At 64.3% G+C, this 56,360-nt stretch carries 53 protein-coding genes and 2 pseudogenes (2 of these 55 running past the window's edge); 13 read left to right on the top strand and 42 right to left on the bottom strand.

Features of this window, described 5'->3' with window-relative positions:
* The 5 genes from L8G49_RS18415 to L8G49_RS18395 all read right to left on the bottom strand — a co-directional run.
* A protein-coding gene (locus L8G49_RS18415) for a hypothetical protein (RefSeq protein ID WP_242187219.1) crosses the window boundary here: on the bottom strand, positions 1–973 show its 5' portion. 629 nt of this gene lie to the left of the window's left edge; 973 of the gene's 1,602 nt are visible here — the first part of the coding sequence; its start codon is at positions 971–973; its stop codon lies beyond the left edge, outside the window.
* Between the two features lie 174 nt (positions 974–1,147).
* Positions 1,148–1,378 (bottom strand): hypothetical protein, encoded by a 231-nt coding sequence (locus L8G49_RS18410; protein WP_242187218.1) that lies wholly within the window; start codon positions 1,376–1,378, stop codon positions 1,148–1,150.
* A gap of 75 nt (positions 1,379–1,453) precedes the next feature.
* Complete coding sequence (locus L8G49_RS18405; RefSeq protein WP_242187217.1) at positions 1,454–2,644, bottom strand: septum formation inhibitor-activating ATPase; 1,191 nt, start codon at positions 2,642–2,644, stop codon at positions 1,454–1,456.
* On the bottom strand, positions 2,644–4,989 hold the full coding sequence (locus tag L8G49_RS18400) for a hypothetical protein (RefSeq protein WP_242187216.1): 2,346 nt from the start codon (positions 4,987–4,989) through the stop codon (positions 2,644–2,646). Before L8G49_RS18400 ends, L8G49_RS18405 begins: the two co-directional genes overlap by 1 nt.
* A 223-nt stretch (positions 4,990–5,212) precedes the next feature.
* Entirely contained in the window at positions 5,213–6,190 is a 978-nt protein-coding gene (locus L8G49_RS18395; RefSeq protein ID WP_242187215.1) for a hypothetical protein, read from the bottom strand.
* A 387-nt stretch (positions 6,191–6,577) separates the two neighbouring features.
* Between L8G49_RS18395 and L8G49_RS18390 the strand changes: the two genes are divergently transcribed.
* Complete coding sequence (locus L8G49_RS18390; protein ID WP_242187214.1) at positions 6,578–8,854, top strand: AAA family ATPase; 2,277 nt, start codon at positions 6,578–6,580, stop codon at positions 8,852–8,854.
* On the opposite strand, the gene L8G49_RS18385 is transcribed toward L8G49_RS18390, so the two are convergent.
* The 4 genes from L8G49_RS18385 to L8G49_RS18370 all read right to left on the bottom strand — a co-directional run bounded on the left by L8G49_RS18385 (position 8,838) and on the right by L8G49_RS18370 (position 14,675).
* On the bottom strand, positions 8,838–11,468 hold the full coding sequence (locus tag L8G49_RS18385; protein WP_242187213.1) for a hypothetical protein: 2,631 nt from the start codon (positions 11,466–11,468) through the stop codon (positions 8,838–8,840). The two genes, L8G49_RS18390 and L8G49_RS18385, sit on opposite strands and share 17 nt — an antisense overlap.
* Entirely contained in the window at positions 11,465–12,574 is a 1,110-nt protein-coding gene (locus tag L8G49_RS18380; protein WP_242187212.1) for a DNA repair exonuclease, read from the bottom strand. The genes L8G49_RS18385 and L8G49_RS18380 overlap by 4 nt, the downstream gene beginning before the upstream one ends.
* Before the next feature lie 804 nt (positions 12,575–13,378).
* The gene (locus tag L8G49_RS18375) at positions 13,379–13,960 is read right to left on the bottom strand and encodes an RES family NAD+ phosphorylase (protein WP_242187211.1); all 582 of its coding nucleotides are present in this window, start codon (positions 13,958–13,960) and stop codon (positions 13,379–13,381) included.
* 4 nt (positions 13,961–13,964) lie between these two features.
* A complete protein-coding gene (locus L8G49_RS18370; protein WP_242187210.1) occupies positions 13,965–14,675 on the bottom strand; it encodes an antitoxin Xre/MbcA/ParS toxin-binding domain-containing protein in 711 nt (236 codons plus the stop codon).
* A gap of 560 nt (positions 14,676–15,235) precedes the next feature.
* On the opposite strand from L8G49_RS18370, the gene L8G49_RS18365 reads away from it, so the two are divergent.
* From L8G49_RS18365 to L8G49_RS18355, 3 genes are all read left to right on the top strand, one after another.
* Entirely contained in the window at positions 15,236–15,478 is a 243-nt protein-coding gene (locus L8G49_RS18365) for a DUF6582 domain-containing protein (RefSeq protein ID WP_242187209.1), read from the top strand.
* 39 nt (positions 15,479–15,517) lie between these two features.
* On the top strand, positions 15,518–16,138 hold the full coding sequence (locus tag L8G49_RS18360; RefSeq protein WP_242187208.1) for an alpha-ketoglutarate-dependent dioxygenase AlkB: 621 nt from the start codon (positions 15,518–15,520) through the stop codon (positions 16,136–16,138).
* A gap of 475 nt (positions 16,139–16,613) precedes the next feature.
* The gene (locus L8G49_RS18355; protein ID WP_347272082.1) at positions 16,614–16,991 is read left to right on the top strand and encodes a WGR domain-containing protein; all 378 of its coding nucleotides are present in this window, start codon (positions 16,614–16,616) and stop codon (positions 16,989–16,991) included.
* 22 nt (positions 16,992–17,013) lie between these two features.
* Here the strand turns inward: L8G49_RS18355 and L8G49_RS18350 are convergent, their stop codons facing one another.
* The 7 genes from L8G49_RS18350 to L8G49_RS18320 form a co-directional block, all read right to left on the bottom strand.
* Positions 17,014–18,027, bottom strand: coding sequence for a relaxase/mobilization nuclease domain-containing protein (locus L8G49_RS18350; RefSeq protein ID WP_242187207.1), 1,014 nt, complete (start codon positions 18,025–18,027; stop codon positions 17,014–17,016).
* A complete protein-coding gene (gene mobC / locus L8G49_RS18345; protein WP_242187206.1) occupies positions 18,027–18,785 on the bottom strand; it encodes a plasmid mobilization relaxosome protein MobC in 759 nt (252 codons plus the stop codon). The genes L8G49_RS18350 and mobC overlap by 1 nt, the downstream gene beginning before the upstream one ends.
* Before the next feature lie 263 nt (positions 18,786–19,048).
* The gene (locus tag L8G49_RS18340; protein ID WP_242187204.1) at positions 19,049–20,062 is read right to left on the bottom strand and encodes a ParB/RepB/Spo0J family partition protein; all 1,014 of its coding nucleotides are present in this window, start codon (positions 20,060–20,062) and stop codon (positions 19,049–19,051) included.
* The gene (locus L8G49_RS18335) at positions 20,031–20,831 is read right to left on the bottom strand and encodes a ParA family protein (protein WP_242187202.1); all 801 of its coding nucleotides are present in this window, start codon (positions 20,829–20,831) and stop codon (positions 20,031–20,033) included. Before L8G49_RS18335 ends, L8G49_RS18340 begins: the two co-directional genes overlap by 32 nt.
* A gap of 34 nt (positions 20,832–20,865) precedes the next feature.
* The gene (locus L8G49_RS18330; protein ID WP_242187200.1) at positions 20,866–21,222 is read right to left on the bottom strand and encodes a hypothetical protein; all 357 of its coding nucleotides are present in this window, start codon (positions 21,220–21,222) and stop codon (positions 20,866–20,868) included.
* The gene (locus L8G49_RS18325; RefSeq protein WP_242187197.1) at positions 21,219–21,911 is read right to left on the bottom strand and encodes a ParA family protein; all 693 of its coding nucleotides are present in this window, start codon (positions 21,909–21,911) and stop codon (positions 21,219–21,221) included. The genes L8G49_RS18330 and L8G49_RS18325 overlap by 4 nt, the downstream gene beginning before the upstream one ends.
* Before the next feature lie 191 nt (positions 21,912–22,102).
* Positions 22,103–22,288 carry a hypothetical protein gene (locus L8G49_RS18320; protein ID WP_242187195.1) on the bottom strand — a complete coding sequence of 62 codons (186 nt, stop codon included), beginning with the start codon at positions 22,286–22,288 and terminating at the stop codon, positions 22,103–22,105.
* A gap of 625 nt (positions 22,289–22,913) precedes the next feature.
* Between L8G49_RS18320 and L8G49_RS18315 the strand changes: the two genes are divergently transcribed.
* Positions 22,914–23,429, top strand: a complete 516-nt coding sequence (locus tag L8G49_RS18315; protein WP_242187193.1) for a hypothetical protein — start codon at positions 22,914–22,916, stop codon at positions 23,427–23,429.
* 74 nt (positions 23,430–23,503) lie between these two features.
* Positions 23,504–24,241: a hypothetical protein gene (locus L8G49_RS18310; RefSeq protein ID WP_242187191.1), complete on the top strand. Its 738-nt coding sequence runs from the start codon at positions 23,504–23,506 to the stop codon at positions 24,239–24,241.
* Positions 24,242–24,253: 12 nt separating this feature from the next.
* Here the strand turns inward: L8G49_RS18310 and L8G49_RS18305 are convergent, their stop codons facing one another.
* The 4 genes from L8G49_RS18305 to L8G49_RS18290 all read right to left on the bottom strand — a co-directional run bounded on the left by L8G49_RS18305 (position 24,254) and on the right by L8G49_RS18290 (position 26,256).
* Positions 24,254–25,093, bottom strand: coding sequence for a Fic family protein (locus L8G49_RS18305; protein ID WP_242187189.1), 840 nt, complete (start codon positions 25,091–25,093; stop codon positions 24,254–24,256).
* The gene (locus L8G49_RS18300) at positions 25,090–25,302 is read right to left on the bottom strand and encodes a hypothetical protein (RefSeq protein ID WP_242187187.1); all 213 of its coding nucleotides are present in this window, start codon (positions 25,300–25,302) and stop codon (positions 25,090–25,092) included. The genes L8G49_RS18305 and L8G49_RS18300 overlap by 4 nt, the downstream gene beginning before the upstream one ends.
* A gap of 110 nt (positions 25,303–25,412) precedes the next feature.
* Positions 25,413–25,553 (bottom strand): hypothetical protein, encoded by a 141-nt coding sequence (locus L8G49_RS18295; protein ID WP_242187186.1) that lies wholly within the window; start codon positions 25,551–25,553, stop codon positions 25,413–25,415.
* A gap of 310 nt (positions 25,554–25,863) precedes the next feature.
* Positions 25,864–26,256 carry a DUF3768 domain-containing protein gene (locus tag L8G49_RS18290; RefSeq protein WP_242187184.1) on the bottom strand — a complete coding sequence of 131 codons (393 nt, stop codon included), beginning with the start codon at positions 26,254–26,256 and terminating at the stop codon, positions 25,864–25,866.
* A 361-nt stretch (positions 26,257–26,617) separates the two neighbouring features.
* On the opposite strand from L8G49_RS18290, the gene L8G49_RS18285 reads away from it, so the two are divergent.
* Both L8G49_RS18285 and L8G49_RS18280 read left to right on the top strand, forming a co-directional pair.
* Positions 26,618–26,833 (top strand): hypothetical protein, encoded by a 216-nt coding sequence (locus L8G49_RS18285; RefSeq protein ID WP_242187183.1) that lies wholly within the window; start codon positions 26,618–26,620, stop codon positions 26,831–26,833.
* A gap of 713 nt (positions 26,834–27,546) precedes the next feature.
* Positions 27,547–28,071 (top strand): hypothetical protein, encoded by a 525-nt coding sequence (locus L8G49_RS18280; protein ID WP_242187182.1) that lies wholly within the window; start codon positions 27,547–27,549, stop codon positions 28,069–28,071.
* Between the two features lie 226 nt (positions 28,072–28,297).
* Here L8G49_RS18280 and L8G49_RS18275 read toward each other — a convergent pair whose 3' ends face one another.
* Complete coding sequence (locus L8G49_RS18275) at positions 28,298–28,708, bottom strand: single-stranded DNA-binding protein (protein ID WP_242187181.1); 411 nt, start codon at positions 28,706–28,708, stop codon at positions 28,298–28,300.
* 958 nt (positions 28,709–29,666) lie between these two features.
* Entirely contained in the window at positions 29,667–29,831 is a 165-nt protein-coding gene (locus L8G49_RS18270) for a hypothetical protein (RefSeq protein ID WP_242187180.1), read from the bottom strand.
* A gap of 590 nt (positions 29,832–30,421) precedes the next feature.
* Here L8G49_RS18270 and L8G49_RS18265 point away from each other — a divergent pair.
* On the top strand, positions 30,422–31,093 hold the full coding sequence (locus L8G49_RS18265) for a hypothetical protein (protein ID WP_242187179.1): 672 nt from the start codon (positions 30,422–30,424) through the stop codon (positions 31,091–31,093).
* A gap of 51 nt (positions 31,094–31,144) precedes the next feature.
* Here L8G49_RS18265 and L8G49_RS18260 read toward each other — a convergent pair.
* The 18 genes and pseudogenes from L8G49_RS18260 to L8G49_RS18175 all read right to left on the bottom strand — a co-directional run.
* A pseudogene (locus L8G49_RS18260) lies at positions 31,145–31,337 on the bottom strand (single-stranded DNA-binding protein); the annotation flags it as partial.
* Positions 31,338–31,400: 63 nt separating this feature from the next.
* Positions 31,401–32,048 (bottom strand): 2-dehydro-3-deoxy-6-phosphogalactonate aldolase, encoded by a 648-nt coding sequence (locus L8G49_RS18255; protein WP_242187178.1) that lies wholly within the window; start codon positions 32,046–32,048, stop codon positions 31,401–31,403.
* A 670-nt stretch (positions 32,049–32,718) separates the two neighbouring features.
* Positions 32,719–33,126, bottom strand: a complete 408-nt coding sequence (locus tag L8G49_RS18250) for a single-stranded DNA-binding protein (protein WP_242187177.1) — start codon at positions 33,124–33,126, stop codon at positions 32,719–32,721.
* Positions 33,127–33,894: 768 nt separating this feature from the next.
* Positions 33,895–34,410, bottom strand: a complete 516-nt coding sequence (locus L8G49_RS18245) for a hypothetical protein (RefSeq protein WP_242187176.1) — start codon at positions 34,408–34,410, stop codon at positions 33,895–33,897.
* A 135-nt stretch (positions 34,411–34,545) separates the two neighbouring features.
* Complete coding sequence (locus tag L8G49_RS18240) at positions 34,546–34,794, bottom strand: hypothetical protein (RefSeq protein ID WP_242187175.1); 249 nt, start codon at positions 34,792–34,794, stop codon at positions 34,546–34,548.
* Between the two features lie 37 nt (positions 34,795–34,831).
* The gene (locus L8G49_RS18235; protein WP_242187174.1) at positions 34,832–35,101 is read right to left on the bottom strand and encodes a hypothetical protein; all 270 of its coding nucleotides are present in this window, start codon (positions 35,099–35,101) and stop codon (positions 34,832–34,834) included.
* Between the two features lie 56 nt (positions 35,102–35,157).
* Entirely contained in the window at positions 35,158–36,117 is a 960-nt protein-coding gene (locus tag L8G49_RS18230; RefSeq protein WP_242187173.1) for a DUF2493 domain-containing protein, read from the bottom strand.
* A 218-nt stretch (positions 36,118–36,335) separates the two neighbouring features.
* Positions 36,336–36,833: a hypothetical protein gene (locus L8G49_RS18225; protein ID WP_242187172.1), complete on the bottom strand. Its 498-nt coding sequence runs from the start codon at positions 36,831–36,833 to the stop codon at positions 36,336–36,338.
* Positions 36,834–36,877: 44 nt separating this feature from the next.
* Positions 36,878–37,189: a hypothetical protein gene (locus L8G49_RS18220; protein ID WP_242187171.1), complete on the bottom strand. Its 312-nt coding sequence runs from the start codon at positions 37,187–37,189 to the stop codon at positions 36,878–36,880.
* A 379-nt stretch (positions 37,190–37,568) separates the two neighbouring features.
* Positions 37,569–37,763: pseudogene (locus tag L8G49_RS18215) on the bottom strand (hypothetical protein); the annotation flags it as partial.
* Between the two features lie 32 nt (positions 37,764–37,795).
* Positions 37,796–38,404 carry a hypothetical protein gene (locus L8G49_RS18210; RefSeq protein WP_242187170.1) on the bottom strand — a complete coding sequence of 203 codons (609 nt, stop codon included), beginning with the start codon at positions 38,402–38,404 and terminating at the stop codon, positions 37,796–37,798.
* A 33-nt stretch (positions 38,405–38,437) separates the two neighbouring features.
* Positions 38,438–39,073 carry a hypothetical protein gene (locus L8G49_RS18205; protein WP_242187169.1) on the bottom strand — a complete coding sequence of 212 codons (636 nt, stop codon included), beginning with the start codon at positions 39,071–39,073 and terminating at the stop codon, positions 38,438–38,440.
* 385 nt (positions 39,074–39,458) lie between these two features.
* On the bottom strand, positions 39,459–40,382 hold the full coding sequence (locus L8G49_RS18200) for a zincin-like metallopeptidase domain-containing protein (protein ID WP_242187168.1): 924 nt from the start codon (positions 40,380–40,382) through the stop codon (positions 39,459–39,461).
* A 134-nt stretch (positions 40,383–40,516) separates the two neighbouring features.
* Positions 40,517–42,601, bottom strand: coding sequence for a ParB/RepB/Spo0J family partition protein (locus L8G49_RS18195; RefSeq protein WP_242187167.1), 2,085 nt, complete (start codon positions 42,599–42,601; stop codon positions 40,517–40,519).
* Between the two features lie 126 nt (positions 42,602–42,727).
* Entirely contained in the window at positions 42,728–46,933 is a 4,206-nt protein-coding gene (locus L8G49_RS18190; RefSeq protein WP_242187166.1) for a strawberry notch-like NTP hydrolase domain-containing protein, read from the bottom strand.
* A 76-nt stretch (positions 46,934–47,009) separates the two neighbouring features.
* Positions 47,010–47,207 carry a hypothetical protein gene (locus L8G49_RS18185; RefSeq protein ID WP_242187165.1) on the bottom strand — a complete coding sequence of 66 codons (198 nt, stop codon included), beginning with the start codon at positions 47,205–47,207 and terminating at the stop codon, positions 47,010–47,012.
* A gap of 134 nt (positions 47,208–47,341) precedes the next feature.
* Positions 47,342–48,265, bottom strand: coding sequence for a toprim domain-containing protein (locus L8G49_RS18180; protein ID WP_242187164.1), 924 nt, complete (start codon positions 48,263–48,265; stop codon positions 47,342–47,344).
* Between the two features lie 265 nt (positions 48,266–48,530).
* Positions 48,531–49,142, bottom strand: a complete 612-nt coding sequence (locus tag L8G49_RS18175; protein ID WP_242187163.1) for a recombinase family protein — start codon at positions 49,140–49,142, stop codon at positions 48,531–48,533.
* A 936-nt stretch (positions 49,143–50,078) separates the two neighbouring features.
* On the opposite strand from L8G49_RS18175, the gene L8G49_RS18170 reads away from it, so the two are divergent.
* Together L8G49_RS18170 and L8G49_RS18165 are read left to right on the top strand one after the other, a co-directional pair.
* A complete protein-coding gene (locus L8G49_RS18170) occupies positions 50,079–50,975 on the top strand; it encodes a hypothetical protein (RefSeq protein ID WP_242187162.1) in 897 nt (298 codons plus the stop codon).
* A 165-nt stretch (positions 50,976–51,140) separates the two neighbouring features.
* The gene (locus L8G49_RS18165) at positions 51,141–52,280 is read left to right on the top strand and encodes a DUF2235 domain-containing protein (RefSeq protein ID WP_242187161.1); all 1,140 of its coding nucleotides are present in this window, start codon (positions 51,141–51,143) and stop codon (positions 52,278–52,280) included.
* A 45-nt stretch (positions 52,281–52,325) separates the two neighbouring features.
* On the opposite strand, the gene L8G49_RS18160 is transcribed toward L8G49_RS18165, so the two are convergent.
* On the bottom strand, positions 52,326–54,569 hold the full coding sequence (locus L8G49_RS18160) for a ThiF family adenylyltransferase (RefSeq protein WP_242187160.1): 2,244 nt from the start codon (positions 54,567–54,569) through the stop codon (positions 52,326–52,328).
* Positions 54,566–55,681, bottom strand: a complete 1,116-nt coding sequence (locus L8G49_RS18155; protein ID WP_242187159.1) for a hypothetical protein — start codon at positions 55,679–55,681, stop codon at positions 54,566–54,568. Before L8G49_RS18155 ends, L8G49_RS18160 begins: the two co-directional genes overlap by 4 nt.
* 70 nt (positions 55,682–55,751) lie before the next feature.
* Between L8G49_RS18155 and L8G49_RS18150 the strand changes: the two genes are divergently transcribed.
* Positions 55,752–56,180, top strand: a complete 429-nt coding sequence (locus tag L8G49_RS18150) for a helix-turn-helix transcriptional regulator (protein ID WP_242187158.1) — start codon at positions 55,752–55,754, stop codon at positions 56,178–56,180.
* On the top strand, positions 56,177–56,360 hold the 5' portion of the coding sequence (locus L8G49_RS18145) for an ImmA/IrrE family metallo-endopeptidase (protein WP_242187157.1). 698 nt of this gene lie beyond the right edge of the window; only the first 184 of its 882 coding nucleotides appear in the window; it begins with the start codon at positions 56,177–56,179; its stop codon lies beyond the right edge, outside the window. Before L8G49_RS18150 ends, L8G49_RS18145 begins: the two co-directional genes overlap by 4 nt.

The raw sequence follows: 56,360 nt of genomic DNA, 5'->3' as shown, positions 1-56,360 counted from the left end.
CGGAAAAGACACCGTCCGCCTCGATCGCCACACGGGTTTCGCGGAAGGTGAAGGTGATGTCCGGATGGCGAATGAGCATCCGCAGGCCGCCATCGAACGGCGGCGCGAAAAAGAGTTCGGCTGCGAAAGTTGCAGCGGGTGCCAGCGGCGGCCCGCTGATTGCGATGGTGCACGCGCCGGCCGTTGGCGGCGACAACATTATCTCCTGGACGGCCTCACACAGGTCGCTCGCGTAAGGGATGGGAATGCCGAAACGAACGTCAAACGCTTCGAGATGCGCCGGTCGCAAGGGCTCCACGCCGAGCAAGATCCGGGACAGATGATCGTCGCTTTCGACTTGGAACCAGGCATTGCCCACGATGTGACCGTGTTCGTAGCCGAGCTCTTCGAGCTGTCGGAGCTTATCCCGGACATAGGCCGCTGAATCGCCTCCGCACGCGTCCTCCAGCGTTTGTCGCAGTGCCTGCGGTGTCAAAGCGAACGATCGGCCCAGACGTCGATAGTCGAAGGTGATCTTGAGATTTTGCGTGTCGTTTCGCCCCCTCGCCTCGGCCTCCCGCAAGCGCCGAAGGACTTTTGCGAGCGGCTCGTTGAGGAGGTGGATGAGGTATCCTTTCAACGGCGTCCCATCCCGCCGTAACCGAAAGACCACCAGGAACGCCGGCTGGGGATCCTTGGCGAGGAGGTCGGCGGCCGACAGCTTGAGGGACACCACACTGCTGCCAACCGACGCCGTCGCCTTGAGCTGGACATTACAGCGGGTCTTCTGGCGCTGATCGAGCAGTACGCCCGTGCCCGCCGCTGGCAAAGGAAAGTCGATCACGAAATCCCATCCAGCGCGATCCCGGTCGCTCTTGTTGCAAACGAGCCGTGCGCGCGCGCAAAGATTGGCGAATAGATATTCCGCGGCAGCCCCTAGATCGTCAGCCGCTAGCAGGTCTTCTGGATCAACTGGGTTAGGATCATCGCTCATTGGCCTTCTTTGCCGAATTCTTCGCAGTTGTCCTACGGCGATCGAGATGACCGCGGCCGGCCAGGCTTACATCGTGATCGATCCGAGCAACATCATGGATACGTCAGAAGGCTTGATGTGGTAGAAGGTGCAAAGCGGACGATTTGTCTGAAAAAATCCGGAAATACCAAACACCTAAAGCTTTCGGCATTCCTCCAGCAGCGAAAAGGCGGTCTCGAGCCGATCAGGAGTTGCCTCGGGCGCGCTTCCCAAGGTCGTTCCCGGCGTCTGCGTCCAGCCGCCCTCGTCCATGACGATGCGGAGGCGTAGGATGGTTTTGCCGCGTCCCCGAGCGTCGTTCAGCCCACGGGTGACGCACCAATAGGTATGCTGCGCCATGATCCAGCTTTCGAGGACTCTGACCATGAAGTCGTGCGGGCTGAGTGCGCGCCACAGTGTCGCCTCAGCTCGCGCCCGTGCCAGCGGCAATCGATCGAACGTCTAGAAATCATGGGCTTCGGCGGGCGCCTCGGCGAGACTGTGCCGCAGGCCGCTGACGATCGCGCCCGCAAGACCATCCCATGATTTCAGCGCGGCTTTGAGGTCGTTCAGAACGTGCACGGGATTGGACGGCTTCGCCGCCTTTAGAAGCCACGCATCCGCTGTCGCAGCGCGCTTCCGTCGCCCGAGTTCGTTCAGAAATGCGTCTGCGACAGAGCCCGTGTGCATCGGGCCGTCGCCCAGCTCGTTGACGAACCAATGGAAGAGCGCCTCGAGCGTCAGGCGGAAGACCTGCCTGACTTGGACCGCGCTCCACTCGGATGCAGCGGCCGGACAAGACTCAGGATCCTGCCATTCGTCCGATCGATCCGCCATCCGCGCCCGAACGTCGTCGATGTCCCCCTCTTCGTCTTCCAGATCATTATAGCCGGCCTGCGTGAGCGTGATGCCCCTTTGCCTAGAGGCTGCCGCCATTCCACCCCCGAGGCGCTCGAAAAGCGCTTTGCGTTCGATCGCGAGCGGCTTCTTAATCGACCAGAGCTTCCCCCAGCGCTCGACATCCGCGCGTTTGACCGTCACCGATCCGAGTCGGCTAAAGGCGGGATGACCAAGCTCATCCGCCATGCGCGCTTCAAATGCGTCGAGGACAGGGTCAAGATCCGACGGTGTCGCGAAAACGCCTGCGCCTTCCTCGGCACGCTCCAGCCAGCCCATCGTCTGCAAACTCGGACCATAGTTCAGCGGTGAGATCAGTCCGGTTGAGTAGCGGCGTGTGTCGCGCCGCTTTTCCCATTCCTCACCACCGAACTTGTAGCGGTCGACTTCGAACAGTTTTCGCATCGCCACTGCGCCGGGAAGATCGGCGCGCGGATCGATGAGAAATTGCGACCAGGCATAAATCGTCTCGATCCGATCGACGAAATCTCGCATCTCGTGATCGAGCGCACCCATCTTTTTGCCGCGCTCAAGGATGCGACGAACCTGCCGCCACGCCCACGCCATCACGACATATGGGCGAACATGACGAGCGACATTGTTGAGATCGGGGAAGACACGATCCATCAACCCGAAATTGATTTGTCGCAGACCAAGCGGATCGACGCCACCCTGGCCGATGCCGATTTTGGCGACGATCTGCGGCCCTACAACGTCGCGGGCCCTTTCCATAAGCTCTTCAAGGGTTGCGGACATCAGAGCGCCCTGTTCAGCATGATGCGGCCGCAGCACGTGCTGATACCCATTCGGCGCAGATCTTCGGCGACAGCGCTCGGAAATTGCATGCTGCAGCGCGGACAGCTTTTCGGCGGCACCGCAAAGATGAAGAAGCTGTCCAAAATCCCTGGCTCGCCGATAGCCTTGGACAGGCGCGGCCAATGCAGCGATTTGGTCAGGGTCGGCAGTTCAACCGCCAAGCGCCCCGCCGACACGGCGGCGAGGTAAGCACGAACCTCTTCGCCGATCGTCTGCGCCGCGCGGATGTCCTTACGGAAGGTCGCGACGTCGAGCGTGCTACCAAGAACCTGACAGAAGGCCGGCACGGACTGGAGGGTGATTGCATCGAGGGAGCTGAGATCTGCTTCGCGGGCGAGCAGCGTCCTACGTGCGCGCGCGGCTCTATTTGGCAAGCTATCGGTCCCATAATATAGCAGGAGCGTCGCCAGAGCTTGCTCTGCCTCAAGGCCGGCGTAGGACGTAATCGCTGACAAAATTTGCGCGATCCAGACCCTGACTTTTGCCGCTGGCGGGCGAACGCGGTCGGTCACGAAATGCGTCATGGCAAGCGCGAGAAGCGGATCGCGCGCCGGGGACGCGGCGTCGAGCATTCGCGGTAGCAGCGCCTCGAAATGCTCGAGCGACTTCGCGTTATGTTGGTCCTGCTGGCGGGCACGCTTTTCGCGATCGCTCTGGTCCTCGTCGTCGTCATCGTCCGCTTCACCGCCCGCATTCCACGGTCCCCGGGCCACCGAGAAAGCGGACCGCAGGAGAGCCATCGCGTTACGCCAGGCCGCTGAGCCCCCCCCATCTACGGAGTCATATCCCTGACCTGTTCCGCCAGCGTGAAGCGAAATGGTGTGAACAAAGGTCGCGGGCTCCTCCGCCTGCTCCCCCGTTCCACCGCCCGACTGCTTCGCGGCCCGGGGCAATCGGTCGGGATCCTCACGGAACCACGCTAACATGGCAGCGACATCGGCGGGGGTGTCGCTACCGCCGAGGATCGCAAAGATCCGCGTAGCGATGGGCCCGACCCGCCTAATCAGTTCCGAGGCAGCTGCGATCGAGACGAAGCCCTCCGCAATCTTGGCGTCTTGCTCGAGGCGGACAACGAGCCGGCCACTCTCCCAGGCGTCTTGTTCGAGGGACGGGGCGTCGATGTTGAACCGTCCGTCTTGGTCGATTACGACCCACCCGAGTGCGCGGATTTTGCGTACACTGCGCACGAAGGCCTTCGCGCGACCCTTCATGCTCGGCGACAGCACGCGTCCCTCGATCTTACCAGCTTCGAGAGCCGCTCGAATAATTCCGATGGCGCCCTCGGAATCTGCATCCTCATCCTCGGCATCGCCTACCAATCTCTCGGGCGCATCAGCCGGTGACCAATCCCATCCGACCAGAACATCGCGCTGCACGCGGAGCACGGAGGCTTCGACATTAGGGCCGAACAGCCCCGCATGGGTGCCGTTGGCGCTCCCGGAAATGACGAGCCGACCGCGCCGGCACAGGATTTCGATGGATTTCGCGTGAAGCGGTCTCTTATCGGCTGCGAAAGGCATGGCGACGTTGACCGCCTGGCGTGCACGCCGCGCTTCGAAAGGCCAGTTGTTGGATCCGGTCCCGCGAACGGTGCCGTCTGGGTGCGCGTGGAGAAGGATGTCCTCGCAAGCAGTGGCCTTGGCGAGTGCATTCAAGCCGCGCCCGTCGATATCATGATAGGGTGACACGATCGTGATCCGCCGTGCCCCGCCGAGCTCGTCCGCGAAACGCGCGACGTCGCCCGCAATCGATTCGCCAACGCTATGGACGAGCCTTATATTCCCCGTCCGACTGGCCCCGCGCGTTGCCCGGCGTAGCGTATCGGCGAGCTTCAGGCACGCCGTTCCGGCTTCGGATCGAATGCGATCGGATAATGTCAGCAACTCGAAGAAGTCGGCGGCGTCATCAAAGGCGTCCGCCGCGAAACTCGGATGCAAATGTTCAGTCAGCTCGAGATTGCCACCCCATCCGCCGAAGGTCAGATTTCCTGAGCTGACCAGGAGATGCGCGTCATCAATGCCCGCGAACACGCTCAGCTTGGGATGAAACACACCACCCACACACGCGACCGGCTCGATCTCGTAATCACGCCCGGCCCGCCGGGCGCCCTGCTCACTCAAGCCCGCGCGAACCCCTTCCGGGTCCGCGAGGATCAGGGCAGACTGTCCGCCGCCGCGGATCAGACGGTCGAGCACGACCGCCTCGAAGAAAGACAGACTTAGAGCATAGGTCGTGAAGGCGGTGCTGCGCCAAGGCGCAGCAGAGACGAGATCGAGCGGATCCAAAGGTATTCCCCCTCGGACGAACCTAATCGATCGTCCGCTTGGCGGAAAGCAGATTGGCAAGCGACCTGTGGCCTGTTTGGACAACTCCTTCGGCATCATCAAAGGTCGCGCTTTCGGTCGCGCGGCGCCTCATCTGCACGGTGGCGGGAGGGGGTTGAGGCCGAAGCGACCCCTCGACGGCAAGTCCGGAAAGACGCCGCAAAGCTACCTTACAGGTCATTCATCAGGCGATCGTCGGTATCTTCTGCACCGGGAAAATGTGGGTAATCTCGCCCGTTGGCTCACATCGAGCGATGATGCCGACGTGTAAGGCGGGAAAGCGCTCTTCGGAAACATCGGGTGCATTGGCGGCAGCGGCTTCCACGATGCCCTTATAAACCGAAATGCGATTGAGGATTCCGTCCGGTGGATCGCATGTCAGTACAGTCACGTCCGCGCCGAACCAGCCGAAGCAAGCAAGGTGGTAGATGTCGCAGTCGAGGAAATCCCGGCGAGTCTTGAGCTGCATCGCCTTGTTCGCCGCCTGAATACCGGGAGCGGCGTCGGGTATCCAGTTGCGAGCCTTGGCATAAAAGCCGTCCCACATTCGCTTGGCGATACGGAAGCGGCTCAGGTGAGACTGCCCTGGCAAAAGCAGGAGGATGGCTAGAGCTCGCTCGACGTCCGCTGCGATCGCTTTGGGGAAAGCCCTCTTGACCCCATAATCCCAGGCCAGCGCTGAGGCGATCTGATCGGTGAGGTCAGGCTGAGCACAAGGCGTTGTGATGCACATGTCGAACAGATCATGCGCTTCTTCCGGCAAAAAAGAGCGTCGCTCGCGCGCGCGCGCGGCAAGGCTCGGTTGAGCAAGCTCGGCAAGCGTCGCAATTTTCACCCGAGCGGCTTCCACGACCTGATAGAACAGCTCAAGCGGGGGCTGGCCTTTGACAGGACGGATGTCGACGCCGATGTCGGGCAGCTTGGTGCCGAGAACCTCGAGAAGCTGGAACGGGGTCATGCAAAAGCCGAACTCGTCCGCCTCGGCAATGCGGGCTTTGTCGATCTCGGCGTTGAGGCGATGGATGACCGCGCCCCCCGGACTGGTGATGGCATATTGCATCATGTTTGTGTCGAGGATCATCAACCGCCGTGAAGCGGGCGGCGCATAACGCAGGCGCAGCGAAGGCTCGGGAAAAACTGGCGGCGGATCAAGAGTAGCCATGTCGGCCAATTAGGAGCGGCTGGACTTCAATCTCAAGTAGAACGTCGCCACGCCAGAAATCTCAGGTGCGCGGCGTCGAAGTTGTCCTGAAAGATTTGAACCGGACGACACATGGATCTCATGGCATGCCTGGCTCGAATCGGACGGCCTCATCATCGACGTCGCCGGCGATCAGTTTGGCTAGCCGACCGTCATTGTCGCGCGCGGATCCCCCTGCATGTCGCGGGTAAGCACGATGTGCCGATCGCTCCGCTATGACGAGCGATGGTGGGCGAGCTGGTGCGCAAGCCTGCTGGAGTTCCCGAGAGGGGGTGCTCCCGCCAATTGTGTAGCGATGTCGGATGGACGGAGGTACAATCCACCGCAGGGAGAGGTCGGGGGACTAACTTGATTACCGAAATCCAGATTGCGGGCGAGGCGACGTATCCACCTGCGGGGGTGCGGCTGTCCGATCTGAAAAAGATCAACTTCCTTTTCGGCCATAACGGCTGCGGCAAAACGACGATCTCGCGCGCGGTCCACGACCCGGGTTGCCGAGCCGGCTATGCCGTGACTTGGCGCAACGGGCGCGCTCTGGAAGCACTCGTCTACAATCGCGATTTCGCCGAGACAAATTTCGGAGAGCAGATGCCCGGCATCTTCACGCTGGGAGAAGAGTCGACGCAAGCCGCCGCCGATATCGTACGTCTGTCACAAGAGATCGAGCAGACCGATCGCCAGCTCGCCGGCCTTCATTTGCAGCTGCAAGGCGAAAACGGCACAACTGGCCGCCAAGGAGATCTTACCACCGCTCGGACGGCGCTGGAAAATGCATGCTGGGCATCCCAGCAGAACCACAAGGACATGTTTGAGGCCGCTTTTACCGGTCACCGGGGCAGCAAAGCCGCCTTCTGCGACAAGGTGCTGCAGGAGGCGCGCGCCGAAGGCGTCGAAATGAAAAGCCTGAATGATCTTGCCGCGCAGGCGACGACGGTATTTCAATCAGCGGCACCCGCGGAAGCATCGATACCGGTGATCGCTTTCGGCCGTCTGACTGAACTCAACGAGGCGCCGGTACTGGCGCGTCGAATAGTAGGCCGTGACGATGTTGTCGTGGCCGAGTTGATCCGGCAGCTTGGGAACAGTGATTGGGTGAAGCAGGGGGTAGCTTACCTGAAAGCTTCCGCTGGTACGTGCCCGTTCTGCCAGCAGACCACGCCGCCGGGCCTGACCCAAGACCTGAACGACTTTTTCGACGAGCAGTATCTCAAGGATTTGGCGGCGATTGCGGGCCTAGAGCGCGATTACGCCGCAGCGGTCGAGACCGTCTGCGCCCGCATCGATGCAGTTCTCGCCGCGCCCGGCAGGTTCATTGATCGCGAAAAGTTCGAAGAGCACTATGTTGCTCTCAAGGCGGTGCTCGAGCTGAATCAGAGCCGCATTCAATCGAAGCGCCGTGAACCTAGTAACTCGACCGAACTCGAGTCGACAGCCCCCATGAGCGAGGCGATCGCCGCTATGATCGCAGCCGCGAACGAAGCGATTGAAACATACAACGAGACCATCCGTGATCTCGGCGCTGCCAAGCGTCGCCTCACGGCAGAGGTCTGGCGGTTTGTGGTGGAGGAGCGCCGGACCGACCTCGACACCTATGCGGAGACGACCAGCACGATCGGGCGCACGATCGCCGGGTTGGAGGCCAGTGTCAGGGACAAAACGGCGCGCCGGACGGAGAAGGCGCAGAACCGTAAGCAGATCGAGGAATCGATCACCAGCGTCCGCCCGACGGTCGACACGATCAATCGCATCTTAGCCTCGTTCGGCTTCTTGAACTTCAAGCTGGAGGTCGCTGGTGAGCGAAACGATATGTACCGCATCGTTCGGCTCGACGGCACCGATGCGGCCCGCACGCTCAGCGAAGGCGAACGATCCTTTATCACCTTCCTGTACTTCTATCAGTGTCTGGCTGGCAGCACCTCGGCGACCGGCATGTCAAACGAGCGGGTCGTGGTCTTCGATGATCCCGTATCGAGCCTTGATGCGGAAGTCCTGTTCATCGTCAGCGCTCTCATCCGGAAGGTGATCGCCGACGTTTGCGAGGACGAAGGCAGCATCAAACAGGTCTTCGTGCTCACCCACAATATCTACTTCCATAAAGAGGTCAGCTATAACCGGAGCCGGCCGCTGGACGGATGCCTACGATCCGAGACCTTCTGGATAGTGCGTAAGCGCGACAACATCTCGTCAATCCATCGCTACCTCCACAACCCGGTAAAAACATCCTACGAGCTGCTTTGGGAGGAGATTCGCAGCCCCGACCGTCCTAACTTAACGATCCAAAACACGATGCGCAGGATCGTGGAGAACTACCTCATTCACCTCGGCGGCCTGAAACAAGACGAGATCGTCGCAATGTTTGATGGCCGTGACTCGCAGATTTGCGCGTCATTGTTCTCTTGGATCAATGACGGTTCACATAGTGCTCACGATGATCTCTACGTCGCCATCGATGAGAATTCGGTAGAAGGTTATCTTCGGGTATTTGAGCGCGTTTTCGAAAAGACCGGCCAAGGTGCCCACTATCGCATGATGATGCGCGTCAGCGAAGACGATGCGGAGGGTGCCGAGACTGCGCTATCAGCCCCCCATCTAGAGATTGTACCCGGAATTAAGGCGCTGACATAACGAGACGGTTGCCAGGCACATGCCGGAACGCGCGATCGCGACACGTTAAAAGAATGATCTGCATGCGGGTTGCCGCCTCACTCAGGATTTCGATCATCGTATCGAGACGGCCATCGTCGGAATAGACGAGCGGATCGTCCAAGATCAGCGATACCGGTTTCCCCTGTTCGAGCAGCAGATCCGCTAAGGCGATCCGCGTCAGAACCGCAAGTTGCTCCTGGGTGCCGCGCGACAGGGTGGCGCAATTTTCGTCGACACCGCCGCGCACCACTGCTTCGAGTGTGAGGTCGTCCGAAAAGGTCAGATCGCAGTCCGGCAAGAGCTGCGCGATATACCGCTTTGCTCGCTTGGCGACCGGCCCGACGAACTTCGCCGAGGCCTCGTTGCGTGCGGTTTCGAGCGTCTCCCGAAGAAGCTTGAGAGTGTCCGCTTCCTCGGCCACGCGCTGAACCGCGGCGTCGGCGGCTTCCTTTTCGTCTTGTGCCGCGGCCGCGCGATCGGCGAGGCCAAGCCCGCCCTCGCTCTCTATCGTGCCCTCGAGGCGTGCGATGTCGGTCTCGAGTTTGGTTCGCGTTTCCGTAGTGGTCCGCACGCGCGCGTCGATGATCTCGATCTTGCGGTTAATCGCGACCACGTCATGCGCGGAAGCATCACGCGTCGCGTCGTCTAGCTTCACCGCCGCCGCCGCGGCGGTTTCGCGGGCGCGCGCAAGACCCGCCTCGATCGTGGCCCATTCTGACCTGGCCTCGATCACCTCAACCACGCTCACAGCATTCGCTTGGTCGCTGACCGCCCCGGCTTCGAGAGTGGCGAGCGGCGCGTCCTCTTCCTCGACCCGGCGCAACGCCTCGATCGCGCTGTCCTGCGTTCCTTCAGCACGGGCAAGCTTCGTATCGGCAACATCAAGCGCCTGTGTCAGGCCGCCGATATCCGGGAGGGCGTCATCGATATCGCCGACCTCCTCCTGCAGCTCGGTTACGAACAGCTTGAGCGCCTCGGCGCCAGCGGTGAGTTGAATAACCTCGTCCGCCGGCGTGACGGCCTGGATCCGCGCCGCAATCGTGCGCAGCTCGGCGGCCGCATCACGGGCCGCCTCGTTTTGCGCCCTCGCGGCGGCAAGATTTGCAACCCCAAGTTCCTCCAGCGCCACCGTTCGCTTGCGGAGCGCCGAGGTCAGGGTTTCTTGGGCACTCGCGGCAGCCACAGGCGGGCTCACAATCAACTCGGCCGCGCCGATCGTGATAAGCGCCTCGCGCGTCAGTGTGCGCTCGCCAGCCTTCATCGGCTCGCCGTCGATGTTAATACCGTCTGTCGCGCCGGACAGCCTGAGCCGCGTGGCACCGGCGGCTACGACTGCCTGTGCCTGCCCCACCGCGCGATCGTTCGCCTCAAGCTCGGCAATCGTTTCGGGCTTCATGGCGGTGGCGGCCAGCGTTTTCGCGTCGCGCTGCTGCTGCTCGAGCTCAAGCAATTCATCATGACGGCGCCGGGCGGCTGCGGTCGCGGCCAGACGGCGATTTTGCCGGAGCTTTTGCTCGCCGGCCGCCAACCCCGCGCGGGCCGCTTGCCGCTCGGTTCGCGCTGCTTCGAGGTCAGCGCGCGCGGCCGCCGCCTTGTCTCTGGCGGTGGCGAGCGCTTCCGCAACGGCGACGCGCGATTCCCGCGCCGAGGTTAGCGCGATGGCGGCAGTCTCGCGCGTAGCGACGGCGGTTTCGTGCCGCTCTTTTAGATCCTCAAGCCCTTTCAGCTTGGCGGTGGCTGCCTCCTGCTCGGCCTTGCGGGTCGAGAGGATTTGCGCAGCCGCGCGAGCGATCTCCAATGATCCGACCAGATCCTTTCGGGTTTGGACATCGGTGTCGTCGGCGATCTCACGCTGGATGATCTTGAGCCGGCCACGGGCGGCATCCAGGTCTGCGAAACTCCGTTCGAGTGCGGCAAGGCGCTCACTGGCCTCGCGCGCCGCCCTCTCGGCAGTCTCGGCCCGCTCGCGCGCCTCGTTTTGCCGCCCGCGTTTCTGACCGGTCGGCGACCAGTAGAGTTCGAATTGCGCGTCGACCCGCTGGCGAACCCGGCGATAAGCCTCCCCGCCCATGATCGAGCCCACCTCGGCCTCGAGGGTCGACGCAATCGTATCGCGCACGATTTGCCCAGGACCGGTCACCGCAAGTGCTTCGGTCTGGGCCACCCACAGCAGTCCGAGCGCGCCGTACGTTGAAACGTCGCCACCGCGGCTGGTATCGCGCACCGAGCCGAGCAGAGCATTCAGCCTGGCCTCGGCGTCGTCGCCCTGCGCACGGCCCTCGGGGCCTGTGATTTCGAGCGCGGGACTCCTGAGGAACCGCTTGGTGATCGACCACGGGGCGCCATCGACGTCGAACGCAACCTTGATCTCGGGAGCTACTGCCTCGCCGTAGGGAGCATATGATTGGGCAAGCTGATTGCGCGTGTTGTGGCGAACGAAGAAGGCGGCACGCAGCGCCTCCAAAAGCGTCGATTTGCCGGTTTCGTTGGGTTCGATGACGATGTTCAAGCCTTCGGTGAGACCCTCGATCGCGAAAGGGGCTCGAAATTTTCGGAAGCCATCGACCGCGATCCGCCGGATAACGAGCGTCATGGCCGCTCCTCCCGGCTGTATTCAACAAAAAGCCGTTCAAGCGCCCGTTTGGCTACCGGTCCGTCCTGCCCCCCCACTTCAATCTTGACGTTGAGTTTGGCCGCAGCGGCGCCGAGCATGCCCTCAACTGAAAGCGCTGCCAGATCCTCTTCGGTCGGCCGACCAACGAGATCGTCGGCGCGCACGGCGAGATGCCGCAGACGATGGCTGATGTCGTTTTCGAGGCGGCCGAGCATCCCGATCCGATCGCTGAGGCCGGTGATTCCGGCGAGCGACAGCTGGAGCAAGGTATTTGGCGCGTCGATGACAGCGAGAAGCTGATCGCATTCTGCATCGAAGGCTGCACGGTCGTTGACGGTCCAACCGCGCACGAGCCACTGGAATCGGCCTGTTCGGACCGGCGTTACCAGCGGCTCCCGGCCCGCGTCGATATCGACGACGAGGGCGTGTCCGGGGTCGTCGCGCTGGAAGCGGTCGGTCTCTGGTGTACCCGAATACCAGGTCCGCGCATCGACCTTGAGCGCACCGTGCCAATCGCCGAGCGCCAGATAATCGAGCGTGGAGCGTTTTGCGCGATCGGGTGCGATCTGGTTCTTCGTTTCGCCACGCGATCCGAAATCGCGGATGGAGCCGTGGGCTACGCCGATACGCATGCGAGCGCCCGGCGTTTCCATTGTGTCGAACAGATTCGTCGGGTCATCGAGATTGTGGCGATGGACCAGCGGCGCCGGCAACAGCCAGGCCCCGGGCTCAAGCTCCACGGGCTCAGGCTCGGAGAGAATGGTGATCCCCTCTCCTACCCGCTGGCGAATACGGTCCCACAGGCCGCCGTTGCGTGCGAAGTCGTGGTTGCCGGGAAGCAGCCACCAGCGACACGCGTGTCGAGACATCCGCGAAATCGCTTGCACGATCGTGCGATCCTCAGGCCCTTCGGTGTCGAAGACATCTCCGGCCACGAGGACATGGGAAGCTTTGTTGTCGGATGCGAGGCGGCCGATCGTGTCAATGGCGTCAAAACGCGCTTCGATCAGGGCGGCGCGGACGTCCGGATCGAAGCGGCCATAAGGTTTGCCGAGCTGCCAGTCGGCGGAATGAATGATCTTCATCGGTCTCCTATAGCCGGCGTCTGGCTGATTGCGGATATCTGTCGATGCGTGAAGCTTATCCTCATCCCTTGGTCAGCAGAGCCAGTAGCGGCGCTCGATATCGCGTCTCCACTTGCGCTGGCGCCTTCCTGACATATTCCAAAGCGTCGGCGCGTGCGACGTCGGCGAGTTTGTCGATGTGTGCCTGCAGTTCCGGGAGACTGGGAACACGGCCACGGTTACGCTCGTCGAGCCCTGGTTTCAACGCGGTCCAGACCACCCTGCGATCCCGCGATCCCGTGCCCACGCACCGATCCTTTCCCCGTGAGGATAATCTCCCGTCCGCGTCGGCACCCGGCCGATGGGCGCATGTGAGGTCACTCCCTCGCGTTCAGCGAGCGCCCCAATGGCCTCGTCAAGGGTGGTCACGGCCAGCGGCGCCCAGAGGACAGGTACGTCCTTCCCCTCGTCGGTCACGACCAGGGTTTATCCGACCATCACGCGAGACCCTCGCGAATTCGAGCGGTAGCGTCGGGCCATCGTTTCGCCAGTCAGCCGCCACCGGCAAGGTGCCGGGTTTCCAGCAGAGTGATCCCCAACCCAGGCAAACGATCGTCATGTCCCCCCTTTTCGCACCGCTACCTCGTAGTCGGCGGTAAATCTGCCGGTTCAAATAGTGGCAGCGCGGGATCGGCAGCCGCGACCGGAACGCGTCCATGTCCACGTGTATGATCTTCCTGGCTGAGTCCGCCATGCGCTCACAGTAGCGCGCTTCGAACAAAATGGGAACATGTTGTCGGCGCTTCCGGCTGGCGCCGGGTCTGTTCAGGCGACCAGTTTCACCTTCAGAGCGCGAAGCGCAGGGACGAGGCTCACGACGGTTTCGAGTTCGACTACCGGATCGGCGGCAAGCGACCCTGCGACAGCGCGGTCATAGACTGCGACGCAGTCCTGACGCTTACGCAGACGCGATCGGTAGAGGATGCCGTCGAGGTCGGTCTTGTCATAGATTTCCTGGCTGAAGGCCCGAGCCTCATCCTGTGCTTTGGCCCCGACGATATCGGTCGTGACCCCAAGCTCGAAGCACCCGTTTCCGCGCAGGTCGAGCACCCGCAGCGGCGCCGTCGCGCGCACCTCGCACAAACCCCAGTCCGCAATGTCGCTGACCGCCAGCTCGCGAGCCACGGTTCCTTCGAAGCGATCGCGAATGATGGTTTCCGCGAGGCTCGTCGGCAGATCCTTGGCGATATAGATCAGCTTGAAGGCGTCCCTGGGACTAGCAAATCGGGTTTTGCCGAACCCCATGCCAAGCGGCGTCGCGCGGTGCGCCCAAGGCGTCGTACGGAGGTAGGCCGCCGGCTGGAAGCGGCGGATCAGCGAGGCGATAACCGCCGGATCGAGGGCCATCAGCTCACACGAAGTCGCGGTCGGCCACCTGCGCGACCCGCTGCCGCCCGCCCTTTGTTCGGAGGATCTCCAACGGCGTGTGCTCGTTCAGCGCCCCGTGCTGCTGGCGGAGCCAGAGCCAGGCGGATCTGGCGTCGGGCGCTACCTTGAGCACGTCGCTGATGCCCTCGAGCGGACGCGCGTCAACGAACTGCTCAAGCGGGTACGCGAGTTTACGTTCGCCGCGGAGCAGCCCGATGACCACCCCGCGCTGCTGCCAATTGCTCAACGTGGAACGCGGAATGCCGAGCTGCTCTTCGATTTCACCAGCTCCGGCGACCGGGCCTGCCCAGCTGTCGAGCGGCTTGGCGGTGGCGTACCGATCGAGACGTACCCGCCCCTCTTCGAGGCTTACGCGCTCGCCGAGACCACTGCCCTGGCTTGTCTCGACCTTGCCGGCCTCTTCGACATAACGGCGCGTCGACGAGCGTCGGGCGCCGCGGGTGGCCTGGATGAGCGCCTCTCGGAGTTCGCCTTTGGCGTTCACGAGCTTTCGGCGCTTCGCATCCGGCAGTTCGGCCAGCACGTCGGACACGACCGCGATGATCTTGGCCATAGTTCGTACATTGCCCGCAGGAGCGCCGGGGTTATGCTGCTGGAGAGCGGCACGCACCTCGCCCTCGCTCAAACTGTGGAGCCTGATTTCATCGTTGGTGAGCAAGGCAGCGCTGGACATCGTCGACCTCCGTGATCAGCCTACATAACACCGATCGCACGGATTGTCCACTTTGCCTAACATTCGGGCCCAGTTTAGCGAGTTCTACGGACCGTGCTAGTCAGGGACATGGACGAGTACCCTCCTCCCTGGGTGGCCCTGCCCGATCTGCAGCCAGAAGATCCGGCGACGCAGCGACTCGCCGAAACGTAAATTGTTCTGAACTGGTATCCGTTCTGGAGGTCGCTGACGCCCGCGCAGAAGGCGTCCTACCTCGATCGCTGGCATGCGTCCGTAGAGTGGCGCGACGCAATTGCCGCACGCTATGATGCCGAGCCGATCATGTTGGCGCACGAAGCCAAGGAGGGGGCCGCAGCCTTTAGCGCCCGCGAGCCGAAGCGGCGATCTTGGTGGAAGCTATGGCGACAAGAAGCGCGCGCTGGCGAGAGGCATTTCCGCGGCGGCCTTAGCCCGCCCTCCGGCTCTGAGCGGATTCAGAGGCACCCTGAATGCAATGCTCGGGGTCGACGTAACCACGATGGGTATTTGGTCGTTGAGCCTTCATCCTGTGGGAGACGATCATGACGAAGCTGAGCACTGAAGATCGCGACGAGCTGGACAAAGGCTCTTTCGCTTTCCCGAAGCAGCGCAAGGAACCGCTCGAGAACGCCAGCCACGTGCGGAATGCCGTATCCCGGTTCAATCAGGTGAAAGACGTCAGTGACGACGAGCGTGATGCGGCATGGAAGAGGATCGAGGCCGCCGCGAAGAAGCACGGGGTCGACCTTCAGGAGAAGAGCTGGCGCGAGATCGGGAAGAAGTAGCCCTTTGCCCCTGATGTCGTCGTCGGTGGATCGCGTTTGATGAAAACGGCAGCGGAAGGCATGGCCGACCTTTTCGGTTCTACACGGCTGCCCGGGCTATCGGCCATGCCCGCTATCGTGTCGCCGGAGCAAGCGACGGAGCTGACGAAGCGGATCGATGCCACCGAGCTGTCACCCTTTCGCTTCCAGGGTTGGCTCGGCAAGCGGCTGACCTTCTCCTTTGGTCTGGGTTACGACTTCGACGCCGCCAGATTGGAGGTTGCCGAGCCGATCCCAGACTGGCTTCAGCCGCTGCGCGAGCGCGCGGCGGACTTCGCGGAGCTTGGTCCACGCGGGCTGACGCAGGCACTCCTCATCCGCTACGATCCCGGCGCGGGAATCGGCTGGCACCGCGACCGTCCTCACTACGAGCATGTGATCGGCATCTCGCTCGGCGCTCCAGCGACGATGCGCTTTCGGCGTCGGTCGGAAGCAAGGTTTGAACGGGTGAATGTCCCGCTGGAGCCGCGCGGGATCTACCATCTATCCGGAGAGGCGCGGCATGCCTGGGAGCACAGCATCGCCGAGATGACGGATACGCGGTGGTCCATTACGTTCCGCAGCCTGTCGGCAACCGGCATGCGCGCTCTGGAGCGAGCGGCGGCCGCTGCCGGATCATGACGAGGTAGGCGACAGGACGCTTGAAAGTGGGTGGCTAGAGCGGCGAGGTCTCCTCATATCGTCCCGCGCGGCGAAGCTGCCGGGCGACGCCATTGGATGCTGCAGTCACCCCTGTGCCCGGCCGAAGTCGTTCTCCTGGCTCGCTGCATCCCAGTACAATTCGAGCGGCCAACGCTCCGGGCAATGCGGTAGCAGGCAGCGGAGCGCCAGTCGGACCTCTACACCGTCCACTCGGACAACCGGCATGATCCGGCGCCAGGCTCCGCATTGGCCACCCGCCGCTAAGCCCCCTCGCCGATCGGCTGGTCGATGCGCAGGTCGACGAGGCCGTTCGGGGTGGGGGAAAAAGACGAGCGACCACGCGCCGGTTTGGGTGAGTCTTGCCGACAAACCTCGCCGGAGGCGCAGGGCGACGGACAGCTGATCGACACGCTGAATCACCGCTGGCTTATTGATTCAAACATCCCGTTGGACCATGCGCCGCAAGGTTCGCATTGTTCTACCTATGTTCGAGATGCCCACGCAGCTGGTAGACTGGCACTGCGCACTCCAGGCAGTCGATCCGGCGCACAATGTTGCTCGTGCTTACCGCATCGAGACAACGCGCGATCTGTTCGGTCATATCATCGTTGAGCTGGGTTGGGGTCGCATCGGTCGCCGCGGGTCAGGTCTGACGATTTCCTTTTCGGATGAAGAAGCTGCACGCCGTTTCGTTCAGCGAACCCTGACTCGGCGAGCGAGCGCGCCACGTCGCATCGGCGTTGCTTATGCGCTTCTGGAAACACCCGCAGACGCATGCGGGAAGAGCAGGATGGCAGTCAAACCGTCGACCACAGTACCACCCACGCTTTGACGAGCCGAGATCACCTACCAAGTCACATCTTGGGCTTGATGTTGTCCGGTTTCGCCGGGTCCTCCCGGCTTTCAAGGGAAGCGGGCTTGTCTACTTTGGATTGCTTGATCACACCTCCGTCCGGGTTGTGCTGCTGCGCAAAGCGAGACGCTGCGAACGCCTCAATCCGTTGCGCAAGTGCCGCATCTTCCGGATTGCCTGACGCGCGCAGGCGGCCGGCGGCCGCGGCGTACACTCGCACCGTATAGGGGTCGATCGTCCCGGACTGTGTCTTTGTCGGTAAGGCCCCGGTCATCTTCGCCTGAGCCCGCCGCTTCTCCTTCTGACGGTGCACTTCGGTACGATCGTGCTTCACGCGCGGGCCCCGGGCGATCTGCGGCGTCGCATCCGCGTCGATGCCGCGCATCCGCAGTTCGAGCGCCATCGTACGACGAAGGTAGAGAAGATCATCCTTGTTGATCCGGAGGGACTCTCCGTGATGCGAGACGGCGCGGACCGTTAGATGAACATGAGGGTGCGGGCGATCGGTGTGGAGCGCGTAGACGTAATCGTAGCGGTCTCCGAACACATGCCGAGCGGTGGCTGAGACGGCGTTGCGCAGCGCGATGGCGTCCGTCCCTGGCGGCATGGAGAATTGCAAGCGGCGGGCATCCGGACCCCGGTAACGCCGTTCGCCGTCGAAGGCGTCCTGGTTCTGCTCGTGCCATTCGTCGGCCAGTTCCTCGAGCTGAGCGTTGTCGGTGTAGAGCACGCCGTCCTGGTCGAGGATCTCCTCCTCGCAGTTGCGGGAGATGTACGTCATGTTCTGGTAGGTGTGGGCAGCGCCGAAAGTTGGCTTCGTCACCTTGACCATCACCTGCGGCGCGCGCCGCTCCAGGCGGGCGAACTGCTCGGCAGTCTGCTTCGTCGAGGGCCGGAATGGCAGCGAGAGAAGGGCAGCCGCGAACCCCTTGTCCCCTCCCCCGCCCTTCCGGGTCTTCGGGTGCGTCGGTCGCCAGACGTACCAGGCGGCGCGGAGCTCCTCATAGCTCGACATCAGACCTGCTCATTCGGCGTCGGCTCTGCCACGGACGGATGAAGGTCGACGTCCTGCTGGTCTGACGTTTTCAGGCGAAGGTAGCGCCGCTCGCGGCCCATGTGGCGATCGATCTCGGCCGTGAGACCCTCGAGCGCTTTTACCTGTGCCGGCAGTGAGGCAACGCCTTGGGCGAGCTCATCAGCGGTCATCGCGCCGCGATCTCGGAGCGTGCGCTCGGTCGGACGCGCGAACTCGTTCGCGGCGCGCGCGATCTGGTTGATGTTGACGCCGATGCGACGAAGCTCGCTGCGGATAAGACTGAGCGCCCTCGCCGTGTCGGCCGGCGGCGCCTTCCGGAGACCGAGCCACTGGCGGATCAGGACGGTGCAGAACTGCGCTGGTTTGAGCCCGAACGCTTGCGAGTGATGCTCGACCGCAAGAACCTCCTCGGCGGGCAAGGTTAGCTGGAAGCGGAGGCTCTTCGGGCGCTTCGGTTCAGGGGGTCGAAGGTGCGCGTTTTTCGCGCCCGCATGCTGGCGCCCGAACTCCCGGCGATGCCGATCCTTCACGTCAGGCCGGGTGAGGAAGGCGTAGAGCTCAAGCTCCCGGATCCGGCCGTTCCGCTGCTCATCGGCGCGCGCGGGCGCCCCCGAATCCGCGAGTTCCCGCTCCAAAGCGCGCCGAAATATGGCGCTCAGCGGCAGACCGGACGCCTGCGCGAGGTCGCGGAGCCGCTTCTCCTGATCGTCGCCGAGACGCGCTGCCACGATACCCATTCTCACCCTACCTGTTAAACATCATCACAGCCACGCCTATCCCGCCATAAACTACCCTATAACCCCTAGGTTCTACAACACTTCGAGTTTTCAGACACTTGGACAAGTAGACGCGGAGGGGGTGGTCCGGGTGGGCGTAAGCCCCCGAAATGCCTTTACGTTGCGCGCTGGAAGCGGTGCAATGCGGCACTTCGGCAGGCGCAGAGATTCCCACGTGGGAATCTCTCACGGCCCGCTGGAGGGAGCAGGACGGCCCGCTGTGGCTAGACCGTAAACGTCTGAATCGCCCGCAGCTCGGCTAAGGCCACTTGGACAGGCGCTGCGTGCTCGTCGAAGAGAACTGTCAGCTTCCCCGGTGCCGCGGCGCCGCCGAACACGACGTGACCGTGACCGAGAGTGGAATGATCTACGATCATCCGTCCCACAGTCGGCAAGTCGGCGGGCTCGTCCTTGGCTGTGGGTTTGCGAGGCCTCTCGCTCGCACCCACAGCCGGGAGGTCCCTCCCGCCCTCCCCGCCCTTCCCGGCCGAGCTGATGCTTGAGGCGCCGTGATCGCCTTCGCCCTGGCGTGCGGGGATAGCCGCTTCGGTCCGCGACCCGATCGTCTCGATCAACGGGCGGGTGATAAGCTCGGTCTGAATAGAGGTCACGAGATCGCGGCTCTCGTCGGGATGGTCACGCCACTTTAGGAGTAGGCCGTAGGCGTTGCGCGAGCCGATCGTGTCGACGATGGCGCGCAGCTCGGGAGGCGCCTCGGCGAGCTTGAGCAACTCGGAAACCCGGTTTGCGGGCTTGGCGAGGGCGACGGCGATTTCCTTGCCGGACATCCCGAAGGACGAGAGACGGGCGACCGCGAGGATCAGCTCCGAAGCGGTGAGGCCACTACGCTGCTCGTTTTCCACGATTTGGTTGACGAGTGCATCCCGCGCCTCGAATGGCGTCGAGCGCACCAGCGCCCGGATCGTTGGCAGCCCGGCGAGCTTGCTCGCGCGCCAGCGCCGCTCCCCCATGCTGATCGTAAAGCGATCGCCCGCCTTAATGAGCACGATCGGCTGAAGCTGCCCGCGGCTGCGAAGGCTCTCTGCCATTTCCTTGAGCTCAGCCTGGTTGAAATCGCGGCGGGGCTGGTCCGGGTCAGGATCGATCAGGTCGACCTTAATTGTCTCGACGAACTGGGGAGCGTCATCCCCGGTCTTGAGACGGCCTCCATGGCCGCTGCCTGACGCCAGTCTGGCTATGCGCTCGTCACGCCTCGTAACCATCGCCGCCTCGCTCAAGAATGTCACCGAAGAGCGTCTGGAGTTCGGCGGTGCGAGCGCGCTTGTCGCGCTGCTCCGGGATCTGCCACGGCGGGATGCACTGCGCGATGCCGCGCTGGAACGCCTCACGATCGTGGAACGGCATGGAGAGCATCCGGTCCCGGTGCCGCATCTTCGCTTCTTCGAGCACGGCCTTGTGCGTGGTATTGCCGTCGTAACGTGCGGCAACGATCCCGCAGTCAACGAGCGGCGTCGTGCGGAACTTGTTGAAGGACTCGACGGTGGCATCGGTGATGTCGACGCCGTCGATGCCGCTGCTGCTCATGTCGAGCGGCATGACGAGGTTGTCGGCCCACACTAGCGCGATCGCGTGGTGTGCCGAGAAGGTCGGAGCCAGATCGAAGACGACATTGTCATAAAGTGGCTCCGGCTCGGAAATACCGCTGATGTGGTCGAGCGCTGCGATCGCATCGTCCACATCGCTGTCTTCAAGGACCGCGGCCGTGCTGACGCGGACGATGTCGAACCCGGTCGATGGTACGGGGCGCTTACCCTTGGTCCATGGCGAATCGGGGTCGATGATGTCGGCCATGTCACCGAGCGTGTTAGGCTTGTAGGCAGCTTCCTTGCCCGCATAGCGCGTCAGGATGTTTGCCGCATTCGCTTGCGGATCGAGATCGACGAACAAGACGCGTCGTTCGAGCTTGCGCAGGAACCAGGCGAAATGAACGGCGAGCGTTGTCTTCGCGGCGCCGCCCTTGCTGACGAAGAAGATGTAGCTCTTCACGATAATCCTCTCGTGGGTTCCAGGGGCAAGGCCCCTACCCTTCTCGGCCACCCGGCTTCGCGTCCTGCGCTTCCTGCTCTTCGACGAAAAGCTGGAGGGCCCGGCTGACAATGTCACCCAGCGGCCGACGAAGGCGCCAGCCGAGGTCCTCCAGCAGCTGTTTGTCGCTTGGCCGCACGCGAACGGAGACCCGCGCGGTGAACTCCGACTTTGGCCGCTCGACCGGCGGCTCAACCCGCGGCGCCTCGCGCGACACGAAGCCCAGCCGCTCACCGGCCTGCTGAGCGGCCTGGGACTGTTCGGGCGAAGGCTTCTGAACCGGTGGGTCGGTCAGGTCCGAGACGTCCCACATTCCTTTAATGCCGGCGGGCTTTTGGACTTCGTTGGTCATACCCCCCTCCCCTGCTTGGCTGCGCGCAACACGCCAATCACTTCTTCCGCAAAGTCCTGCGCATTCTGCTTGGCGGTCACGAGGCTCGCGACGGCAGCACTGTCCAGCGTGTCCAAGGTGCCGCCGTGCGTAAAGAGGCTTTTGTACGCCTCGCGCTCGGCAAGCTGGGTCTTGAATGCAGGTATGCTCTGCTCGTCGAGTTCCGCAGCGATCGACTTGAAGTTCCTCGACCGGATGCGCTGGCTGGCGGGCACGCGGTTGAACAGGACCCTGTAGGGGACCGGGCGACCCATCGCCCTTGCAGTGTTGTGGATCAGGGAGATCGCCCGTGCCGCCTGCTCTGCATCGAGCAGCGAGGCTTGAACGGGAATGATCGCGAGGTTGGACATCTGGATCGCGTTCGTGACCCGGGCCGAAGCCACGCCTTCGAGGTCAACTATAACAAAGGCCGATCGCTCGCTGGCCGCGGCGATCGCATCGACGATCGTCGACTCTCCCTTGTCGGAGACGACATCAAGGTTGTTGGGGGCATTGCCGTGCTTGGCCCAGCGGCTGAGTGGAAGATTAGGGTCGGCGTCGACGATCGTGACGTTCTGCTCGATCGAGCTGGCAAGCTCGGTCGCCAGAATGAGCGCAGAGGTTGTCTTCCCTACACCGCCCTTTGGAGACACAAACGAGATAATCGGCACAAGAAACCTCCTGTCTGACGCCTGTCCGACACGGCGGACGGGTCTGTCACGCGTGACATGACCTCTGGGGTAAACACGGCGGTCGTGGCGGTCAAGTCTGACGTGGCCGGCGCGGCCTACGCGTCTGTCGCGCGTGACAGGCCCGTCACGGCGGGCGCGACTGCCGTCGCGGACAGAGCGGACGCGACCGCCTAGTCCGCCATGACCGGCGCGACGGTCGCGACTGTCGCGACTCCTGCGTCCGTCGCGTCCGCCGCGTCTGCCGCGCTGAACGTGACCGACATTGCTGCCTTATCCGGCGCGACCGACAGGCCGGACGTGCAAGTCGTGGCGGACACGACGGACAGGTGCGCCGAGCTCGGCCGCAGCGGTACCATCCGTCGCGAGCGTCGCGTCCGCCGCGGACATTCTCGCGAAGCTGAGGTGCGGCCTGACTTGAGGTCTAGCGGAGACCCTAACGCTCTGGAACCCGAGTCTGCCGCGACAGCCACAGCGGTCACGTCGGTCGCGTCGGACATATCAGACACGACCGACGCGCCCGACGATGGAGGGAAGGGGTAGGGGGCTGGCGTTAACCCACCCGGGCCTGATCGAGCTTCCCGCTCCGCCTTACGCGCAAGCAGGTCGATTCCGTTGACGACGTGCCGCACGAAGGCCGCGGCCAGGAGGAAACGGAGTGTGTGCCCCTGCCCAAACTACAACACCGCCGCAGATGCTGATGGTTTTCGGGCCGGCACTAGCCGCAGCAGAGCCATGTCCGATCGCCTGAAAAGCGCGCAGGTGGAGAACGTGCCCAGAATGCACCGCCCTCGATGTCGGCCACAACGGAGCATCGCGTCCGGGCCCGTCCGCTTCTTCGTCAACCTTCGCGCGTACGAGTCACGCAGAGGGGCAGGGGGGTAACGGCGTTCGACGGTTATGTGGCACCCATGGGATCGCTAGACACCCGTCATACCCGAATGGCAGGATCGTGGAGCACCGAAGCGGCGAGGTCGACTGGAGATGATGCTTGGCTGCCTGCTCCTCGGAGACAGCATCGCGGATGGCACGGCTTTGGCTCTACGGGCAATCGCCGGCGACCGCTGTGCGATCGTAGCCAAGAGGGGTGCCGCGACGGACTGGATCGCGAGTGCCAATCCGAAAGGCCAGTATGACACGGTCGTGCTGTCGAGCGGGTCCAACGATGCCGAAGTGCCAGGGCTCGAAGAACGCCTGATCGGATTGCGCGCCGGCATCGTCGCGCGCCAGGTCGTATGGTTGCTGCCCTACAACAGGCGCGCAGCGGAGTTGGTGCGCCGTGTTGCGGTCACCCACTGCGATCGGTGGGTTGACCTGATCGGGGTGCCCACAACCGATGGCGTACATCCGCGAAGCTACCTTCCGGTGGCGCTAGCGGCCGAGTGGTTCATCTCGGGCACGGCGAAGAGTGATCCGGCGAGCGCCACGGAGGCGCGGAGCTCGCCGCCACCGAACTGGGTCATCTCGCAGGGACCCAGTTCGGTCCTCGTGTTCAAGTGAAGTGTCGAACTCTCCGATAGGGAGGTTGTCTCGATCCATCAGCGCCACCTAGAGAGGGCGAGGAGGAGAGTCCGATGATCCGTTTGTTGCACACGGCCGCAGCAGCCGTGACGATCATGGCGCTGGCGCCGTTGGAACCGGCGAGCGGGCAAACGCAGGCACAACAGGACCGCCTCAGCCGCGTGGCACAGTTCGTCGTGACAGCACCTATGTGCGAACGTCTCGGGATGAGCCTCGACCCTGACCTTCCCACCAAAGCGGAAAGCGCCTTGCAGCAGGAGACGGGGGCTTGGAACGTCGATCCTTCTACGATCGAACGGCTGAAGGGCGAAGCTGTCACCCGGCAAGGCGCAATGCTCAAGACCGACCTGGAGACGGTATCCGAAGGCGCGAAGACCGCTCCGCAGCTTCAAGCGCTGAAGGGTGTGCTGCTGGGCTACGGCCGTACCTGCATGGCCGCTGTCACGGATCCCATATTCTCGCACCTGATCCTTCCTCCGCCCGGATATGATCTTGAAACGGCGGCAACGACTGCGAGTGATGCCATGCTGCAAGCAGGGGGCCTGGCAAGTTGGCAAACCCCTCGTATTCAGGCGCATGGGGATATGATGATGCTGGCGGGCACGTGCCGATCCAAGATCGGTGCGGCTCGGTCCGACGCCCTGATGAAAGAGTTCGGACATTCGGAGGACGCTCGGGTGCGCAGCTATTATTCGAAGTCCTTCGATGAGGGGCTGGCCGACCCCACGATCATCGCGTCGGTCGACGGCTGCACTCGGGCGATCCAGCAGACGCGCCTCAAGGCGCGCTAGCGGCTACTGGCCTCAACCGATCCCTGGTGGCTTGAGCTGCTCGCTATAGCGGCCTGTTTCGGTAACGTCGGCTGCAGGCTTTGCGACCGGGACGTCGAAACGATGCCCGTCGCCGAGCTGCTTGACGACCGCGGCGATCATCTTGTTTCGGACCTCGGGAAGGTCGGCAAGGTTGCGGCCGAGCTGCTCCACGGCGGACCTGAAGCCGAGCTCGAGCGTGAGCTGCGCGTCTCGCAGCCATGGGTCGTCGAGACGCTCTCGTGGCGCCTTGTCGAGGAAGGATTGGGCGAGCGCCTGGTTGCGGATCACGGTCGCCATCGGGCCGTAGTCGGCGTGTTGGGCGGCCCTCGAGGCCGCGATCCATTGGTCCCGGTCGAACTTGCCTGGATCGAGCGGGTGACCGGCCTGAGCGGCGAGCTGGCGGAGATACTCGAGTTGGGTCCGACCATTGCCCTCGCGAAAGGGGTGAGCATAGTTGACGTCGCCGAGGATCTCGCCGGCTTTGGCGGCGAAGGCGTCGGTTCCAAGGTTGCGCAGAAAGTCGGCCTTCTGCAGGCGCCTATGGATGTCGGAAAAGCCGGTTTCGATGAAGTGGAGCGGCTGGAACTCGCTGTCGCCCTTCAGGACGTCAACGGTGCGGAGCTGTCCCGCCCAGGAGTAGATGTCCTGGAAGAGGTGGCTGTGAATGGCGCTAGCGTGGGCGAGGTCGAAGGTCCCGCTAGGAACGCCTTCGCGGGCGCGCTGCGCAGTCAGCAGACGTTCGGCTCGATCGAGATGGTCTGCATCCGTGATGCCGAGCTTGTTGCGAAGTACCGATGTCCCGGGAATGACGTAGGGATCGGCACCCCTCATTCGGCCACGGTCTGAGACCGATCGCCGACGTGATCGAGGATATACTGTCGGCAGCGCTCGTGCGGCCAACGCTCGCGCTCGAACATTTCGAACATCGCGACGTCTTCGTCGGTGAGCGGATTGCTCTCGATCTCGAGCAGGCCCATGAACGAAATGCGGCGCGCGCGGGTAGCGGCGACTTGGTCCTCGGAGAGGTGATCGATGGTCATGTCGATGATCCTTTGCGCTCGAAATCCTTAGCACATCCGGGTGCTTCAAGCGAGCAACGGGAGCGGCCTCTCCTCTGCGGAAAGGCCACCGAGCGGCCCGCGGTGGCGCATCACTCCTCCCAGAGCGGCTTGCGCCGGCGGCTGCGCTTTGCGGCCCGGCGCGGAGCGGGGAGCCCGTGTGCCGCGATCTCCGAGTTGATCGCCGCGAGATCCACCAGCCATGCCTGAGTGCGTGTGGTCTGATCGAGCATGTGAACCTCCGTCTGTTCGTTTGAAGACGGGGTCGACAGGACGATCGGGCTTGGTCGGGGTCAGGGACCGCGTCAGCGGCCGCGAAGCGGGGCGGGGGGGTGCCGATTTTCTCGGGCAGGCGCGCAGCGCCTGATCGTGAAATTGGGGGCACCGCGCATCCTTGACGCCGGCCACGCCCGATTGGGACGATAGACGGGCGTCGACGATAGTTCTTGAAACGTTGGTGGAGCGTGCGACCGCTCGACCTGGCCGCCCTTCCGGCTGCGAGGGGGAAGAACCCCGGCGGAGGAACGCCGGGGTCGCGACGTGTCACCGCTCGTCGGCGCGCATGATGGTGAGAACGCGCACGGTCTTGAACGGATCGGCCGGGTCCTCCGAGCCGGCCGAAAGGTCGAGGTCGTAATAGTCGATCTTCCAGAGGCACGCCGTGGTCTCGAACTCGAATGAACCCATGTCATGCTCTCCATAAGGATCGATGCCGGGCGTGAACTCAGCGAAGTCGCGGACAGCCCGCATCAGCGCGGCGCGCTTTTGAAAGCCCCGGAACAATCCCACGTCGCCGATCAGGTCCGCGACCCCGGCGGTCATCACGACGCGGTTGTTGCCAGGATTGGCGATGTTGTCGCGCAGCCAGTCGTTCAGGCGTGCGATCTCACCGGCACCGCCTGCGGCGCGATCATGTTGGGGTGTCTGCTCGGCCATGATGGTCTCCTTGCCACTGACCCCGCCGATCGGGGCCTTTCGACAGGCAACACGACCGCCGAGGCATAACTCGGCCGTGCACCCGCAAGGGTCGCAACGGAGTGGAGAAGCCCGCCTGCGGGCTTGCGCGGTTGAGCGCCTCGGCAAGGACGTAGGAGCCCGAAATGCCCCACGGATCTGCGGCCCGGGGGGAGACCAGGCCGAGCTTGGCTGCTGGACGAATGCGGAAAGGGAGGGCTATCGCTCTCTGATGGAGATCGGGGCAGACATCCTAACGCTGTGGCCACGCTGGATGGGGAGCGCTGGTGCCATGTTAGGCATGAATGCGCTGGTTCGGGCACGATGCTGCCGGTGCGGGACGTTGATACGCATCGAGCTCGAGGACATCGTGGCCAGACATGGACCTGCCTATTCGCTCGTCGACAAGTTGGAACGATGCCGGATGGTCGGCTGCATTGGATCGACCTATTATCTGGCCGCTCGTACCTATGGTCGAAAGTGGACCGCCCTGCTGCGTGACCCGCAATTGGTAGCGACCTTCGAGAATTTGCCCCCCACGCGGTTGGCCAGCGGATAGCGGACGTGCACCGTCGCTTGGCGCAACGCTTGTCCGCGATGTCACGGCGAGATCTAGACCGGAATGCGTGGCCGGGGGGAAACCTCCAGCGCTTGATCGTCGTTCTAGGCATCTAACCCTATGAGACGCATGGAATGTCGGAGCGGGAGAGAATCGTAGCGGTCGCGCTGCTGACCGAACGGGAGCTGACACGTCTCGGGACAAGCTTCGACCGGGCTTGGCCGGTGGACGAGACGCCCTGTTTCGGCGGTTTGCTGGAGGCGATCGACCTCGCTGACCGATGGCTGCGACGGGAGCGGAATGGCGATCCTCCAGCCGAGCGATGATGTCGTGCGGTGTCCGCACCTCGAACGACCCGACGGAAAGCGATTGCCGAAAAGGGGAACGTCTTTCCGCACTTCTTCGCCAGCGATGGTCGCCCGGCAAGGCCGCCAGCCGCGCGTGATCGTGAGCCTTCCGGGTCCCGCCCGTTCCGGGTGTAACCCGATCCGTCCCCCGTCGAGTGGAGAGAAGAGCTGAGAACAGCTCACGCACGCGCCTGTCTGAACCGCCACAGTTCCAAGGGATACGATCATGGTAGCATGGGCCGCTGTGAATGACCGCCCCGGCCGGCGGACGCGCAGGCGAGGGCGTCAACGGGGCCGAGCGGCCTCGCCGGTCCACTAGGGCTGGCGAAGCGACGAGCCAGGACCACAATCTTGAGGAGCTCTACGGTGAGTGATTTACTGGAGGTCATTGGCGCGCTGCAAAGCGAAGGAGAATTCGAGGCGGTCGTGAACGAGTTGGGAGCAGCGGGAATCGACCGATCTCGGATAAGCTTTCTGGCGCAAGAAGAGATAGCGAGTTCCTGCGCCGGTGCCATCGGATGTGAGATCGCTCAGCTTCCTCGCGTTCAGATCGGGCTGAGCGACGATCGGCAGCAAGTTCGCACGCTCGTGACGTCCCTTGCGGCTACTGTGGCATCCTTCGCCGGAGCCGGTGCTGTCTTAGCCGCCACGGGCGGCGCTGCAGCCCCGGCACTGTTGGCAGCGCTGGCGTCCGGAGGAAGTATCGGCGGCCTGACCGCTCTGTTCGGGCAGCGCCACGAGGCGCACGTCCAGGAATGGGTCGAGAGCCAGATCTTGAAGGGCGGCATCGTCCTGATCGTGCACCCCGCCAATGCGGACCAGCTCAAGGCCGCCACCGTCATCATGCGCCGGCACTGCGGAGCGGACGTATTCGCGTCGCGTTTGCGCTAGCAGCGCCGGAGGCCTGGCGTGGCCGAAGCTCTCGGCGCAGCCGGCGAGCGGGCTGAGAAGCTTCTTCTGCGGACCCGTTCGAGGTCGGCCGCATGTGCGTTCGCGGAAGGTCGCAGTGCGCCGCTTGGATGGCGCTGGGAGGCGGTATTGCTGTTCGGGCCCAGCCGAAACAGCCGGATATGAAAAAGGCCCGGGAGCCGATGCTCCCGGGCCGATGATCCCCTTGTCAGAAGGGGACGTCATCGTCCTCGTTATCCTTGGCGGCGCCCTGCTGCTGCTGGCGGGACTTGCCGTAGGAGAGGAAGGTCACCTCGTCGGCGATGATCTCGACGCCGTAGCGCTCGATGTTCTCCTGGTCGGTCCAGCGGGTGTAATGGATGCGGCCGCGGACCATCACCTTTTGGCCGGTCTCGACATACTGGGCGACCGTCTTGCCGACGCCGTTGAAGCAGGTGATCCGGTGCCATTCGGTGTCCTCGACCCGCCGGCCGTCCTGATCCTTCATGGTCTTGCCGTCGCTGTCGCGCTTGGGGCGCGAGGTCGCGAGGCTGAACTGGGTGATCTTGGTGCCGCCCTGCGTGGTGCGCGTTTCGGGCGTGGCGCCGACATTGCCGGCGAGGATGACGAGGTTCTGCATTTCGAGGTCCTTTTCTGTTCGCCGGGGGTTCGTCCCCTCGACTGAACACCGTCAAAGACGGCCAGGACGACGGCTCCACCGAAGCGCGGAGCAGCGCAGGGGAACCCCGATCGGAGGAGTGGTGCGGGCAGCCGCGCAGCGGCAACTCGGTCCGATGGATCGCGGGTTGGAGGCGTTGGACGGCCGGCTTAGGTCGTTCAGGAAAGAGAGGGGATGAACCCCTTGCGCGCACAGAGATCTGGTGAACCCGAATGCAGCGCACTCTACGTCAGACCGCGACCCGTTGACGCTGCCAGAACCCGCGCTCTCCCACATGACGGGGAAACATCCGCTTTTCGTGGGTCATTGTGCCGGGCGAGGGGAAAGGCTTGCCGGAATCATGGGGGTGCGGTTGTCACCTGGTGGCGCTCCACGAGGCCTCGGGGCGGCGGGGGTGCCTTTGCGTGGCCGGGCTGAAAGGATCCGCTTTGCCCGCATACCTCTGGCGGCCCAGGCGAACCGGGCGCCGCGTCGAGAGGTCGAGGAGGATAGTTTCACGAAATGAACGCGGCGGATTGCCTGGCGGCGACAGGGAAGCCGGGCGTCAGCGACGTGAGCGGGATCGGCGATGGGATGATCTTGGTCGCGGAGAAAGGGAGAAAGTGACGTGCAGGAGCGCACGAGGCCGGACCCAACCGTGGAAGCGGCCGCTGCACGGGATCGACGTCCCGGAGACCGCCGTGAAAACCTCTAAGGAAGCCAAAGCGCCGATTGCGACGATGGGTTGGACCATTCGGAGCGGGGCTTGGATACTGTCGTACCGAGGATCAAGCGATCGTCGGAGGCGCGCGAGCTGAGCGAGCGCGTCCCTTTTCGGATGACGACCGCGCGTAGCGCGGGAGCCGGCCCGGGTTCGATGCCCGGTCCGGCTCATCGAAAGCGTCCGAGAGCGACGGGGGCTCGAGAGCCCCCCGACACCTTAGCCGAAAGGATCGTATTCGTTGACGATCGTGAGCGAGTTGTCGTGATCGTCGGCGGTGATGACGGCGTATTGGGTTCCGACGGCGATGACCATGGTGGCGACCATCAGGGTACGGGCGAGGCTGAGAGCGGATTTGCGGGCGATCCAGATGTCGTTGAACATGTTCGAGGCTCCTGTGAAGCCGACGGGGTTCATCCCCGCTCGACAGGCGCCCGACAGGACGGGGAGGGGCCGCGATCACTTTGTTGCCGCAGGCAAGAAAGCCGTAGCGAAGCGCCCGGACCCCTTGCGGGTTGATCGTACAAGGCCCTGAGCCGGCCCAAGGATTGCGCCTCAAGAGCGGGGTGAAGCGCGTCGGCCGGAGCGTCGTGTTCGGCCGCTGGCCGGCAGGTGACGCATCCCCCGCCAAGAGATGGCCGCCTTGCTCATCGGGGGCCCGTCCGCGTTCGTTCGTCGACGACAGGGCAGGGGGCCGCTGGCTGCCCGACCATGCCTCACTGTGGAAAGAGGTTGCCGTTTTCGGAAAGATGTTTCCGGCGCGCAGCGCTCCGTCAGTTGATCGTCACCCGAATGGGCCGAGACCTGCCAAGGGCTCGGTGGAGCGAAGCGGAATAGAGCAACGGTCCCGGCTTCAGCCGGGAGACGCCGACTGGTCGTGCGCCTCAGGTCCGAGACGGCGAGGATAGGCACTGGCCACCGGCCGCGGTTTCGTGGATTCACGGACGGTCATGAAGGCCATTGGGAGTGGGCATATGAGGATCGGTCTGGTTGCCTGTGTGGGAATCCTGCTTCTCGGGGGATGCAGCGACCCGAAGAAGGCGAGCAACGCCAATTTCAAGAAGGCGATCGACACCTATCTCGAGAAGACTCCGGTGTGCATCAACGCGCCGACGAGCGACACGCGGCCGACCGGCCACGACAATGATGCTTCATCGTTCCCGGCCTATGTCGCGATGCCGACCGCACCTGCGGGTCAGGCGCTCTTCGCGATGAACACCAAGTCGTTCGATGCGATGGTGAAAAGCGGATTGGCCACCACGTCGACGGGGACGATCGAATCCAACCGGACCTGGGATGGCTCGAGCAAGAAACTGCCGGTGAAGATCTATAATCTAACGGACCAGGGCCAGAAGGCATTCGTCAAATCGGCTGATGGCAATCCCTACGGCAGCAAGCTTTGCTATGGCACGCCGGCGGTGAGCGAGGTGACGCAGTTCACGGAGCCAGGCGCGGCGTTCGGAGCGACGGTGTCGTCGGTCGCGTACACCTATCATGTGAAGGATAAAGCCGGTTGGGCCACCAACCCCGCGATGGTCGAGGCTTTCCCCGCGCTGAAGCAGACGGCGGGCGACACGCTGGAGGGCAAGACCGAGGTCGTTCTTACCAACAACGGCTGGGTGGATGGCCGCGGCAGCAAATTCTAGGGACGTGAAAAAAGGCCCGGGAGCCGAAGCTTCCGGGCCGATCGGGCGGGGTCAGATGGGGACATCATCGTCCTTATCCTGAGCCGGGTTTTGCTCCTGGCGCGACTTGCCGTGGCTGAGGAACGTGACCTCGTCGGCGATGATCGACGCCGTAGCGCTCGATGTGCTCCTGGTCAGTCCAGCGGGTGTAATGGATGCGGTCACGAACCATCACCTTGTGGCCCGTCTCGACATACTGGGCGACCGCCATCCTTCAGTCGCTCGCCCCCGCCGCCGCTGCAGCGCGAACGGCAACTTGGGACGGACGTCACCTCACTTTGCATTGGGTCAGCGCCTCGACATAGGCGCGTCCCCGAGCAGTCACTTCCGCGACCGTGCGCCCCGGGCTGAACAGGCCCGAACCGAGTCCGAAGCCATTCGCGCCGGCAGCGAGGTAGTCCGCCACCCCGGCGGGCGTGACACCACCGACCATGAGGATGGGAAGATCGGCCGGCAGCACCGCTCGTTGGGCCTTGAGAAAGGCCGGACTGGCGGCCTCGGCGGGGAACATCTTCAGCACATGCGCACCTGCCCGGAGCGCTTGGAAAGCTTCGGTTGGAGTGAAGAAGCCTGGCGCAGAGACCAGCCCTGCAGAAGCGGTCGCGGCGATTACCTCGGGATTCGTGTCCGGCGAAACGATGAGCCGACCGCCGGCATCCTGCACCCGTGAGACGTCGGCGGGATCGAGGACGGTGCCCGCGCCGATCGTCACATTGCCACCGAAGCGCGTTGCGAGGCGCTCGATACTGTTAAAGGGCTCGGGCGAGTTTAGCGGCACTTCGATGATCCGGATGCCGACGTCGACCAGCGCCGCGACGACCTCTTCGGCCTCGCCTGGATGAATGCCACGCACGATCGCGACCAGGGGACAGGCGGTCAGCTGCTCGAAAAAATGGTCGACATGGTCCACCTTCATCTCCTCACGAATGTCGCGGTGACACAAACCGGCGACCCAGCCTACTCGTCCTTGTCCTCGCGGGATTGGCCACAAAGTTACCGGTGGCGACGGTCTGCGGTTCGAGATTGCGATCGCTCCCAGCCTGGGTGGGGACGCGAGGATGCTCCCGGCGCGATGATCGTGCCTTGGGATACGAGCAGGAGAATGACGCGGCGGAGCGCGGAATCAGGGGAGGACCGCGCGGGACGAGGATCTTGCGCCGGCGATCAGCTGGATCGAGCAGAACAGCTGAGGCGGGCAATGCGCAATCAGCCGCCGGCTCGTGAGAGGAACGAGCGAGGACAATGAAGCTGATTACTGAGAACGCGGATTGCGCGCGCGGGCATGTGCATCGCTCGCCCGACGGAGCTTCGCCGAGGTCCGGTGGGAAAGATGTTGCCGCTTTTAGGAAACATCTTTCCGGCGCGAACCGGGTAGCCACCGGTTGGCACACGGAGGGATCGCTGCCCGCCATGCGGGACGCACTGAAACGCGTAGCGCGGCCGTTTACGGCCGGGCGGCCAAACGTGCGATCTAGGGTGCCGCCACAAGCTCTTCCGTCGCCTCGGATCGAGAAACCGCCTGTCCGATCTTGCGGGAGAAGAAGGAAAGGCCCGGGAGCCGATGCTCCCGGGCCGACCCGCACCGGTCAGAAGGGGACGTCATCGTCCTCGTTGTCCTGGGGCGCGTTCTGCTGCTGGCGGGACTTGCCGTAGGAGAGGAAGGTCACCTCGTCGGCGATGATATCGACGCCGTAGCGCTCGATGTTCTCCTGGTCGGTCCAGCGGGTGTAGTGGATGCGGCCGCGGACCATCACCTTCTGGCCGGTCTCGACATACTGGGCGACCGTCTTGCCGACGCCGTTGAAGCAGGTGATCCGGTGCCATTCGGTGTCCTCGACCCGCCGGCCGTCGCGGTCCTTCTGGACCTTGCCCTCGCTGTCGCGCTTCGGGCGCGAGGTCGCGAGGCTGAACTTGGTGATCTTGGTGCCGCCCTGAGTGGTGGTGGTCTCGGGCGTGGCGCCGACGTTGCCGGCGAGGATGACGAGGTTCTGCATTTCGAGGTCCTTTTCTGTTCGCCGGGGGTTCGTCCCCTCGACTGAACACCGTCAAAGACGGCCAGGACGGCGGCTCCACCGGAGCGGCGCAGACGCGAGAGGGGAACCCCGATCAAAGGGGTGGTGCGGGCAGCCGCAAAGCGGCAACTCGGCCCGTATGATCGCGGGTTGGAGCCGGTGGACGGCCGGCTTAGGTCGTTCAGCAAAGAGAGGGGATGCACCTTCACGGGCGGGCAGACACAGGGGAACCGGGATGTGGATCCTCCCCGTCCGGCTGACTTGACGTTGCTCCACCCATCCTCCGGCAGCCCCAGGGCTCCAAGCCAGCTCTCGCGCGATCGGTGATGATGCCCGGCGAGGGTCTATCCGAAGGACTCGGTCGCGGTCGTGATCCTGGCGCTGGTCCTTCCCCGCCTCGGCGGCGCGACGTCGCGCGTGTCGAACGGGAGAAGGGGTCCGCACCTGCCGCATCCCCCTCCGCTGGCGGCGGGATTGAGAGCCTAGCGCGGATCTGCCAGTGGTGCTTCCACCCCGGCGAGCTGCTGCACGCGCACGCTCGCCACGATGATTGAGAAGGCCATGCCCCTGACCGGGGCAGGTTGGCCGGAGCCGGCGCCGGGCCTCGCCCCGGCGCTCCTCCGCGTCGTCCCGGTATTGGGCGCGGTAGCGCTCGTCATCCGATCGTCACCCGAATGGGCCGAGACCCGTCAGGGGCTTGGTTGCGCGGAGCGGAATAGAGCGGCGGTCCCGCCGGCAGCGAGATCGTCGTCACCGGATCGCGCATCGCGCGTCCCGACCCGATTTACCGGGAGACGCCCACTCGCTGAGCGGCGGAAAGACTATCGAGCCTGTTTCTAGCGCGACGTCTGTGCGCTTGCAGCGGTAATCGAGGAGCACCAAGCGCAATAGCGGGAGTGCCGCTAGGAAAGTTGCCAGTTCCAACCAGCTGCGGCAGAGGCGCCAGACGACGCCGTAGCGGTCGAGGTAGCGCTGGATGCCGAAGGCGGGGTCGACGGAGCCGGGAGCGTCGACCAGACGTACGCGCGGGCCGACGCGCAGCCAGTTGGCGGCCCTGGGTGCAATCGCCGCCTTTTCGGTCGTGGTCAGGTGCGCGGGTCGATCGCTCCGTTCGGGGCCGAAAGTGGCGAGATGATCGCCGGCGATGCGCTCGAGCTTGGCGTCGAGGGTCTCGTCGGGCTGGCGATCCCAGGAAGGTGCGGGGCGATGGCGATGATAGTGGGTGACGGGTTTGGCGGTGAACAGGTCCGCCTGATAGCCGACCACTCGCCGCCGCTCCTGTTCGGCCTGGTAGTCACGGCGCCAGCGGCCTTCGTCCGTGAGTGCCCCTGCCGTTCGGGCGGTGCTCGCAGGATGGCAATCATCTCGTCGAACTCGGCGCGGGAGAAGTTCGCGATGCGCTCATCGTAAATCATTCGCTCTACTCTCGTGCGTGACGCCGAACCCGGGGAGGAACGGGTCGGCAGATGCCTCGACGTCGTCGGGGGCGAGCTCGTTGCAGGCGAACAGCTCGCGGTCGGAGAGAACGGTGCGAGGGGCATCTGGCAGGCCCGTCACGACGACGTGGAAAGTGTCGCCGTCAGCCGCAGCCCGGCGCAGCGCGAAGCGCCAGCAATGGGCGAAGGTCTGGAACGGATTGCGGCGGGACATGGGTAGGCTCCTGTATGGGGGTGTTGGCGGGATCAGGTCAAAACGCGAACGCGGATTGCGTCGGCCGGTTGGCGGCGCCGCAGAGCCCAAGCGGGCAGTGGCCGTAAGCGCCGCTGGCGTCAGCCAGCAGGTCGCGCGCGGCATGAAGATCGGTGAAGTTGCCGGCATGGCCGCTAGGCCGTCGGCAGCGCACGCCGATGCCGGCGCCGCAGTCGGGGCGCGGTACTTCGAGAACGGGGTCTCTTTGCCTGGTCGAGGTGCAACCCGGCCTGTTGCAGTGCGCGATGCCAGTGATGATCGCTGCCATCTGAACCTCCTGGAAAGGCAAAGGCCGCCGGCAACGCCGGCGGCCGGAGCCCGAGTTCAGGCGACCTTACGGTCGCTCTGAGCGTTGAGCGCGGCGGGCGGGGTGCCCAGCGGGCCACGGCGGTCGACGACGCGGATGCCTGCCTTCTTCGCGTCGATCACGAGACGCTCGGTCACGCCGTTGCCCTGGAAGGCGATGACGTAGCGGGGCTTCAGCGAGAGCATCTGCTCGTTGCGACGGAAGCCGGCGCGATCTCCGAGCTTGCGGTCCAGCCCGAAGCGGACCTGCTGGATGCCGTGCTGCTCGGCCCAGGATGCCGCGATGCGCTCGATCCCCTTCATGTCGCCGCCATGGACGAGATACATGTCCCCGACCCGTTCGCGGACGGCATTGAGGGTGCGCAGGAGATTGTCGCCGAACGCCTTCATGTCGTCGTCGGATTTGAAGGTCAGCCGACCACCGGCGAACACGACGGGGGTGCCCTGCGCTGTGTTGGCGTCGCGGATCCGCTCGCGGCGGGCGCGGAGGAAGGCTTGGCCGTCGACGATCGCCGAGGTCACGCCCAGCGAGATGCGGTTGCCCGTCGCGGGAATCCAGGCACGGCCGGTCTCGCGCAGGTAGTGAGCGGCCGCGGTGTCGCGCATGTGCTCGTAGCACCCGGCGGCTTCCTCGATCTTCTTGGCAAGGTCGATCTTCTCCTCGAGGTCGGAGGTGTTGATCTCTGAGCCGTCCTGCTCGGCCAGGAGTAGCCTGATCTCATCGGTGAGGCGGTCGATGGTCGCGTGCTTCTTGCTCGCGGCCCGGTGGAAGAGGTTCACCAGGCCCCAGCCCAGTTCCTCGATGTCGCGCTCCAGCGAGGTGTTGAAGAGCGTTGCGAACATGTCGCTCCAGATCGCGGTGGTTGTGTGTTCGAGCGCCTCGGTCGGAGGAGGCGCCATTCCGGACAGGTCTTCGTTGCGGGGTTCGAGGTGGCCGAGCTCAAGGGCGGAGAGCGCGGCGGCGAGGGACGTGGTCATGGGCGAAGCCTTTCACCTGATTGTGCCGGCGGCCTATCCGCCGGATGCGCACCTCCTGGGACGCCGAATGAGAGGCGGCCGCACCGAGGCGAAGCCGAGGGGAACCCCGAAAGCCGGGGTGGAGCGGGCAGCCGCGGCACGCGGCAACACGGCCCGGTCTTTCGGGGTTGCGGACGTCTCGCGGCGGCCCATGTGCCGCATCCCTCTGGCGGGAAGGCTCAGCCGGCCTCGGGTGACGCACAGGCGGGAGCAGACCCTCCCTCGTTGCTGCGCGGACCCTTGGGTGGCAGACCGCACCGATCGATGTCGTCCAGGATGGCTTTCGCCGTGGCGCACAGGCGGACCATCGCCTTCGGGTCGATCCGCAACCTGCCATCGTCACCGATGGCATCGACCATGATGCGGAGCTGGAGAACCAGGTCCTCGCTCCGGGTCGCGGGGTAGCCCGCGAGCTTCGCCACATCCGTGAACAGGCGCGGGACGGGCAGGGCGGAGGCATCAGCCCCCTCGGGAGTGCGCTGCCAGGGATCGACGTCAGCCCCGTGCGTCAGCGCGACGACGTAGGTTGCTTGCTCCCAGTCGATGCCCTTCCAGGCATCCGAGTGATTGGCAGCATCGATGGCGGCCCGGCAGGCGGCGACGGTATCCTCCGCCTCGACCGTTACCTCGTTCCGATACAGCGCAGGGTACTCGCAATGGACGGTGAAGGTCTTCATCAGTTCGACTCCTTGAAGGCAGGTCAATCGGGAACCCCACACCGTCACTCGTAGCGGGGGCGTTCGGCTGGAAAGGCGAAAGGGGGCCAGCCATCGTGGACCTGGGCCACGTAGCGACCGGCGCTCAGGACGCTGCTGAGGGGGCGGGCATGATCGTCGACGTTCCAGTCGCGATCGAGATGCGCCTGAACCTCGACCGCCATCCTGACGGCACGGTCTTCGTGACCGACCGGGAATGTCGTGCCGAAGGCGGTCAGCTCGGGGGCGGTGCAAAGTTCACCGGCCTCGTAGTACCAGCCACCCTCCTCGGGGCCGCCACAGAGACGTTGAACGAAATAGACGGCGACGCTGTGCATGACGGGGCTCCTTCGTATGGCGAGCATCAAGCTCACCGATCCGAAGGCTTCCTCCCCTCATGAGTGGAGTGTTATCGGTGTCGGTCTTTCAGGAAAGCGAGTTGGACGCCTTGGCTGCGGGCCTGATGGTGCATGTAGATCACCACCACTCGCGCCTCGTGTGAGAGACCAACACTAAAGCGGATCTGACAGCGATCGCCGGTCCAATCAGAAACGGTATGTCGGTGAAGACGAACGAGGCGATCCAGGAGAGGACAGCGCCGACGGCTGCGGCCGCTACGAACAGCGCGATTTTGGTGGGACCGGCACACCCGCTTCGGCGAGACGCGCGCGTACGGCTGCCCTGTCGAGCATGGCGATCTCCCTTAATGAAATGGTGTCAGGAGGCGGAGAGGGGCGCTGGCAGCGCCAGCCATTCCGGTTCGTCGTCGGCGATCGGCACGCTGAACTCGGCCGCTTCGGCTTCGCTGAAGACGGTGGCGTTGAACAGCGGGCCAAACCCGTAGTCGTTGTTCCAGAAGCTGAGCCCGTGGGCAGGGTCGCGGGTGGCGAGGACGAAACCGAACTCGCCCTCGGCCGCCGCGTCGGCCGTGTCTGACGTGGCTGTCATGACATCGCTCGTGCCGGGATCACGGCAGGGTTGATGAGCCGATAGGCGCGCTTGCGGAAGGCGGGGATCCTGCAGATCGCCCACGTTGCGGGGTCGCGGAAGAGCGGCGTGCGCCCCTTCGGGTTCGGGACCACCTCGAAACGGGTCCGCTCTTGGCCATCGCTGAAACGCATGGGCTGGTCAAAAACGATCGTCTGTCCCGGCTTCGGTGTCGGCTTGGCGTTCTGGAGCTTGCGCTTGACGAGATTGGCCCGGCAGCGATCGCGCCAGGCCTTCGCGTGTTCGCTGTCGATGCCCGTCAGCTCATCGAGGATCGAGGCAGGGCACTCGCTTTCGCACGGTCCCATATGCTCGGTCATATTCTTATACCCGAATGTGCAGCCGTCGCGCGCGCCGGTGCTGGTCTTGGTCAGGCAAACGATAGCGAAGACTTGGCGGCCTCCGGCGGTTTCGACGCGCTCGGCCGCTGCGTAATAGGTGTGGCCGACCATGGAGGAGGCCAGCACCGTCAGACGGTGATCGTCGCGGGTGTAGGTGAATTGATTGTCGAGGTAGGCGCGCGGGGTCGAATCGCCTCCGAGGTCGCGCATGAACAGCCATCCCATGGCGGTGTCCTTTCGTGAAAACGATGGGGAGGGTCAGGCGGCGACGGCGAGGGGGACCGTACCGATGGTGCCGATCTTCGCCGCGAGCCGGCGCGCGAACGCGGCCGCATCGAGCAGCTCGGCGATCGGGGCGAGGTGGACCTTGCCGGCGGGTTCCCCGTTTCGGCAGCGATTGAAGCTGATCTCGCTATCGGGAAGGAAGCTGCGGGGTACGACGCGGATGCCGATGTCGGCGTGACGCAGCTCGGTCGTTCCGTCCTCATAATCGGCGCCAAGAGCGCTGTTGATGCGGGCGGTGTCCGGGTCGAGGCCGATCGCCTCGGCGAGACGGGCGAGACCGCGGCGGGCCTGACAGTGGAAGGTCCGCTTGGCGGGGTAATCGCCGCCCACGCTGTTGCCAGCGATGTCGAGAAGGGCAGGGGAGGCGAGGACTGCGGCGCGGTCAGCGACGCAACGAAGCCGCAGCTCGCTTGCGCTGGGCGCGGACCGGTCGGCAGCGTCGGCCAGGGTACGGATCAGAAGAATGATCGCTGCGTCGTGGGCGATCGGCTTGCCGGCGCGCCGGCAGTCGTCGACCGCGGCGTTGAGGGCGTGCAGCGCTGCCGGAATGGTCTCGAGCCCGGCGGGGGACAGCGCCTGGTTGTGGCGATAGAGTGTGTCGTAGAACATGGGGCCAACCTCCTTCACGAGCGCCGCTCGCGCTCAGGAGGCCGAAGGCTCCCTCTCCTCTAAGTTGGGGTGGAACAATACACGCGACGACCAGTCTGATGGGTATTCTGGGGGTGATGGGACTGATGGTGGTGGCGATCGTCGCCATCCTGTTGAACCGGCTTTCCGGCAAAACTGCCGTCAGGGTTCAGGCGCGGCCGCTGCTCACCCAACAGGAGCGCCAGGTCCTCGTCTTGATCGAGCGCGCGGTGCCGCACGCGCGGGTTTATGTTCAGGTGGCGATGGGTGCTCTGCTGCGGGCACCCGCGGCGCAGAGGTCGGAGTCGGGGAGCGCGCGCGACGACGATGCGCCGGTAGGCGCGGAGGTCCGGGGCGGCGGGCACGGTCAGGCTGCTTCACGGATCTGCTCGTCGGATCCTTCTGCTCCGGCGAGGCCGGTAGCGCGCAGCAGGAAGCCGGCAGCGGCCTCGGCCTTGGCGGCCGCTGTCATCACCGCCCGGTTGTCGCGTTTCAGCACGCGCAACCACGAACCGATGTAGTTGGCGTGATTGTCGAGATGAGCGGTGGGCAGCGCGAGGTCCGCGCCGAGCAGCGCGGCCGTCATCTCGGCGCACAGCTCCTCGAACGCATAGGCGTCATCCCCGAACTTCTTACCGAACTCGCGCGCGAGCCGGTCGGGGTGGCCAGTCCAGTGCCCAGCCTCATGGGCAAGCGTCGATGCCCAATAGGCGCGGGTCGAGAACTGCTCGACCGCGGGCATGGTGATGCTGTCGTCGATCCGGTCGTAGAAAGCGCGATCCCCGCGGATGAGGACGTTGGCGGGGAGCGCGTCCACGAAGCGCTGCGCGCGCTCGGGCAGCGTATCGGCCGGTGGGACGATGCTGAGCGGGGAGGGACGGAAGCGATCGGGGAGGCCATCGATCTGGTCGGCGTTGAACACGTTGTAGCTGCGCAGCACGCGCCGCATCTCGTCCGTGGCGTCGCCGGAAATCGGTGATTCCACCGTCTTGCTGTAGGACTTGTAGAAGATGGCGATCTGCGAGCGTTCGCCCTCTCGGACTTGTGCGCCGAGCGCCTGGGCCTGCTTGTAGGTCATCCAGATTCGTGAGTTGAAGCCGGCGCTCTCGGCGACCAGCCACAGCCAGAAGCAGTTGATGCCGCGATAGGGCTCGCCCGTCGCGCGCAGCGGGCGGCCGCCCAGCCCGGGCCGCCACGGCTTGACCCAGGGGCGTACCCCCGCTTCGAGCTTGTCGATAATGGTGTTGGTGATGATGTCCGCGGGCGAGGGCTTGTCGGTGGTCTTGGCCACGAATATTCTCCTGTGCTGGTTGAGGCGGACCCGGATCGCGCCGGCTTTGAGCCGGGCATGGCGTCGGGACGCAAAAAGAGGGGCGGCACTCCGAAGAGTACCGCCCCCAGTCGCCTCGAACTGCAGGTCAGGCGTCAGGCCGCCTGGCTGTAATCTTCCGACGAGTCGTCGATCGGCCGTTCGGCTTCGTAGTCGCCGGCGAGCTCCTGATCGTCCGAAGTGTCATCGTCGTCCTGCTCCGGCTCCTCGTCGCCCTCATCGGTGACGAAGGTGGAGTTGACCCGGATGCGTTCCGGCTTCTCTTGCGCATCGAACCGCATGGCGTCGGGCAACCAGGCCGTCGCCTTCTCGCGGATCTCCGCCTCGACGATGCCCTGGCCGTTGCACAGCGAAGCGCAGGTGCTGGCGAGTTCGCTCTTCTTCGCGTCCTTGTAGCGACCGCGAAGGATCGGACCACCGATCTCCTCGAGCGCTTCGAGCATGACGTCCTTCTTCACGCGGCCGAAGAAGTTCTCGGCCGTCGGGCGCCACCAGTTGGCGACCTCGATGCCCAGGATGCGTCCGAGATGGTCGTGGAAGCCGTTCGAGCGGCCGCCCTCGGTTACGTTGAGGGTCGGCTCCAGCGTCTGCGCGATCGAGAAAGCCACCCATGCGCCGCGGGCCTGATCGTCCAGCGCCCGGAAAGCGTCGAAGCGTTCGGACATGGTGTTATGCCCGGCCCAGCTCGTGTCGAGGTGCTGGCGCTGATCCTCGATCGTCTGCGACGCCATCGACGCCTCGTCGCGGAAGGTGAAGATCGGCATCTGCGCAGCGCTCGCCTTCAGCGTCGAGTGATCGCGGATGTAGTTGTTCGCGAACACGACGTCCTGCGCCATCAGGAAGATGGTCAGGTCGAGCGCGACCGTCGGGTCGCTCGCGAGGTGCGCCACGAGGATCTGGCGGCGCTGGGTCGCCAGCTCGTCGACCAGCGTCGCGCTGAGCTTGGGGCCGTGATCCACGTCGTCGGCGCCGCTGCCATCGTTGCCGGTCGGCGTGGAGGCTGGCGGCGCGTTGGGGTCGACCACCGGCTTCTCGCTGAACATGCGGGTGTGGACGCGCGCCTGGCCGTCACCCCCGATGTAGACGAACGTGCCGAGCTGCGCCTTCACCGCCGGGTCGATTGCCTTGCGGGCGGTGTCGATCTCATCGAGCTCGCGCTCGATCTCCTCGAGACGGTCGTTGGCCGCCTCGGCTTCCGGGGTGCCCTCGGACAGCGAGCCTTCGAGCTGCTGGACCAGATCGTCGTTCTCGACCGACAGATCATCGACCCGGGCCTGCTCCTCGTCGGTCAGGGCCCGTCCCGTGGCGTGGAACTCGTGAAGCTGCCGCTCCATGTCGTAAGGGACGTTGGTGGCGGCGATCGGCGTCACGAACGCGAGACCCTGCTCCTGCGCCAATTCGGCCGCTGCGGCTTCCAGCTTCTTGGCGGCCAGCTCCTCGAGGAGATCGACGTCGGTCCAACTCTCGTCGCCTGCCTCGGCAGCGAAGAGATCGCCCTCGATCCGCCCCCCGGCGGCGACATAGGCGTCGCGGCCGACGAAGCGCGCCTTGGCATCGTTCGCCTTGACGGTGCCGTTCAAGATGGCGCGACGGATGTTGTCGGGCTGGTTGCCGTAGTAGGCGTTCTTCATCTGGTCGAAGACGCGGGTCTGGCGATCGGTGTCGGCGGTGACGGCATACGCCTGTGCCACGCCGAGGCTGATCTCGCCGGACGCTAGCGCCTCGAAGATGCACGGGGCCAGCTCGGCGAGGCGCACGCGCTGCTCGACGAAGCGGGTGGTGACGCCCTGACGCTTGGCGACGTCTTCGGCGGTCATTCCCTTCTGGATCAGGAAATTGAACGCAGTGCATTCGTCGGCCGGGTTCATCGGCACGCGCTGGAAGTTCTCGGCGAGGCTCGCCTCGATCGCGTTATCGTCGTCGCTGAGAACGAGGACCGGCACGGTATGGTCGACGGGCAGATTACCCTGCTCGATCAAGAGCTGGAGCGCGCGCAGGCGACGCCCGCCAGCTTTGACGGTGAAGTGCCCTGCCTTCTTGAGCGGGGTGACGATCAGGTTCTGCAACAGCCCCTGGGCTGCGATGTTGGCGGCGAGGGTATCAATCCCGGCGTCGCGGTTGGATTTGCGCACGTTGTCCTTCGACAGCGAGAGGTTCTTGACCTTCACGGACTGGATCATCGGTTATACTCCATCTGGAATGGCGCGCCGTTGTCCGACGGTCGCGCGAGCCTGCTCATCAAGCTCACAAAGCCGAAGGCTCCCTCCCCTCCCTTTGACTGAGCGGGGAAGGAGCCCTGCGTCGGATCAGCCCGCGATGCGGTCGATGACGGCAGCCGCCTGTGCGACGGGCACGAACAGGCGCGTCTTGTGCTGGATGATCTCGGTGAAGCATCCTGCGGCCTTCAGCTCGGCGAGCCGCGTGTGCGGCCAATCGAGCAGTTCAAGGCGCTGCTGGCCGGCGACTAGGCTGCGCTTCAGCCGGTACGCACCGACCTTGGTGATTTCGCCCGAGGTCATGACGTGCTTGGCACTTTCGTCGCCCGACACGGTGATGGTCGCGGCGATCCCGAAGGCTTCCGCGAGTTTCGGCACGATCGGCGCTGGCACGAGGCGGCCGAGGAACGACTGGCCGTCGTCGGTGATCAGTCGCCACACCTGCACATGATCGTCGGGCAGGCGGTCCCAGACCGGCAGGAGGAGGCCGGTGACGAGATAGATGGTGCTGGTGCGGGTCTTGCCGCGCATTTCCTCCACCTCGGCCGACCACAGCGCGGAGAACTCCTCCTCGCTCGCCTCCTCCCACATCGTCTCCAGGAGCAGGTCCTGGCGCATCCGCTCGGACCGGGTCGGGCGGACCAGCTCGTAACGACGGACGATTTCTCCGTCCTCATCGGTCAGCGAGTAGGTGCTGCACCGGATCGCCGCTTTGCCGGACTTGCGGTTGACCATCGGCCGAGCATCGTCGCCGAGGATCCGCAACGCGCGATCGAGTGCGAGCGGCTTGTAGCGTTCCTCCGTTTCGAGCCGGAGGATCTCGGTTTCGGCGCCGGTGACGGGATCTCGCCGGATGACGGTTCGGTCGAGGATGATGATGCGCTCGGCGTTGATGCTCTCGACGCCCACGTCGAGCGTGCCGGCTTCCCGGGCCGCTTCGACGCGCGCCTCGATCAGGCCGAGATATTCGTCGAAGATCGCGTTCTGAAGCGCGATGCGCAGCGCCAGGATGCGATTGAGCCAGCGCTGGATGGGCGGCAGTTCCTCCTTGAGGCCGCCACCCTCGCCCTCGAGGTCGAGGCCGGTGAGCTGCTGGAAGTCGCCGAAGTTGACGGAGCGCAGCTTGCTCTCGGCAAGCAAGCGGAACCAGGTCTCCAGCGCCTCCTTGGCATAATCGCTTTCGAGGTTGTCGCGCGGGTCGAATAGCCCCTGTCCCCCGGTCTGGCGCTGGCCACGGGTGAGCGCGCCCAGGCTGTCGAGCCGGCGCGCGATCGTCGAGATGAAGCGGCGTTCGCCTCGGCAGTCGGTGGACACGGGCCGGAACAGCGGCGCGCACGCCTGGTGGGTGCGGTGCGTGCGCCCGAGACCCTGGATCGCGGCATCGGCGCGCCAGCCCGGCTCCAGAAGGTAATGGATCCGGCGCGAGCGGTTCTCGGCGGAGAGGCTGGCATGGTAACTGCGCCCTGTGCCGCCTGCGTCGGAGAAGATCAGGATCTTCTTCTCGCCGCGCATGAACGCATCGGTCTCGGCCAGATTGACGCGGGGGCTGCGGTTCTCGATCCGCTGGCGACCTGCCATGTCGACGACGATGCGGCGGCTGCGTCCCGTCACCTCGGCGACTGCGTTCGTGCCGAAATGCCCGATGATGTGGTCGAGCGCGGAACCGACGATCGGCAGCGCCCCGAGCTGCTCCAGCATGGCGTCGCGCATCTGGACGGCTTCCTGGCTCAGGACAGGGCGGCCTTCCTGGTCGACCATCGGCTCCGAGCGGGTCTTGCCGGTATCGTCGACGAAGGTCTTCATCTGCCGCACCGGGAAAGCGGCGGTCAGATAGTCCATCAGGAATTCGCGCGGAGACAGCTCGATGTCGAGGTTGGCTCGCTCCTGAGCGTCGAGGCCGGCGAGCGCCCGATTGAGCATTGCCTCGGAAGTGGAGACGAGTTGAATGACGACACTGTCGCCGCGATAGAGATCCTCTCGCATGGCGGGGATAAGCGAGGGCAGCTTCATGCCGACCAGGAGCTGGCCGAAGAAGCGCTGCTTGGTTGACTCGAAGATCGACAGCGCCGCGGCCTTGGCGCCGCTGTTGTAGGTATCCTTCGAGAAGCTGTCGGTGATGCGGGTCGCATCGAGCGCGGCTCGGAGGTTGGCGTGGATGATCGCCCACGCATCGGCATAGGCGTCGTACACCCCGATCTGGTCGGGAGTGAGCCGGTGTTCCAGGATGTCGTACTCGACGCCGGCGAAGCTGAGCGCGCGCGCGGCATAAAGCCCCTGCATCTTAAGGTCGCGCGCGATCAGCTCCAGCGCCGCGATCCCACCCCGGCGCAGGCTTTCGACGAACGCCTTGCGATCGGCGAACGCCGTACCCGGCCCCCACAGCCCAAGCCGTGTCGCATAGGCGAGATTGTTGACGTCGGAGGCGCCGGTCGCGGAGACGTAGAGCACGCGGGCGCGGGGGAGGAGGTTCTGCAGGCGGACGCCGGCGATACCCTGGTCCGACCCATCCTTGCTGCCGAAGCGGCTTTCGCCTCCAGCGACGCCCGCCATCTCGTGAGCCTCGTCGAATACGATCATGCCGACGAAGTCGTCGCCGAGCCAATCGAGGATCTGGCGTAGGCGCGTTCCCTTGTCCCCGCGATTGGAGCGAAGCGTCGCGTAGGTGAGGAACAGCACGCCTTCACCGGCGCCAACCGGCGTCCCGAGCTTCCACTGGTTGAGGTGCTGGATGTCGAGGGCGAGACCGCCGACCGCAGTCCAATCGCGACGCGCGTCCTCCAGCAACGTCTCGGTCTTGGAGATCCAGACATGCTTGCGGCGACCGCGCAGCCATTGGTCGAGGATGATGGACGCGACCTGGCGGCCTTTGCCGGCGCCGGTGCCATCGGCGAGGAAGAAGCCGGTCCGATAGGGCTTGCCCGCAGCGTCGGGCGTCAGCGACAGGCCCTCCTCGGCGGGGAGAAAGCGACCGGGCAGGTTGCGCTCGAAAGCATCGCTGGCATAGACTAGCGTTTCGAGCTGTGCGTCCGACAGGACCTTGTCGTCGACGACGCGGGCGGGAAGCTGCGGACGGTAGGTCGGTCGCGGCGCGGTGATCGACCCCATCGCAATCGATTCCACGAGCGCGGTTGGGTGTTGGGAAGCGCAGCCGATCGCGATCCGGCTCGGCCGGTAGGGGAGGTAAACCCCGACGGCTTCCCCATAGGGGGCCGGTTCATCCAAGACCGCGTAGTCGATGTCGCGGGCTGCGATCGACACGATCGGACAAGCCTGCGGAGACGAGAGGCGTGGACGGGTGGCCAAGCCCCCAAGCAGCGAGGGCGAGCTGGTGCGCATCGGCCGGGAAAGCGCGGCCGGGGCGGCTGCGGTACGCGTGTCGGTGACGTGCGCGACGGCCGTCTCCAGCGTGTCGCACTCGGCGAGGTCAGCACCTCCCGGAGCACCTTTCTCCAGCACCATGATCTTCACGGCCTGGCCGGTGCCATGCTTCGCATAGGCATTGGCGGGCAGGAGGAGGTGCAGGGTGAGGCCGCACCCCTCCGTGGCCTTGACCCACGCGCGGCTCGATGTGTCGACACGATCGGGGAGGATGGCGGCGCAGCGACCGCCGGGAGCGAGCCGCATAAGCGCGGCGCGAAGGTGCCGGAATGCTGCCAGCGGGTCGGCATGACGGCCGACGCTTCGCGAGAAGGGAGGATTGATGAGGACCGCGGTGGGCCGAATGCTTGGTGTCAACAGGTCGTGGATCAGCTCGCCGTCGTGGCGAGTGACGACAGTGCCGGGGAACGCCGCTGCCAGCATCTCGGCGCGCGCGGGATCGATCTCGTTGAGAATGAGACTGGCGCCGGCTCGGCGCGCGAAGGCGGCGAGGAGGCCGGTGCCGGCGGAAGGTTCAAGAACCATATCGGTGGGCGCGATGCGAGCGGCGAGCGCCGCGAGGTGAGCGATCGGTGCCGGCGTCGAGAATTGCTGAAGGGCGATCTGCTCCTCGCTGCGGACGGTGTGGGTCGGGAGCGACGCGGTCAGCGCGGTCAGCGCGGCAAGGCAATCCGTCGGATCTGCGGGCAGGTCGGCAGTAGCGACGTGGAGGACCTGGGCCAGCTCCAGCACGTCATAAGCGTCACGGAGTGACCAGCGTCCATCGGCTGCGGACGTGCCATAGGCGGCTTCCATCGCCCAAAGCAGGGCAGGGCGGTCCAGCCCCTTGCCCTGACGCAAGAGGGCCCAGACGGCCTTAGCTGCGGTGATCGACGGTTCGGTGAAATCGGGTTCGAGAGCTGCGGCTGAGGTGCGCATCGAGGGCCTCCATTTTGTCGCCCGGTGCTCATCACCGGATCAACAAGCCGAAGGCCTCCTCTCCTCTAACGAGAGCCTATGCGCGGACTGAAGGTCGTTTGAGGGGAAACAAGCGCTCGTCCGGAAGCATCTCGCCGCCCTGCATGGGATGTGCCGCGCTGGCAGCGTCGACCGCAGCCTGCAGATGACAGGCGGTGAGGGAGGCGTGCTCACCTCCTTCGTCGAGCAATGCCAGCGCCATTTTCATCAGCACCAGAGGTGTTGGATCGATCATTGCGGTCGGCTCGCGTCGCGGAGGGCTGACATCGAAGCAGCAATACGCGGTCTCGCAGTATTGATGAAGATGGGCGCGGGAAGGCAATGAGATCCAGCGCGACGATGGTGGCGCAGCCCCCGTTGAGCGCACCGTCAACCAGTCGGTTTTCGACTCCTGTTTCTCAGATGCGCACGCCAAGCATCGTTCCAGTCGTCATAGCGACGCGGTATACGGCTGATAAGATCCCGACCACCAGCGGTCAGATGGTCGCGCGCTTTCTCGAGCAAGCGTTCGGCAGCTTGGCCTCGATCGCCATAAACGATTACGCGACGGACCTTCTCCGGGATGGCGACGAACGCGAGCCGTTCGACGCCGCCCAGCGCCCAAGTGGGGGTGCCGTACCATAAAGTCGCCGACAGTGCGTCCTCGATACCCTCGGCGAGGCCCAACTCATCTGTCGCCGGCCCGAGCCGGATAGCAGCGGTGCCGAGCACCCCGAGAGAGACTTTTGGTTTCGGGATGGGCTTGTGAAGAATGTCGCTTGGATCGAGGAAAGTGCGCTGGACAGCGACCAATCCCAGGTCATTTTCGACCGCGGCGATCATCGCGGGCATGATCCGCTTGTCGGCACCGGACCCCAGGATGGTCGCGGGGTTGAAGCGAAGTGTTTTCGGGAAAGGCGCAGAGAGGCCCCGGGCAACAAGGTAATCTTCTGCGAGCGTGCCGGCGATTGGTTTGCTCGCTTTCCAAAGGCGTTGCGCAAGAGCGCTCATGTCGCGCTTGGGCATGCTCTCGGGCATTTCGACCGCAGTCCGGTCGTGCAGCCTCTTGCGCTCGAGTGCCTTCATCACCTCAACGGTCGTGCAACCGGCAAAGCAGTGGAAGAGAATGGCGGTGTCGCCGAGGCGGACCGACAGGCTTGGTGTACCGTCATCGTGCGCGGGGCAGCGGCACTCCCCGCGATTGCCGCGCCAGACACCGCCGAGTTGCTCGACGATGTTTCTGGCCCGGCTTTCGGCTTCCAGTGGTAGTCTCGCCATAGAGATCGTCCTGTGGGTCTTGTATAGCTCGGTCATTCTGGGCTCCGGTTACAATTGACCGAAGGTCGTCGGCATCCTCACCTCTGAAATTTATTGGGATAGTGCCACGAGCGGCGCATTCGCGTCGACGTCCACCCGATTGGCGGTCGTGACGGATCGTCGGAGATGAGATTGTCAGCGTGGTGGCCGGCGAAACCGGGTCTGGCTGCGCGGGCCGAGGATCAGATCGCGAGCGCGGGCGGGGCTCAGTGACCCGGGCGTGTCCGACCATCCAAAAGTCGGGGAGCCCGCGATGGATATCTTATGGTTTCGCCGAAATTCGTTGCTCCGGACCGACAGGGGGCGTCGCGAGACGCTGGCAGCGTCGGCGAAAGTTCCAGAGTGTTTGGCGGGCCACGCCGAGTTCGTGCGCCAGGACCTTCACCTTTGTCGTCTTTAACCGGGCTCGAACGTCCGGCCACATATCGTCGGTGAGCTTTGCTCTGCCACCCGCCGGATTTCCCCCGCGGGCCTTGGCACGCGCAATGTCGACCTTGGCTTGTTCGCTGTGCAGAGCGCTGCTGGCGGTCTTGATGGCGGCGAGCAGCGAACGATACCCATCGCGGCCGGACCCCTCGGTCTCGATTTCTGCGTCGAGTAAGCGGACGTTGACGTCTTTTTCGACGAGTCCCGCGAGCGACCGGAGAATGTCATCGATATTGAAGCCGAGCCGGTCGAGGCCCGGCACGATCAGCGTGTCTTTGGACCTGAGCTCCTGAAAGAGTTCCCTGCGAGCTTTCATGCTTCGCGGAGCACGCCCGGTGGTTGTTTCCACAAATAACCGCTCCGCGCCGGCCTCGCTTAGTTGGGTGGCGTGAGTCTTCGGGTCGGGATTTGTGAACGTTGGACGTGCGTAGCCGAAAACGCGGGGCATATCTGGCTTCGTGGATCCATCATCGAGAATCCCGTTAACCTAGCTTGAAGAAGCGTCCTGCTCAAGAAAGCGCGCAATCGCGCCCGCAGCGGAGATGGCGGCGCTAAATCGGTAGAGACGCCGCTTGAGGCACGCACGGATGGACCAGAGCCGGTCGTTCAATCTCGCGTCGTTGTATGTCCGGTCCTGACGGAAGCCGCCGAGCAGGCGGATCGAGCGAACGATCGGCAATGCGCCAATCGTAGCTGTTGCCGAACGCAGTGGCTGTTCGCTCCATGCGTGTTAGCCGTATGCCACCGAAGCCGGCATGCCATAAATCCTTGGTGGTGCGCGGACCGGCCGCTTTCGAGGTGATCTTGGTGGAAAGCCGCCCGTCCGCTTTGGGGAGGCGAACGGCGTAAGCGGACGTTCGTTCAGGCAGCGGGGCAGGGGGCTGCATCGTCATTTTGGGTGGTGAGCGTCCGTCCGCTTTCGAGCGCCGTGAAACGGATTCCGGTCATACATCAATCAAGCCGGGCAGGGGCTTCGAACCCCTGCCGAGGGTGGATAACTGCCATTCCGCTTACGGGTGTCGATCGTCGTAACCTGCTGTTCGTGAAGCTCGTGTGGGACCAGGCTTAAACGTCCGCCGTAGTGTAAACCAGAATCGCCGCTTTCAATCATCAGAATGCCCGCATTCGCCGAACACGATCAATCACTTCCTCGACATCAGATGCTCCGGGCGTTGCGAGGCGCGTTGTCCTACTGATAGCCGTTTGTCTTGACGCCCAGCCCCAAGCGGTCAATCTCGCTGGGAAGAACGAAAAGCCAATCGGCGTAGTCTCAAGGTCTTGGACGCCGATTTCTGTTTCTGACAGCGCCCTCTTCGGTTGTGGCAAGCCGCCGCTGTCGCATAACGCATGGGGCACACAGAAATAGTCACAAAAAGGGGGACGTATGTCGGTCATCAAGAGCCTGTCTGTCGGCACAGGCGATATGTTTTACATCACTCACGGCAGTTCAAATTTTTCCATCATCGATTGCAACGTGACCGAAGAAAACCTGCCAGGCATCGTGAAGGAGCTTAAAGCACAGAGCGCCGGCAAGGAGATCACCCGATTCATTTCCACGCACCCGGATGGTGACCATTTCGGCGGCATCGAGCTTCTCGACGATGCCATGCCCATCCACAACTTCTACGTGGTCGCCAATCAAGCAACGAAGGACTCGGGAACTGACTCCTTCACTCGCTATTGCGAACTTCGCGACGGATCCAAAGCCTTCAAAATCTACAAAGGCTGCAGCCGGAAATGGATGAACCAGAGCTCCGACGAGCGTAGCTCGTCTGGACTGAACGTACTTTGGCCTGACACCGCCAATGCAGACTTCAAGGCAGCGCTTGCGGACGCCGCCGACGGCGGTAGCCCGAACAACATATCCGCCGTCATCCGGTACACCCTGAAGGACGGCGCAAGCGTGCTGTGGCTTGGCGATCTGGAGACGAAGTTCATGGAGGCGATCACCGACCACATCGAACTAACCAAGACGACGATCGTCTTCGCCTCACATCATGGGCGGGCATCTGGCAAGATCCCGGACAGCTGGCTCAAGCAGCTGGATCCGCAGATCATCGTCATCGGAGAGGCACCCTCGAGGCACCTTCACTACTACACAGGGTACAAGACGGTCACTCAGAACATGGCGGGAGACATCACGATGGAGCTTCTGGATGACAAGGTACACTTTTACGTATCCAATCCCACATACGCGAATAAAGCGCTCATACAGGAAGACCGCTCGACCTTCGATAACTACGCCGGCAGCATAACTGTTGAGACCGAGTATACGTTGTAGGCCGTTGGCTCGTGCAGGATTTATTCCGCAAGTCATGCGTTCTTTATCCAAGAAACCGAACGTTGACTGGCGATTATCTGCCACCGACTGCCAGCAATTCAGGTGCTGGCTAAGATCGATTGCCGTTCGGGCGGGCTTGCATCATCGTTGCATGCGCCGATCTCGATGACCCGGCTCGTCATCAAAAGGAGGAATGCCTTGGCTCGCAATTTGGTCGTCTGCTGCGACGGCACTTCCAATCAGTTCTCGAAGGACCGCACCAGCGTCATCAAGCTCTTCCACGCGCTGGTGAAGAACGAGGCGACCCAAGCGGTGTACTATCATCCCGGCATCGGCACGCGCGCGCCAAACGGCATAGGCACGAGGACCGGCGGTTGGATCGCGAGGACCGCGGGCCTGGCGTTCGGCTACCGGCTGCAGGACGATGTCGCCGACGCCTACCGCTTCCTGATGGATACCTACCAGGAGGGCGACCACGTCTACATCTTCGGGTTCAGCCGCGGCGCATACACGGCGCGCGTGCTGAGCGCGATGCTGCATCTCTACGGCCTGGCCATGCAGGGCAACGATCCGCTCGTCCCGTACGCCGTCGAAATGCTCTGGGCGATCGCGAAGGCAGAGGACGGCGCGCCGTTCGACGAGTGCGCGCAGCTGGCGCGGGACTTCAAGAAGACGATCTCGAGCAGGGATTGCCAGACACATTTCCTCGGCGTCTGGGACACGGTAAATTCTGTGGGCTGGATCGGCAGCCCGCTCACGATACCTTTCGCGCGCGACAATCCGGACGTAAAGACCGTGCGCCATGCGAAGGCGTTGGACGAGCGCCGCGGATTCTTCCGGGTCAACTGGTTCAAGCAGGTCGCGGGACGCGACATACGCGAGGTCTGGTTCCCGGGAACGCATTGCGACGTCGGCGGCGGCTGGCCCGAAGCGGAGAGCGGCATCTCGAAATATCCGCTCGAATGGATGGCGCGGGAGGCCCAGAAGGCAGGTCTCCTTCTTGACGAAGGCCGACTGCAGGAGGTGCTCGGTCTCGCGCCCGGACCATATGCGCCGCGCGCGGCCGACGCGAAAGTCCACTACGCCATGCAACCGTGGACTTGGGCGCTGACCGAGTTCGTGCCGAAGAAGCATTGGAACTATGAGAAAGGGCGCTGGGAATGGCGCGCCAATCTGTTCCGCCGTCGCTCGCTGCCGCCGACTCCTGTCGTGCATGACGTCGCGTGGGAAATTCCTGGGTACCGCCTGCCACCCGGCGCGATCAAGCTTTCCGCGGTCTTATCCGCCTATGACTTCCCTTCCTGATAGCGGCTTGCTGCCCGCTCCCCAGCTCCGCGCGCGGTGATATTGTTATCCCGAGGTTGTCGACCGCAACTTATGGAAGAACCGTCGCTCCCACAGGGCTTCGCCGGCCACCGCGCGGGACGAGGCCATACGTATCCACAATCCCGCGTCGCCGATGATGGACATGCAGTATGGCTTGGCCGTCGGACCCATCCGTTCATGCAGCTTCGCGAAGAGCGTCTCGTCGTCGTCGCTTGGCTGAGTTTCGGCTCGCTTGGGATGTGAATGCCATTCCCCGACATAGCTGAGGACGCCGGCGGATCGGCGAATGATCGCCTCCACGTCGCTTCGGAGCTCGGCTGCTCCGCGGACGAAGAACGCGGGTCCGTGCTCGCTGTCGGCTGGCGCGGGCAGCACCCCGGTGACGTGCACCGTCCGGCGATCGAGATCCACAACCCCTAGCAGGACCCCGCCGGTCTCCGATGGCAGGGCGGCGCGGCGGAGCAGGTCCATCGTCTTTTCGGCATGATCGGAGACCGACACCCGCCACTCGCCAAGCTGCGCACGCCTGGGCGCGGCGACCGGCACGTCGACGCGTTCGATCTCGGCGCTCGCGTCGTTCAGCCGCCAGACCGTGATGGAGGCCAACGCCGTGGTTTCCAGAAGCTCGAGCTGCCGCGCGGCTATGGCCGAGAGTGTCAGCACCTTCCAGGGCGGCAATGGACGCGTCAGGTCCTGGCAGGCGTTGGCATAGCGGACGAAGTCCAGCCGGCCGGTATCGAGATGACCCTCGAGATCCGGCATGCGTGCGCTTGCCCAGAAGTATTGCGCCTCGAGCTCGTCGAGCCGGATCGTCCTCTCGCCGTCCTCGGCGAGAAGCACCAGATCGCTGCCGTCCGGCCCGAAGAATAGGCTGGCTGCGCGACGAAGGCCGGGCATGGCGGTTAAGGCGCGCAGCGCGACGGGTGAGGCGGTGAGGTCGACGACGAGATCTGCGGACGCCGCTGCCTGGTGCAGCGCTTCCGCCTGGTCGCCAAGTGCGAGGACGTTGGCGACGATCGCGGTCGCGACCGGTTCGGCCAGTCGGGCGTTCACCAGGTTGGCGAGCGAGGTCGCCTTAGCGGTGCCGACGTCTGCGTCCCCCTGGGCCTGCCGAACGGTGTTGTGCGGAAACACGACATCGTCGTCCACGATGGTCCAGGTGGCGCTTCCGGTCCTCGCCGCCGCATCGATGATGTTCGATCCGATCGCTCCGGCTCCGATCGCCAGGATGCGTCGGTCACCCGCCCCCGGGCTCCCCGACAGGGTGCGGGCGGCGGCACGGTCGAGGCGCTGGATGACCCGCCACGGCTCGATGCCGACGGATTCCGGGACGCAATCTCCCGCTGTCAGCCGCGGAACCGGCTTCCCGCCGTCCACGCCGGGAAACATGACGCCCAGCGCGACGCCTAGGTCGCCCGCGCTGAGATTGGGCGCAAACGCCCTGACATCGACCTCTTCGGCTCCGCCGTCGGCGGAGGCGGCAGTCCGCAGTTTCAGCACGATCAGGATCGACGCCGAACTATCGAGTTCCGGTTTTCGGAGCCAATCGCGAAGCCGTTGCATAAAGCCCGCGCCCAGGCTCTCGGCGATCGCGTCCAGCGCGGCCAGCGTCCGGGGCATCAGCGCGAAAGCGCGATGCACGGAAGACGGCGCGTCCACCTCGAAGATGCGGATCCTCTGGTGGGCCGGCGCGCCTGTTCCGACCCCCAGGCGAACCACCTTGACGCCGGCGCTCTGATCGATCCCCATCGCCACCAACGGCTCGCCGCCTTCGGTTCCCCCGGGCGGCACTATCAGCGTACTTGAGGTGTTCTGAAGAAGGGGCTCGAGCGGTTGGCCGTCGCCGTGGTTCTCGCCTTTCGCGGTGCGTTCGAGCCAGGTGCGCAACCTGATGAGAAGCGTCTCCGGATCGAGACGCGCCTTCGCCTCGGACCAGCTCTCCTCCCACAGGCACAGCCAGCACCGCATGTCGCGCGAGCTGTAGTTCGTATGGACGAGACCGAGGGGGAAATCGTCGCGTTCCGCGAAGGCGCGCGGCACATCCGCGTCTTCGAGATCGAATTCGATCCTGATCCGCTCGTGGTCGCGGATGTCGACGACCCGGCGCTGCGGGAGTTCGGGCTCGACGTCGATGATGACGGCGTCATACGGTCCCTCGGCCTCGATCGAGATGAGCGTGGCGTAGGGATATTCCGTCACCGTGCGCAGGTAGGTGGCGAAGTCGCGCGCCCGGCGAGCGCGCAGCGCGGGGACGCCTTCGTCGCTCACCGAGGCGTACCCGCACGCGGCGCGGCGTTCCCGAGAAGCGCGCCGGTCGCCGTCAGCACGACCTTGCGCAACGTAGCGCCCGTGCGCCGGATCTCGATCTCCATCGGCTTGGGGCTCGCGGTGTTCGGCGTCTCCATCGACACAAGGAACGAGCCGCTCTTCGACTTGGCGACGCCCTTGTAGTAGTTCGCCGCCTGCCGATGGGGCGGCTGCGTGCTGTCGCCGTGCGGGATCTCGCAGCTGGTCGAGACGATCAGACCGCCCACCTGCCCCTGGGTCTCGTACAGCCATTTGAGCCGCTCGCTCGGCACGGTCTTCTCGGTCCCCTTTGTGTCGGACAGCGAGAGATAGCTGCAATGGTGCGGAATGTTGTTGATGTCCCACAGAAGACGATCGTCGTTGCCATTCGCGCGAGTGACGCGGACGATGTCCTCGATCACGCCGTGGGTCACGTCTGCGGACAGGATCATCCGCGTCTTCTCGCCTTCCACGAGGAACGTCGCGTGCATGAAGATCGCGGCGTCGTTGCGGATCACCAGCGTGCCATCGGTGCAGTGCTCGGCGAAGGGCGAATGCACGAAGAGCTCCATGCCGTCGGCCGCGAGGTTGAACTCGGGACAGAGGGTGCCGGCGTCGCTCATCATGTTGCGCCGCGTGTCCGGGTCGATGCCGTGGTCGAGGAGCCAGCCGTCGAGCGTCTCCGGGCGCGAGAAGATGCGCACGCCCTTGCCTTCGATGAGCCGGTGGCGCGCCTCCTGCCGGATGATCCGGGCTTCGTCCTCGAGCCCCTCTTCGAGGATGGCGGCGGCCGGGACGTAGAGCGTCTTGATGCGGATGCGGCCCTCACCCTGATACTTCTTCGCGTGATCGAGATGGAACACCTCGGTGGCCCGCCGGGTATGATCCCGGTCGAGATGGGTGAACGCGACTACGTCCATCTCCTTCTCGTCACCGAGCCGGTCGCGCAGTTCCGCCTCGAGGTCGCAGCGCTTGTCCTTGGCATCCGCCGGGTCCCGCATGTCGGCGAAGTCGAACATTGCCGTGCGGCCGTTCTTGAGCTTGATCAGACAGGAATCGGCGTTTCCGACGTTGAAGAATGTGACGTTGTGCATGGTGAGACCCTTTCTTGCGACGAGACGAACGACGTCTGGACGGTGTGGCCTTGCCTATGGCGGGTTTACCATGCAGATTATGGCGGTATATGAGGCCCAGATAGTGAATCGTCAAGTGGAGTATAGCGAAATCGCCATAACCGATGAGAGCCCAGACGATCCGTTTCCGGGTCGCCTGCGGACAGCGAGGGAGACAAGGGAACTCAGCCAGACCGCCTTGGCCACCAAGTCGCGCCTGCCACAGAGTTCGATCGCCCATTTCGAGGGCGGTGCGCGCAAGCCGTCGTTCGAGAACCTTCGACGCCTCGCGAACGCGCTTCAGGTCACGACCGACTATCTGCTGGGACGCACCGAGGACATGGCGCGATCGACGGCTGCCGACCCGCTCTTTCGCCATGTCGCGAATCTGAGTTCGAGCGACCGCGAACTGGCGGACAGCTTTCTCGAGATGCTGGCCAAGCGTTCGCGTGATCGTGACGGTGGGGAAGGAGAACCTTGAACCTCGCGAGTCGTCTCAAGCTGGCCAAGCAGCGGGCGGAGGCGATCGTCACCGAGATGGGGATCGTCGCACCCTCGGTCGATCCGTTCGCGATCGCCGAGGAACACGGGATCGAGGTGCAGGCGAAGCCGGCCGAAGTCGAGGGGGTCTCGGGCATGCTGCTTCGTCATGGGGACTCCT

Source organism: Sphingomonas sp. CARO-RG-8B-R24-01, from assembly GCF_022662295.1.
Classification (GTDB): domain Bacteria; phylum Pseudomonadota; class Alphaproteobacteria; order Sphingomonadales; family Sphingomonadaceae; genus Sphingomonas.
Note: the sequence above shows the minus strand (reverse complement) of the source record. Positions and strands in the feature narration are given on the sequence as shown.

Excerpts from the sequence above, each read along its gene's own strand:
- L8G49_RS18320 (WP_242187195.1), bottom strand. The coding sequence starts at position 22,288 with ATGGTACCGCTGCGGCCGAGCTCGGCGCACCTGTCCGTCGTGTCCGCC.
- L8G49_RS18410 (WP_242187218.1), bottom strand. The coding sequence starts at position 1,378 with ATGGTCAGAGTCCTCGAAAGCTGGATCATGGCGCAGCATACCTATTGG.
- L8G49_RS18310 (WP_242187191.1), top strand. The coding sequence starts at position 23,504 with ATGATCCGTTTGTTGCACACGGCCGCAGCAGCCGTGACGATCATGGCG.
- L8G49_RS18270 (WP_242187180.1), bottom strand. The coding sequence starts at position 29,831 with ATGTTCAACGACATCTGGATCGCCCGCAAATCCGCTCTCAGCCTCGCC.
- L8G49_RS18155 (WP_242187159.1), bottom strand. The coding sequence starts at position 55,681 with ATGCACAACGTCACATTCTTCAACGTCGGAAACGCCGATTCCTGTCTG.
- L8G49_RS18395 (WP_242187215.1), bottom strand. The coding sequence starts at position 6,190 with ATGGCTACTCTTGATCCGCCGCCAGTTTTTCCCGAGCCTTCGCTGCGC.
- L8G49_RS18205 (WP_242187169.1), bottom strand. The coding sequence starts at position 39,073 with ATGTTCTACGACACACTCTATCGCCACAACCAGGCGCTGTCCCCCGCC.
- L8G49_RS18375 (WP_242187211.1), bottom strand. The coding sequence starts at position 13,960 with ATGGCCCTCGATCCGGCGGTTATCGCCTCGCTGATCCGCCGCTTCCAG.
- L8G49_RS18185 (WP_242187165.1), bottom strand. The coding sequence starts at position 47,207 with ATGATCGATCCAACACCTCTGGTGCTGATGAAAATGGCGCTGGCATTG.
- L8G49_RS18350 (WP_242187207.1), bottom strand. The coding sequence starts at position 18,027 with ATGTCGAGCTATGAGGAGCTCCGCGCCGCCTGGTACGTCTGGCGACCG.
- L8G49_RS18220 (WP_242187171.1), bottom strand. The coding sequence starts at position 37,189 with ATGCACAGCGTCGCCGTCTATTTCGTTCAACGTCTCTGTGGCGGCCCC.
- L8G49_RS18170 (WP_242187162.1), top strand. The coding sequence starts at position 50,079 with ATGTCGGTCATCAAGAGCCTGTCTGTCGGCACAGGCGATATGTTTTAC.
- mobC (WP_242187206.1), bottom strand. The coding sequence starts at position 18,785 with ATGGGTATCGTGGCAGCGCGTCTCGGCGACGATCAGGAGAAGCGGCTC.
- L8G49_RS18150 (WP_242187158.1), top strand. The coding sequence starts at position 55,752 with ATGCAGATTATGGCGGTATATGAGGCCCAGATAGTGAATCGTCAAGTG.
- L8G49_RS18360 (WP_242187208.1), top strand. The coding sequence starts at position 15,518 with ATGAAAACGGCAGCGGAAGGCATGGCCGACCTTTTCGGTTCTACACGG.
- L8G49_RS18330 (WP_242187200.1), bottom strand. The coding sequence starts at position 21,222 with ATGACCAACGAAGTCCAAAAGCCCGCCGGCATTAAAGGAATGTGGGAC.
- L8G49_RS18370 (WP_242187210.1), bottom strand. The coding sequence starts at position 14,675 with ATGTCCAGCGCTGCCTTGCTCACCAACGATGAAATCAGGCTCCACAGT.
- L8G49_RS18275 (WP_242187181.1), bottom strand. The coding sequence starts at position 28,708 with ATGCAGAACCTCGTCATCCTCGCCGGCAATGTCGGCGCCACGCCCGAA.
- L8G49_RS18210 (WP_242187170.1), bottom strand. The coding sequence starts at position 38,404 with ATGGGATGGCTGTTCATGCGCGACCTCGGAGGCGATTCGACCCCGCGC.
- L8G49_RS18265 (WP_242187179.1), top strand. The coding sequence starts at position 30,422 with ATGAGGATCGGTCTGGTTGCCTGTGTGGGAATCCTGCTTCTCGGGGGA.
- L8G49_RS18300 (WP_242187187.1), bottom strand. The coding sequence starts at position 25,302 with ATGACCATCGATCACCTCTCCGAGGACCAAGTCGCCGCTACCCGCGCG.
- L8G49_RS18365 (WP_242187209.1), top strand. The coding sequence starts at position 15,236 with ATGACGAAGCTGAGCACTGAAGATCGCGACGAGCTGGACAAAGGCTCT.
- L8G49_RS18225 (WP_242187172.1), bottom strand. The coding sequence starts at position 36,833 with ATGAAGACCTTCACCGTCCATTGCGAGTACCCTGCGCTGTATCGGAAC.
- L8G49_RS18180 (WP_242187164.1), bottom strand. The coding sequence starts at position 48,265 with ATGACCGAGCTATACAAGACCCACAGGACGATCTCTATGGCGAGACTA.
- L8G49_RS18295 (WP_242187186.1), bottom strand. The coding sequence starts at position 25,553 with ATGCTCGATCAGACCACACGCACTCAGGCATGGCTGGTGGATCTCGCG.
- L8G49_RS18190 (WP_242187166.1), bottom strand. The coding sequence starts at position 46,933 with ATGCGCACCTCAGCCGCAGCTCTCGAACCCGATTTCACCGAACCGTCG.
- L8G49_RS18315 (WP_242187193.1), top strand. The coding sequence starts at position 22,914 with ATGATGCTTGGCTGCCTGCTCCTCGGAGACAGCATCGCGGATGGCACG.
- L8G49_RS18165 (WP_242187161.1), top strand. The coding sequence starts at position 51,141 with ATGACCCGGCTCGTCATCAAAAGGAGGAATGCCTTGGCTCGCAATTTG.
- L8G49_RS18175 (WP_242187163.1), bottom strand. The coding sequence starts at position 49,142 with ATGCCCCGCGTTTTCGGCTACGCACGTCCAACGTTCACAAATCCCGAC.
- L8G49_RS18235 (WP_242187174.1), bottom strand. The coding sequence starts at position 35,101 with ATGGCAGCGATCATCACTGGCATCGCGCACTGCAACAGGCCGGGTTGC.
- L8G49_RS18355 (WP_347272082.1), top strand. The coding sequence starts at position 16,614 with ATGCGCCGCAAGGTTCGCATTGTTCTACCTATGTTCGAGATGCCCACG.
- L8G49_RS18380 (WP_242187212.1), bottom strand. The coding sequence starts at position 12,574 with ATGAAGATCATTCATTCCGCCGACTGGCAGCTCGGCAAACCTTATGGC.
- L8G49_RS18385 (WP_242187213.1), bottom strand. The coding sequence starts at position 11,468 with ATGACGCTCGTTATCCGGCGGATCGCGGTCGATGGCTTCCGAAAATTT.
- L8G49_RS18305 (WP_242187189.1), bottom strand. The coding sequence starts at position 25,093 with ATGAGGGGTGCCGATCCCTACGTCATTCCCGGGACATCGGTACTTCGC.
- L8G49_RS18230 (WP_242187173.1), bottom strand. The coding sequence starts at position 36,117 with ATGACCACGTCCCTCGCCGCCGCGCTCTCCGCCCTTGAGCTCGGCCAC.
- L8G49_RS18405 (WP_242187217.1), bottom strand. The coding sequence starts at position 2,644 with ATGTCCGCAACCCTTGAAGAGCTTATGGAAAGGGCCCGCGACGTTGTA.
- L8G49_RS18290 (WP_242187184.1), bottom strand. The coding sequence starts at position 26,256 with ATGGCCGAGCAGACACCCCAACATGATCGCGCCGCAGGCGGTGCCGGT.
- L8G49_RS18240 (WP_242187175.1), bottom strand. The coding sequence starts at position 34,794 with ATGTCCCGCCGCAATCCGTTCCAGACCTTCGCCCATTGCTGGCGCTTC.
- L8G49_RS18195 (WP_242187167.1), bottom strand. The coding sequence starts at position 42,601 with ATGATCCAGTCCGTGAAGGTCAAGAACCTCTCGCTGTCGAAGGACAAC.
- L8G49_RS18250 (WP_242187177.1), bottom strand. The coding sequence starts at position 33,126 with ATGCAGAACCTCGTCATCCTCGCCGGCAACGTCGGCGCCACGCCCGAG.
- L8G49_RS18255 (WP_242187178.1), bottom strand. The coding sequence starts at position 32,048 with ATGAAGGTGGACCATGTCGACCATTTTTTCGAGCAGCTGACCGCCTGT.